Origin of the sequence: Sphingobium fontiphilum, assembly GCF_014196635.1 — a bacterium.
Classification (GTDB): Bacteria; Pseudomonadota; Alphaproteobacteria; order Sphingomonadales; family Sphingomonadaceae; genus Sphingobium; species Sphingobium fontiphilum.
Window position 1 is genome coordinate 1 of the sequence record NZ_JACIEB010000007.1, and the last position, 56886, is coordinate 56886.

General features: G+C 62.5%; 51 protein-coding genes and 3 pseudogenes (1 of these 54 only partly in view). 20 read left to right on the forward strand and 34 right to left on the reverse strand.

Going from position 1 to position 56886, the window contains the following annotated elements; all coding sequences use genetic code 11:
* Positions 1–15: 15 nt before the first annotated feature.
* Positions 16–1842, forward strand: a pseudogene (locus GGR44_RS13775) (DUF4158 domain-containing protein); the annotation flags it as partial.
* On the opposite strand, the pseudogene GGR44_RS13780 reads toward GGR44_RS13775, so the two are convergent.
* A pseudogene (locus GGR44_RS13780) lies at positions 1837–2325 on the reverse strand (IS21 family transposase); the annotation flags it as partial. The pseudogenes GGR44_RS13775 and GGR44_RS13780 overlap by 6 nt on opposite strands.
* 39 nt (positions 2326–2364) lie before the next feature.
* Here GGR44_RS13780 and GGR44_RS13785 point away from each other — a divergent pair.
* On the forward strand, positions 2365–2802 hold the full coding sequence (locus tag GGR44_RS13785; protein ID WP_425511326.1) for an Ohr family peroxiredoxin: 438 nt from the start codon (positions 2365–2367) through the stop codon (positions 2800–2802).
* Between the two features lie 11 nt (positions 2803–2813).
* Positions 2814–3284 (forward strand): MarR family winged helix-turn-helix transcriptional regulator, encoded by a 471-nt coding sequence (locus tag GGR44_RS13790; RefSeq protein WP_183956135.1) that lies wholly within the window; start codon positions 2814–2816, stop codon positions 3282–3284.
* Positions 3285–3643: 359 nt separating this feature from the next.
* On the opposite strand, the gene GGR44_RS13795 is transcribed toward GGR44_RS13790, so the two are convergent.
* The 6 genes from GGR44_RS13795 to GGR44_RS13820 form a co-directional block, all read right to left on the reverse strand.
* Entirely contained in the window at positions 3644–4369 is a 726-nt protein-coding gene (locus tag GGR44_RS13795; RefSeq protein WP_183956136.1) for an EthD domain-containing protein, read from the reverse strand.
* Between the two features lie 69 nt (positions 4370–4438).
* On the reverse strand, positions 4439–5755 hold the full coding sequence (locus GGR44_RS13800) for an aromatic ring-hydroxylating oxygenase subunit alpha (RefSeq protein WP_183956137.1): 1317 nt from the start codon (positions 5753–5755) through the stop codon (positions 4439–4441).
* Complete coding sequence (locus GGR44_RS13805) at positions 5748–6575, reverse strand: SDR family NAD(P)-dependent oxidoreductase (RefSeq protein WP_183956138.1); 828 nt, start codon at positions 6573–6575, stop codon at positions 5748–5750. The genes GGR44_RS13800 and GGR44_RS13805 overlap by 8 nt, the downstream gene beginning before the upstream one ends.
* A 128-nt stretch (positions 6576–6703) precedes the next feature.
* Complete coding sequence (locus GGR44_RS13810; RefSeq protein WP_183956139.1) at positions 6704–7525, reverse strand: SDR family NAD(P)-dependent oxidoreductase; 822 nt, start codon at positions 7523–7525, stop codon at positions 6704–6706.
* Between the two features lie 13 nt (positions 7526–7538).
* Positions 7539–8786 carry an aromatic ring-hydroxylating oxygenase subunit alpha gene (locus tag GGR44_RS13815; RefSeq protein WP_183956140.1) on the reverse strand — a complete coding sequence of 416 codons (1248 nt, stop codon included), beginning with the start codon at positions 8784–8786 and terminating at the stop codon, positions 7539–7541.
* A 28-nt stretch (positions 8787–8814) separates the two neighbouring features.
* Positions 8815–9540: an SDR family oxidoreductase gene (locus tag GGR44_RS13820; RefSeq protein WP_183956141.1), complete on the reverse strand. Its 726-nt coding sequence runs from the start codon at positions 9538–9540 to the stop codon at positions 8815–8817.
* Positions 9541–9720: 180 nt separating this feature from the next.
* Here GGR44_RS13820 and GGR44_RS13825 point away from each other — a divergent pair, with 180 nt between their 5' ends.
* Positions 9721–10353, forward strand: a complete 633-nt coding sequence (locus GGR44_RS13825) for a TetR/AcrR family transcriptional regulator (RefSeq protein WP_183956142.1) — start codon at positions 9721–9723, stop codon at positions 10351–10353.
* Between the two features lie 156 nt (positions 10354–10509).
* Here GGR44_RS13825 and GGR44_RS13830 read toward each other — a convergent pair whose 3' ends face one another.
* The 3 genes from GGR44_RS13830 to GGR44_RS13840 all read right to left on the reverse strand — a co-directional run bounded on the left by GGR44_RS13830 (position 10510) and on the right by GGR44_RS13840 (position 14973).
* Positions 10510–11790 (reverse strand): cytochrome P450, encoded by a 1281-nt coding sequence (locus GGR44_RS13830; protein WP_183956143.1) that lies wholly within the window; start codon positions 11788–11790, stop codon positions 10510–10512.
* A gap of 66 nt (positions 11791–11856) precedes the next feature.
* Entirely contained in the window at positions 11857–12171 is a 315-nt protein-coding gene (locus GGR44_RS17220; RefSeq protein WP_379536871.1) for a nuclear transport factor 2 family protein, read from the reverse strand.
* A gap of 303 nt (positions 12172–12474) precedes the next feature.
* Positions 12475–14973, reverse strand: coding sequence for a TonB-dependent receptor (locus GGR44_RS13840; RefSeq protein WP_183956145.1), 2499 nt, complete (start codon positions 14971–14973; stop codon positions 12475–12477).
* Between the two features lie 232 nt (positions 14974–15205).
* Between GGR44_RS13840 and GGR44_RS13845 the strand changes: the two genes are divergently transcribed.
* Positions 15206–15937, forward strand: a complete 732-nt coding sequence (locus GGR44_RS13845) for an aromatic ring-hydroxylating oxygenase subunit alpha (RefSeq protein WP_183956146.1) — start codon at positions 15206–15208, stop codon at positions 15935–15937.
* 132 nt (positions 15938–16069) lie between these two features.
* Here the strand turns inward: GGR44_RS13845 and GGR44_RS17225 are convergent, their stop codons facing one another.
* The 3 genes from GGR44_RS17225 to GGR44_RS13855 all read right to left on the reverse strand — a co-directional run bounded on the left by GGR44_RS17225 (position 16070) and on the right by GGR44_RS13855 (position 17763).
* The gene (locus GGR44_RS17225; RefSeq protein ID WP_223178489.1) at positions 16070–16396 is read right to left on the reverse strand and encodes a Rap1a/Tai family immunity protein; all 327 of its coding nucleotides are present in this window, start codon (positions 16394–16396) and stop codon (positions 16070–16072) included.
* A 75-nt stretch (positions 16397–16471) separates the two neighbouring features.
* Positions 16472–16876 carry a PepSY domain-containing protein gene (locus tag GGR44_RS13850; RefSeq protein WP_228165648.1) on the reverse strand — a complete coding sequence of 135 codons (405 nt, stop codon included), beginning with the start codon at positions 16874–16876 and terminating at the stop codon, positions 16472–16474.
* Positions 16873–17763, reverse strand: coding sequence for a DUF1259 domain-containing protein (locus tag GGR44_RS13855; RefSeq protein ID WP_008603797.1), 891 nt, complete (start codon positions 17761–17763; stop codon positions 16873–16875). The genes GGR44_RS13850 and GGR44_RS13855 overlap by 4 nt, the downstream gene beginning before the upstream one ends.
* Before the next feature lie 195 nt (positions 17764–17958).
* On the opposite strand from GGR44_RS13855, the gene GGR44_RS13860 reads away from it, so the two are divergent.
* From GGR44_RS13860 to GGR44_RS13875, 4 genes are all read left to right on the forward strand, one after another.
* Complete coding sequence (locus GGR44_RS13860) at positions 17959–18882, forward strand: chromate resistance protein ChrB domain-containing protein (protein ID WP_008603798.1); 924 nt, start codon at positions 17959–17961, stop codon at positions 18880–18882.
* A gap of 2 nt (positions 18883–18884) precedes the next feature.
* Positions 18885–20282 carry a chromate efflux transporter gene (gene chrA, locus GGR44_RS13865; protein ID WP_017184237.1) on the forward strand — a complete coding sequence of 466 codons (1398 nt, stop codon included), beginning with the start codon at positions 18885–18887 and terminating at the stop codon, positions 20280–20282.
* 11 nt (positions 20283–20293) lie between these two features.
* The gene (locus GGR44_RS13870) at positions 20294–21025 is read left to right on the forward strand and encodes a superoxide dismutase (protein WP_008603800.1); all 732 of its coding nucleotides are present in this window, start codon (positions 20294–20296) and stop codon (positions 21023–21025) included.
* Positions 21026–21113: 88 nt separating this feature from the next.
* Positions 21114–22193, forward strand: coding sequence for a Cj0069 family protein (locus tag GGR44_RS13875; RefSeq protein ID WP_157784811.1), 1080 nt, complete (start codon positions 21114–21116; stop codon positions 22191–22193).
* An 84-nt stretch (positions 22194–22277) separates the two neighbouring features.
* Here GGR44_RS13875 and GGR44_RS13880 read toward each other — a convergent pair whose 3' ends face one another.
* Complete coding sequence (locus tag GGR44_RS13880; RefSeq protein WP_017184234.1) at positions 22278–22838, reverse strand: recombinase family protein; 561 nt, start codon at positions 22836–22838, stop codon at positions 22278–22280.
* A gap of 167 nt (positions 22839–23005) precedes the next feature.
* On the reverse strand, positions 23006–23428 hold the full coding sequence (locus GGR44_RS13885) for a MerR family transcriptional regulator (protein ID WP_014072603.1): 423 nt from the start codon (positions 23426–23428) through the stop codon (positions 23006–23008).
* A gap of 76 nt (positions 23429–23504) precedes the next feature.
* Here GGR44_RS13885 and GGR44_RS13890 point away from each other — a divergent pair, with 76 nt between their 5' ends.
* From GGR44_RS13890 to GGR44_RS13910, 5 genes and pseudogenes are all read left to right on the forward strand, one after another.
* A complete protein-coding gene (locus tag GGR44_RS13890; protein ID WP_014072602.1) occupies positions 23505–23900 on the forward strand; it encodes a mercuric transporter MerT family protein in 396 nt (131 codons plus the stop codon).
* 12 nt (positions 23901–23912) lie between these two features.
* Complete coding sequence (locus GGR44_RS13895) at positions 23913–24242, forward strand: heavy-metal-associated domain-containing protein (protein ID WP_004213249.1); 330 nt, start codon at positions 23913–23915, stop codon at positions 24240–24242.
* A gap of 79 nt (positions 24243–24321) precedes the next feature.
* On the forward strand, positions 24322–25698 hold the full coding sequence (gene merA / locus GGR44_RS13900; RefSeq protein ID WP_037465822.1) for a mercury(II) reductase: 1377 nt from the start codon (positions 24322–24324) through the stop codon (positions 25696–25698).
* Positions 25699–25789: 91 nt separating this feature from the next.
* On the forward strand, positions 25790–28759 hold the full coding sequence (locus GGR44_RS13905) for a Tn3 family transposase (protein ID WP_014072601.1): 2970 nt from the start codon (positions 25790–25792) through the stop codon (positions 28757–28759).
* 57 nt (positions 28760–28816) lie between these two features.
* Positions 28817–29392: pseudogene (locus GGR44_RS13910) on the forward strand (Tn3 family transposase); the annotation flags it as partial.
* A gap of 247 nt (positions 29393–29639) precedes the next feature.
* Here GGR44_RS13910 and GGR44_RS13915 read toward each other — a convergent pair.
* From GGR44_RS13915 to GGR44_RS13975, 13 genes are all read right to left on the reverse strand, one after another.
* Complete coding sequence (locus GGR44_RS13915) at positions 29640–30389, reverse strand: HAD-IIB family hydrolase (protein WP_004212890.1); 750 nt, start codon at positions 30387–30389, stop codon at positions 29640–29642.
* A complete protein-coding gene (locus GGR44_RS13920) occupies positions 30386–32887 on the reverse strand; it encodes a heavy metal translocating P-type ATPase (RefSeq protein ID WP_004212886.1) in 2502 nt (833 codons plus the stop codon). Before GGR44_RS13920 ends, GGR44_RS13915 begins: the two co-directional genes overlap by 4 nt.
* On the reverse strand, positions 32884–33492 hold the full coding sequence (locus GGR44_RS13925) for a cation efflux transmembrane domain-containing protein (protein ID WP_004212885.1): 609 nt from the start codon (positions 33490–33492) through the stop codon (positions 32884–32886). The genes GGR44_RS13920 and GGR44_RS13925 overlap by 4 nt, the downstream gene beginning before the upstream one ends.
* Positions 33489–34175: a ZIP family metal transporter gene (locus GGR44_RS13930; protein WP_004212882.1), complete on the reverse strand. Its 687-nt coding sequence runs from the start codon at positions 34173–34175 to the stop codon at positions 33489–33491. The genes GGR44_RS13925 and GGR44_RS13930 overlap by 4 nt, the downstream gene beginning before the upstream one ends.
* Positions 34176–34178: 3 nt before the next feature.
* The gene (locus GGR44_RS13935; RefSeq protein ID WP_004212881.1) at positions 34179–34592 is read right to left on the reverse strand and encodes a hypothetical protein; all 414 of its coding nucleotides are present in this window, start codon (positions 34590–34592) and stop codon (positions 34179–34181) included.
* A 47-nt stretch (positions 34593–34639) separates the two neighbouring features.
* Complete coding sequence (locus GGR44_RS13940) at positions 34640–35017, reverse strand: hypothetical protein (protein WP_004212880.1); 378 nt, start codon at positions 35015–35017, stop codon at positions 34640–34642.
* Complete coding sequence (locus GGR44_RS13945; RefSeq protein WP_004212879.1) at positions 35014–35502, reverse strand: SRPBCC domain-containing protein; 489 nt, start codon at positions 35500–35502, stop codon at positions 35014–35016. The genes GGR44_RS13940 and GGR44_RS13945 overlap by 4 nt, the downstream gene beginning before the upstream one ends.
* Positions 35503–35555: 53 nt before the next feature.
* Positions 35556–38801, reverse strand: a complete 3246-nt coding sequence (locus GGR44_RS13950) for an efflux RND transporter permease subunit (RefSeq protein WP_004212878.1) — start codon at positions 38799–38801, stop codon at positions 35556–35558.
* Positions 38802–38804: 3 nt separating this feature from the next.
* A complete protein-coding gene (locus tag GGR44_RS13955; RefSeq protein WP_004212877.1) occupies positions 38805–39983 on the reverse strand; it encodes an efflux RND transporter periplasmic adaptor subunit in 1179 nt (392 codons plus the stop codon).
* On the reverse strand, positions 39983–41260 hold the full coding sequence (locus tag GGR44_RS13960) for a TolC family protein (RefSeq protein ID WP_004212875.1): 1278 nt from the start codon (positions 41258–41260) through the stop codon (positions 39983–39985). The genes GGR44_RS13955 and GGR44_RS13960 overlap by 1 nt, the downstream gene beginning before the upstream one ends.
* A 60-nt stretch (positions 41261–41320) precedes the next feature.
* Complete coding sequence (locus GGR44_RS13965) at positions 41321–41617, reverse strand: hypothetical protein (protein ID WP_007406840.1); 297 nt, start codon at positions 41615–41617, stop codon at positions 41321–41323.
* Between the two features lie 73 nt (positions 41618–41690).
* Complete coding sequence (locus GGR44_RS13970) at positions 41691–43658, reverse strand: cytochrome c/FTR1 family iron permease (RefSeq protein WP_004212871.1); 1968 nt, start codon at positions 43656–43658, stop codon at positions 41691–41693.
* Complete coding sequence (locus tag GGR44_RS13975; RefSeq protein ID WP_004212870.1) at positions 43658–44284, reverse strand: cation efflux transmembrane domain-containing protein; 627 nt, start codon at positions 44282–44284, stop codon at positions 43658–43660. Before GGR44_RS13975 ends, GGR44_RS13970 begins: the two co-directional genes overlap by 1 nt.
* A gap of 78 nt (positions 44285–44362) precedes the next feature.
* On the opposite strand from GGR44_RS13975, the gene GGR44_RS13980 reads away from it, so the two are divergent.
* Entirely contained in the window at positions 44363–44779 is a 417-nt protein-coding gene (locus GGR44_RS13980; RefSeq protein WP_004212867.1) for a MerR family transcriptional regulator, read from the forward strand.
* Here GGR44_RS13980 and GGR44_RS13985 read toward each other — a convergent pair.
* Together GGR44_RS13985 and GGR44_RS13990 are read right to left on the reverse strand one after the other, a co-directional pair.
* The gene (locus tag GGR44_RS13985) at positions 44773–45975 is read right to left on the reverse strand and encodes an aspartyl protease family protein (protein ID WP_013039112.1); all 1203 of its coding nucleotides are present in this window, start codon (positions 45973–45975) and stop codon (positions 44773–44775) included. The genes GGR44_RS13980 and GGR44_RS13985 overlap by 7 nt on opposite strands.
* A 290-nt stretch (positions 45976–46265) precedes the next feature.
* Positions 46266–46838, reverse strand: a complete 573-nt coding sequence (locus GGR44_RS13990) for a recombinase family protein (RefSeq protein WP_009824027.1) — start codon at positions 46836–46838, stop codon at positions 46266–46268.
* Between the two features lie 191 nt (positions 46839–47029).
* Here GGR44_RS13990 and GGR44_RS13995 point away from each other — a divergent pair, with 191 nt between their 5' ends.
* Positions 47030–48430 (forward strand): Mu transposase C-terminal domain-containing protein, encoded by a 1401-nt coding sequence (locus tag GGR44_RS13995; protein WP_004212864.1) that lies wholly within the window; start codon positions 47030–47032, stop codon positions 48428–48430.
* Positions 48357–49235 carry an AAA family ATPase gene (locus GGR44_RS14000; protein WP_009824028.1) on the forward strand — a complete coding sequence of 293 codons (879 nt, stop codon included), beginning with the start codon at positions 48357–48359 and terminating at the stop codon, positions 49233–49235. The genes GGR44_RS13995 and GGR44_RS14000 overlap by 74 nt, the downstream gene beginning before the upstream one ends.
* Before the next feature lie 314 nt (positions 49236–49549).
* Here the strand turns inward: GGR44_RS14000 and GGR44_RS14005 are convergent, their stop codons facing one another.
* Positions 49550–50788, reverse strand: coding sequence for a site-specific integrase (locus tag GGR44_RS14005; protein ID WP_013039113.1), 1239 nt, complete (start codon positions 50786–50788; stop codon positions 49550–49552).
* Positions 50789–50937: 149 nt separating this feature from the next.
* Here GGR44_RS14005 and GGR44_RS14010 point away from each other — a divergent pair, with 149 nt between their 5' ends.
* Positions 50938–51966 (forward strand): hypothetical protein, encoded by a 1029-nt coding sequence (locus tag GGR44_RS14010; RefSeq protein WP_183956147.1) that lies wholly within the window; start codon positions 50938–50940, stop codon positions 51964–51966.
* Between the two features lie 57 nt (positions 51967–52023).
* Here GGR44_RS14010 and GGR44_RS14015 read toward each other — a convergent pair whose 3' ends face one another.
* From GGR44_RS14015 to GGR44_RS14025, 3 genes are all read right to left on the reverse strand, one after another.
* The gene (locus GGR44_RS14015; protein WP_183956148.1) at positions 52024–53040 is read right to left on the reverse strand and encodes a ParB/RepB/Spo0J family partition protein; all 1017 of its coding nucleotides are present in this window, start codon (positions 53038–53040) and stop codon (positions 52024–52026) included.
* A 46-nt stretch (positions 53041–53086) separates the two neighbouring features.
* Positions 53087–54289 carry an AAA family ATPase gene (locus GGR44_RS14020; protein ID WP_183956149.1) on the reverse strand — a complete coding sequence of 401 codons (1203 nt, stop codon included), beginning with the start codon at positions 54287–54289 and terminating at the stop codon, positions 53087–53089.
* 188 nt (positions 54290–54477) lie between these two features.
* Complete coding sequence (locus GGR44_RS14025; RefSeq protein WP_183956224.1) at positions 54478–55572, reverse strand: replication initiation protein; 1095 nt, start codon at positions 55570–55572, stop codon at positions 54478–54480.
* Positions 55573–56311: 739 nt separating this feature from the next.
* Here GGR44_RS14025 and GGR44_RS14030 point away from each other — a divergent pair.
* Both GGR44_RS14030 and GGR44_RS14035 read left to right on the forward strand, forming a co-directional pair.
* Positions 56312–56632 carry a single-stranded DNA-binding protein gene (locus tag GGR44_RS14030; RefSeq protein ID WP_183956150.1) on the forward strand — a complete coding sequence of 107 codons (321 nt, stop codon included), beginning with the start codon at positions 56312–56314 and terminating at the stop codon, positions 56630–56632.
* 81 nt (positions 56633–56713) lie between these two features.
* A protein-coding gene (locus tag GGR44_RS14035) for a DUF7146 domain-containing protein (protein ID WP_183956151.1) crosses the window boundary here: on the forward strand, positions 56714–56886 show its beginning. Its footprint extends 727 nt past the window's final position; 173 of the gene's 900 nt are visible here — the first part of the coding sequence; it begins with the start codon at positions 56714–56716; its stop codon lies off the right edge, out of view.

The following is a 56886-nucleotide window of genomic DNA, read 5'->3' on the forward strand; positions in this document are numbered from 1 at the left end:
CAGGGACAAAGCCGCATGCCGAGACGCCATATCCTGAGCGCCCGGCAGCGGTCGTCGCTGCTCGACCTGCCGACCGACGAAGCGTCGCTGCTACGGCATTATATCCTGGCGGACGACGACCTGATCCACATCGACCGGCGACGCCGACCGGAAAACCGGATCGGCTTCGCGCTGCAACTGTGCGCGCTGCGCTATCCGGGACGAATGCTGGTGCCGGGCGAGGTGATCCCGCTCGCGGTATCCGCTTTCCTCGGCGCCCAGCTCGGCATCGCCGGTGACGTGCTCGTCCACTACGCCGTCCGGCGCCAGACCCGCCAGCAACATATGGAGGTGCTGCGCTCCATCTACGGATACAGGACGTTTCCTGGTCAGGGCGCGCCGGCACGGACGTTCCGTGACTGGCTGTTCGCCGAAGCCGAGCAGGCACACTCGAACGACGATCTCGCCCGGCGCTTCATCTCCCGCTGCCGCGATACCATGACCATCCTGCCGGCGATCACGACGATCGAGCGCCTGTGCGCGGATGCGCTCGTCGCGGCCGAACGCAGCATCGAGAAGCGCATCGCATCTCGCCTTGATCTTGTCGCCTGCACCCGTCTCGACCGGCTGACGACCGAGATGCTGCCGGGGGCAATCAGTCGCTTCATCTGGCTGCGCCGGATCGAGCCGGGCAACAATTCCGCCGCGGCAAATCGACTGCTCGACCGGCTTGAGTTCCTGCGTGCGATGAACCTCGATGCCCGCCTGCTCGGCGACGTCCCGCCGCATCGCGTCGCCCGGCTGCGCCGACAGGGCGAACGTTACTTCGCCGATGGCCTGCGCGATCTCGGTGCCGACCGGCGTCGCGCCATCCTCGCGGTCTGCATCATCGAGTGGGCTACCGCGACCGCGGATGCGGTGATCGAGACGCATGACCGGATCGTCGGGCGCACCTGGCGCGAGGCGAAGCAGCTACATGACGTACGCGCCGCGGAAACCAGAGGTGGGGTCACTGCGACGCTGAGCGGCTTCACTGCGCTTGGCCAGTCGCTGCTCGAAGCGCATGGCGACGGCGCGTCGCTGGAGGATGCGGTCGCGCGTGCGGCGGGATGGGACCATCTCTCCCGCCTCGTCGCGACGGCCAGGATTCTGACGGACACGCTTGGCGATGATCCGCTGGCGCATGTCGATCAGGGGTATCACCGCTTCCGTCGCTATGCCCCGCGTATGCTGCGCTGCCTCCATCTCCAAGCCGCGTCGGCTGCGCGCCCCTTGCTGGACGCGGTGATCGCCATCGCCACCAAAGACGCGCTCCCGGCGACCGACGATTTCCTGCGCCCACATTCCAAATGGCGGCGTCAATTGCGGGCGAAGGGCGACGATGATGCGCGCCTCCGGGAAGTCGCGGTCATGTTCCATCTGCGCGACGCGCTGCGCTCGGGTGACATCTGGCTCGACCGCTCGCACCGGTACGGTGACCTTCGCAACGTCCTCGTATCGATGGAAGTCGCGCATGCTGCGAAGCTGGCCGTACCGTCCGATCCGCATGTCTGGCTCGCGGACCGCAAGGCCCGTCTCGCCGATGGCCTCGCCCGGCTCGGTCGCGCCGCGCGCAACGGTACGATCCCGAAAGGCAGCATCGAGGACGGGACGCTGCGCATCGATCGCCTGGCCGCCGATGCGCCGGACGGGATCGATGACCTGGTGCTGGACCTTTACCGTCGCCTGCCGCCCATCCGCATTACCGACCTGCTGCTCGAAGTGGACGCTGCGCTGGAGTTCACCGACGCCTTCACCCATCTGCGCACCGGTGTTCCGTGTGGCGACCGGATCGGCCTGCTCAACGTCCTGCTCGCCGAAGGCCCGGCTGTGGCTGAGCTTGAAGTGCGCCACCTGCAGCTTGGTGCGCACGCCGGCGATGATCGCCCAGTCCTCGCTCCAGTCGAACTGGAACGCCTCCCCCGGTGCGAACAATAACGGCACGAACGTCCCGCGGCCGCTCATCTGCTGCTGACGGCGATACTCATCGCGCCATGCCCGCGCGAAGGCGGCAACACGGCCATAGGAACCGTCATAGCCCAGGCTCACCAGATCGGCGTGCAACTGCTTGACCGTGCGCTTCTGCTTGCGCGAGCGAACCATCTCCCGTTGCAGCCAGGCCGACAGCCGTTCCGCGAACGGATCCAGCTTGCTTGGCCGCTCGGGCACCTTGAACTGCGGCTCAATCGTCTCTGACCGCAAATATTTACGGATCGTATTACGGGACAATCCCGTGCGCCGCACAATCTCGCGGATCGATAGATGGTCGCGGTAATGCCAGCGACGGATTACGCTCAACAACGCCATGTCCAACACTCCTTGATCCCCCGCTCGCCAAAGCCAGGGGTGAGTTCAACATGGGTCACTTCTCAGTGGAAATTTATGCCCTTCCCGGGTCACTTCTCAGCGGCAATCAACAGCGATGACGGCCTTCTCGATCTCGCCTTGGCTCTGCCCAAGCAGTTGGGCGGTAAGGGCGGCGCGACCAATCCTGAGCAGCTTTTTGCTGCCGGCTATGCCGCCTGCTTCGGGAACGCCGTAATCCACGTAACGCGAGCGGCTTCGGAAAAAGTGAAGGATGACGATATCGTCGTGGTGGCCGACGTTGGGATGGAGTCAAACGGATCGGGTGGATTCGCCCTGACGGTAGCATTGGGCGTCACGATCACCGGAATCGATCAGGCGGCAGCGGAAGAAGTCGTTGCCAAAGCCCATTCGGTTTGCCCCTATTCCAATGCGGTGAAAGGTAATATCGACGTGGCGATTGTTGTATCAGTGAACTAGGATTGAGGAAAATGAGCCTGCCGATCGACAACGACCCGCTCGATCTTGATCGGCAGGTTTGTTTTCCACTTTACGCTGCGTCCAATCTCCTGAACCGGCTTTATCGACCGATCCTCGCGGAACTCGGCCTGACCTATCCGCAATATCTGGTCATGCTGGTGCTTTGGAAAGAAGCATCTCAGACGGTCGGCTCACTCGGTGACAGCCTCTATCTCGATAGCGGCACGTTAACGCCGCTGCTCAAGCGTATGGAACGGGCGGGGCTAATAAGTCGCACACGCGATGCAAAGGATGAACGGCGCGTGCTGATCGAGTTGACGGCCAAGGGCAGAAATCTGCGCGCCGACGCCGGGAAAGTTCCTGCAACATTGTCAGCCAACCTTGCGATCGACGAGGAAAGTATCGTCAACCTGCGCGAACAGGTGCGGGCGTTAATCGCCGTGTTGCAACGCAAAGGCAGCCAGGACAGGTCCGAAGGCTAAATGCCTGTCTTGGTGTTGATCATACAGCCCAGCGCGGTCACTCGCCGTTGCTGGCCTGCCCTGCGAGGGGAGCGATGGTGGCAGGCTGCCTAGAGCCACGAAGCGCGGCGGCACCGGTATGATCCCGACCAAGCGGAACCACCTGATCCAGCTAGTTCCCCGCAGATGCCGCGATCTACGCCCTGCGCGACATGGTCGAACGCTGCTCCAACAAACTCAAAATGCCCGAAGGCTCGCTACCAGATACGACAAAACCGCCGGCAGCTATCGGCTTCATCCAAATCGTCTCAACTCGCTTGTGGATGTGTCAATTTGTCAACGCCTCTAGTTTGGACCATCTTCTCGATGGTCAAGCCATATCAGCCCATGGCCTTACCGTACGCCACCTCGACAGCGCCTGCCGTGAAGGTGATCGCACCAGTTTTTGCGCCGAATTTCTCGATGTCGGTCATCATGACGGCGGCATGTTTGGGCTCGCGATACGCGTCTGACAGATGCTGGAGCGACGCGAAGCCGACATCCGCGCACATCCCCATGAACCGGTGGCTGGTGATCTGCAGGCCCGGTGTCTGGATGCCATAAACGGCGCGGTAGCGCAGCATGTACGCCATGAAATCCTCAAAGCGCGAAAAAAAGTCGTAATGATCGTGCACCCAGTAATCCTGAGCGGTTTCGAGCGGGATATCTGCGCGCGGCTGCCCGGCGACGATGCGCTTGACGGCGATGCCGGGCTTGTCGAACCCGTCGACGACATGGCCGATCCACGTCACGCTGCCCACGGTATCGATCAGGCCCTGCATTGCGGACTGGACCGCGCTGTCGGCGGCCAGCGCGTTGGCGGTGGCCACCGCAGCGGGCAGCGTATCGAACCAAAGCTCGATCACGCCGTCATAATCATCGCAGGCGATCCACAGAAATTCTTCGGGAACTGTCTCGAAAGGCTTGTTCAGCACATAGGACCGGACCGAGCGGACGAATTGCGGATTGGCCATCATCGCCGCGCTGAGATCATTCCGCCAGCGCTCGACAAACTCGCTGCGAGACAGGCTGACATCGCGGCGAAGGAAGCTGGTTATCCGGAACATCTTTGTCTCCAACAGAATAGTGGAAATTTCAGCCCCATCGATCCCATCCGGGGCTGTCTTTCATGCAGGCTATGCGAGTGGCAAGCTATGAAGCTGATCGATCGCAGTCTTGACGACGGCCGCGCTGTGACGACATGCCATTTCCTGCATTCCAAACTGGATGTGGTCGATGGCTCCCGATTTCATCGAATTTTGCTGGCGGGTGCAGGCATTATTATCTTCGACAAGCGTATCGCGGTTGAATGCCGTCGCATAATGCTGCGCGAACTCCTGCCGTAAGCTCACAGGTTCATAATAGTAATAACGCGCCTGCCAGTCCGTCTCATTCTCCGATATTGGCCAGAAGCGATGCATCCAGCAGCCGTTTGCGCCCGCGTTGATCTGCACATGCGGGAAAACGATCATATTGTCCGCGGCCCATAGCGCCGGATCCCCTCGATCAATCGGCTCGGAACCTCGAAAGCCGTTTACCGCGCTATCGGTGTCTTCGAGCGGGTTGGCGGTGGTGATGATCTGGGCCGACGCCGTGAACGCGAACTGCTGCACCGGGCGCGCATCCGACAGTTCGAACTGCGGATTGATGCTGGTCGACCAGCTGCGATGCGGCCCCAGGGCTTCCCAATAGAGCGGATGGCAGAAAGGGTTACCGCTGTACGACATCATGCTGCTGACGGTGCGAGCGTGAAGCGCCCGGATATGGTAACTCTCGCTCTGTGCCTCCAGCAGCAGTTTCCAGTTGCATTTTATCCGCGCGCCCATCGTCGCCTGACGGCTGAAATGCTTGATCGGCAGGTCCTGAAACCGACCCGCCAAGGGGGCGACGAACGCCTCCAGCGTCTGGGCTGGCTGGGGAGCGAGATTGATGTAGATGAAGCCTTCCCATATGCCGAGATGGATTGGGCGCAGCGCTGAGGCGTCCTTGTCGAGACCGGGAAAACAGTCCTGATCGGGCACGCTGCGCAGGGCCCCGTCGGAGCCGAAGGTCCAGGCGTGATAAGGACAGGTAAAGCGACTGCCATTGCCGCTTTCTTCCCACAGGAGCTGCATGCCGCGATGGGTGCATATATTGTGAAACGCGCGCACAACGCCGTCGGCACCTCGCGTGATGAGAACCGAGACGTTGCGGCAGGCAACCGGGCGAACGATCCAGTCCCCCGGCTTTGCAACGTCGCTTTCATCGGCAATGTTGAGCCAGACGGTTCCGAACAGCGCGGCTTCCTTCTCGAAGCGCTCATGATCGACATAGCTGGCGACCGATACATGACCGCTCTGCATCACCGCCGGATCCGGCTCGACCGGGCCGTGGCCAAGATCGAAGCTGGTGACATGAAAATGCGGAACAGGCGCCGCCCTGGCGGTCTCCGTTCCTGCTTTCCCGTCAGCCATGACGCTCCTCCATATCATTCCAGAACTCATCGGCCACATCCGCGACATGGGCGAAGTGCGCACGGATGCCGCCGTCCACGGAGATGATCTGGCCGTTGACGTAGCGGCCGTCGTCGGATGCCAGCATCGCGACCACGCCTGCCAGATCGTCCGGCCGGCCGATGCGAGGGCTGAGCACATGCCGCATCAGTGCCGCATAGCGCTCCTCGCCGTTCGCAGCGGAGGCGGCCGCAGTGATGACGATGCCCGGTGAGATGGCGTTCGAACGAACGCCTCGCTTGCCATATTGGGTGGCGACATACATGGTGAAGTTGTTGATCGCGGCCTTTGAGGCGCCGTAAGCGGGACGGTAGAGATCGCCCGTCAGCGAGGCACCCGAACTCGTGTTGATGATGGCCGCATCTTCCGACGCCAGTAAGGCGGGGAGCGCATATTTGGTGGCCAGCATCGTTCCCCGGATGTTGGCGTGGAAGATGCTGTCCCACACGGCCACATCCATATGCTCGACCGCCATATCCTCGTCGAGATGCCACTGGCGCATGTCCGCTGCATTGTTGTGCAGGATGCGCAGGCCGCCGAAATGATCCACGGTTGCGGCGATCATCGCGCGGATGCTCTCCTCGTCGTTCAGGTCCATGAAGAGGGAAATCGCACGCCCACCGGCCTGCTCGATCGCGTGAGCAACCGTCTCTGCGCCCGGCCTGTTGATGTCCGCCACCGCGACCAGCGCACCCTCGCCCGCCAGGCGCTTCGCAGTGGCCTCGCCGATGCCCGAAGCGGCGCCAGTGATGATCGCCGGGCGACCTTCCAGTCTCTGCAAATTCTCTCTCCTTTGTCATCGCCCGCGCGGCGTTATTGAGCGTCGAGAGTATCGCGGACGCGACGCTCCAACGAGCCCTTTTCGTTGGGAACCGATAGCAATGACGGCCGGACGCGGCGGTGCTTTCCTCAATGCAGTGAGGGGCTCTCGCCGCCATTGACGCGGATATGCGCGCCGGTCATGTACGCGGCCTCCTCGCTCGCCACGAACGCGACCGTCGCGGCGATTTCCTCGGGCCGGCCCATGCGCCCTGCGGCGTTGGGCCATTTTTCAGCGATCAGCCGGCGCTCGATCGCGAGGGGGTCGATGTCGCTCCAGCCCTCTGCCTGCGCCATCGGCAGCAGGTTGGCTTGCATCGTCTCGGTCAGCACCGATCCGGGGCTGATCATGTTCACCGTCACACCGGTGCCACCCAGAATCTTCGTCATGTTGACCATGACGTTCGCCAGCGCGGCCTTGGCGGGGCCATAGGTGGGGAAATCGGGAATGGGCAGATAATAGGCAGAGCTGCCGATCAGGATGACGCGTCCCCAGCGCTGGCGGCGCATGGCGGGCACAAAGGCCTTGGCCAGCCGCACCGCCCCGCCGACATTGCTGTTGTAGCTGCTCAGCCAGTCCTCAGTCGGGACAGCGAACCAGTCGGCTGCATAGGGCTGACTATCCCCGGCGTTGCTGACGAGGATGTCGATCCCGCCAAATTCCGCCTCCACCTGCTGCACGATGCTGGCAGCCCCCGCATCGCTGTCGAGCGAACCAAGCGCCACGATGGCGGTGCCGCCTGCCGCGCGAATCTCGTCCTGCAGGGCCGCGGCGCGATCGGCGTTGCGGCCGTGGATGACCACGCGGGCGCCGCTCTCGGCAAATAGTCTGGCGGTCGCGGCGCCGATGCCGCTCGTGCTGCCGCTGACGAGCACGCGCTTGCCGGAGAAATCAAATCGCGTTTTGCCCATAATATCCTCTGCGTCAGGCCTTCAGTTCGGCCGCAAGCGGCGCGTCATCGTGGAGATAGTGATCGACCGCCTTCGCCAGATAGCGGAGCAGCAACTCATTCTCGCCGAAATTCTGGTGGCGGTGCGCGCCCATGGTGAAGCCGCGTTGCTGCTGCTCGGTCAGCGCGAAATCTTCCGACAGGACATCGCGATTAACCGCTGACGCATAGGCCGTTGCGAATTCCTGACGCAGGGTCTTCGGCGCGACCACGGCATGACTGCGCACTTCCACCAGCGTGCGATCCGGCGCGATGGGCCAGAACGTCATCCACAAATAGCCACCGCCCAGCGGTTGCAGGCAGATGTTCGGGAAGATCGTGATGGTTTCCACGCCGAAATTTGGCAGGCCGATCCGGTTGATCGACGGGTGGGAAACGAAATCGCGCTCCTCGCTGCCGTCCACGCGCGGCAACGTGGAGGGCGGCAACTGGCTGACGGCGAATGTCACGACCGGCGTTTTCGGTCGCCAGTCATAGTTGCGCTCGCTGGTGAGCGTGCTGTGCGGCCCGAATATCCGCACATCGTAGAAATTGAACGTCGGATTGCTGCTATTGATGATCTGCGGCGTAAGGGTGCGGGCATGGGCAGTGGTGATGTGATAGCCCTCGGAGAAGGTATGCATGCACCCCTTCCAGTTGCCCGCGACATCATAATCGGTGCGTATGTGGAACGGATAGCGATCGAAAGGCAGGGTCGCGTGCAGTTCGCCAAGGCCGCCCAGATAGTCCGCGAGGCTCTGCGCCGGCTGCGGATCGAAGTTGACGAAGAGGAAGCCGTTCCAGATCTCCAGCTGCACGGGCGCCAGGCCGCTCTTCGCCTTGTCGACGCAGGGGAATTCCTGCTCCGAGGGGATCGCGCGGAGCGCTCCGTCCGCGCCGTAGAGCCAGCTGTGATAGGGGCATCGAAAGGTGAGCGCCGATCCGCGCGCCTGCTGCACGACCCGCACGCCGCGATGCGCGCAGCTATTGTAGAAGGCGCGCACGATCCCGTCCTTGCCGCGCACGATGATCAGCTCGGCCTTCAGCGTCGGCACCGCGCGCAGGAAGAAATCGCCCGCATTGGGGATTTCCTCCTCCCGGCCGATCATCAGCCACAACCGGCGGTAGATACGGTCGACCTCGGCCGCGTAAATCTCCGGCGAGATATGACTCTCGACCGTCGCCGTCGCGGCATCCAGCCCGAGCTGGCTGGCCGTGGTCCAATGGCGCGCATATTCGTTCATGGCTTATATCGTCCGGTTGCCTGCGGGCTCAGCACAGCATCGCGCCATCGACCATGATCTCGGCGCCCGAGACGTAGCTCGCTTCATCGGAGGCCAGAAAGGTCACCACCCGCGCGCATTCGTCGGAGCCGCCCGCGCGACCCAGCGGGATCAGGTCTTTCGCATTATCCCGGACCGATTGCACCAGACTGGGCGTGTCGATCGCGCCGGGGAAGACGGTGTTCACACGCACATTGAACGGCGCCAGATCCTTGGCCGCCAGCCGGGTCATGCCGCGCACGGCCCATTTGGAAGTGCCCACGGGGAAGTAGCCGGCAAGGCTGGTGGTGGCGAGCCCGGAGGAGATGTTGACGATGGCGCCGCCGCCGAGCTCCCGCATCGAGGGCAGCACGGCGCGGATGCCGAAGAAGCCGCCCATGAAATTAATCTCCATGATCCGCCGCATATAATCGGTCTCAATCTCATGGATGCCGCCATAGGCGCCCACGCCGCCATTGTTGATGAGCACACTCGGCGGGCCGAAGCGGTCGCGCGCCAGCTTCACGACGTCCGCCCAGCGCGCTTCGTCGGACACGTCATGGTGCATGAAAAGCGCCGCGTCGCCAATGTCTGCCGCCACCTGTTCGCCAAGGTCCGCCGCGATGTCGGTGAGGACCACCCGGCCGCCCTCGCTGGCGATGATGCGCGCTTCCATTTCGCCCATACCGCTCGCCGCCCCCGTGACGATCGCCACCTTGCCATCAAAACGCCCCATCAGGTTTCTCCTGGTTAGGTTTCTGGCCGAAAAGGGCGAAACCTTTCATTGCCACGAGCTTCCGCCCATTGCTTCAGGCGGTCAATGGTCACCAAGGCGCCATCGTTGGAACCCGCTTGCAACGCTGGGGGTGTCCCTCTCCCGCGATGTGAACTTGCCCCTCCAATCGAACAGGTTCAGATGATGGGCATGAACGGAGGAAAAGCAGACAAGTCGGCAACGATCGACAGGATCCTGGAGGCTGCACAAAAGGAGTTTGCCCGCAGCGGCTTTGCCACCGTGCACGTCAACCAGATCGCAAGATCGGCGGGGGTCAGTGCCAAGCTGATCTACCATTATTTCGGCAAGAAGGAGAATCTGTACCTCGAAGCGCTCACACAGATGGCGATCGATTTTTTCGCTGCCTTCCAGCTCGAAGCGCCGTCTGTTGATGATCCCCTGCTGACCATCAGGCAGTTCGCCCTGCGCTATGCCGATTTCTATATACTGAACCCGCATGTCGGCCGGCTGCTGATCGATCAGGTCATTCACGATGGCGAGCAGATCAAACGGAGCCATTTCCTCGAACGACGCCGCGACGAGATGCTGGAGCCGCTCAAGCAAGCCATGGCGCAGGGGTGCCGACAGGGCATCATCCGGCCGGATATTTCAGCGGAAGGTCTGTTCTTCCACGCGCTGATCGTGACGCTGGGCTATGTGTCGATTTCCGGCCTGCTCGGACAGCTCCACCTGGACGTTCCGGAGCTCAGAACCGAACAAAATGTCCGCGAGGCGATTTCCGAGGCGATCGTCTCCTTCGCTCTTGCGCGCTGACGGCGCGCTCCGCCCATGAGTGGACCAAAAGGCAGTCCGGCTCTCCAGACCTCCATCATGCGCCAGCCCGGCACTGGCCGCGGAAAGAAGCGAGTGATCCGGGGGCGGTCACGACCATGAGGCAACAGGTGACCCGAGAAAGCCCAATGAGGACTCTCAATCCCAACAGACGTTGAGGTCGTCCGGTCCGCGAAGATTGAGGCCACGGATCTCGGAATGCGGGGCATCGGGATCGCGCCGGATCGTCGGCAGAATATCGAGGACGGCATTCATGGCCACGTCGATTTCGAGCCGCGCGAGCTGCATTCCCAGACAGATATGCGCGCCCGATCCGAAGCCCAGCATCGGGCGTAACATCTTACGATCGAAATCGAGCGTGTCGGGATTTTCGAAGAAGCGTTCGTCGCGATTTGCCGATCCCACGCATAATGAGAGCGCGGTTCCCGCCGGCACCTTCACCCCGTGGAACTCCGTGTCGACGCGCGTCTCGCGGGCGACATAGGAGGCCGTTGGCTCAAAACGCATCGTTTCGTTGATCGCCCTGGCCATCAGGCTGCGGTCGGCGCGCAGGCGTTCGAACATCTCGGGCCGATCCAGGAGCAGGACCAGCATGTTGCCGAAGGTGCGGGTGGTCGTCTCCGCCGCGGCCGGCAGCAATCCGCGGATCAGACTTGTGATGATATGGTCGTCGAGCGTCTCGCCTTCATGTTCGGCACGGATCATCCGCGACATCATATCCTCGCCCTCGGCACCTGCCGCACGACGCGCCTTCACGATGTCGAGTGTCGCATCGTAAATGTTGCGCGAGGCCTCAAGCGCAGCGGCATGGGCCTGCGCGACCGCCGCCGGATCGGTTGGGGTGCCGGACAGGATACGCAGCGCCCAACCCGCAAAGCGCGCGGCGAATTCGCTGTCGTCGGGATACCCCAGCACGCGATAGACCACATCGATGGGGAAGCGCAGCGAGAAGGCTGAGACGAGGTCGCATTTGCCAAGCGGCTTCAACGCCTCCAGATGTTCGCGCATTTGGGGCTCGATCAATATGCTCCGCCAATCGCGCAGCGCTGCCGGCGTGAGCGCCTTGAGCATGGCGCCGCGCAACTTGCGATGCTCGAAGCCGGAATAAGCGGTCAGAATGCCATCGCCCAGGAAATCGCCGAGGCCGATGGCCTGGAGGCCGGCTGAGAACGTATCGTCATCCTGCAATGCCCGCGCGACGTCCTCATAGCGGAAAAGGCTAAAGATTTTGCGGCCACTGAGGATGAAGTCCGCCTGGGATGGGACCCCGTAGCGAGCCAGAATATCGCCATCCATGATCGGCTGCTTATCCCTCAACTCCCGGTACATGGGATAGGGGTCGACTTCGATCGGGTCACCTGAACTGTAGAGCTTGTTGAGGGCCGCAAATTCGCTCGCTACGTCCGTGGGCGTCGCCATGTTTCGATCTCCTGATCACAGCCATTGTCGGGAGCCTTCCGGCAGGCCAGGCTCGGCAGATGTGCTTTACGCTGCGGAAAGCTTCTTACCGAAGCATTGGGTCTCGATCATCACAGTGTCGACCATCTCAAGGAGGTCGACGATCTTTTCGCCTTCCACTGTTATCACGAATATCGCCGGATCTTGCGTGTAGGGACCGTGCGCGGCGTGCGCCGTCGCGCGCATCAGCGCCACAGCGCGCTTGCCGTCGACGATGAGTTCCGTGAACGTGGATTTGAGATCCTTGAGATCGGAGAGGCTTGGGCCCAGCTTCTCAAACAGCTCCTGTGGCCCATGATACCGGCCGGACAGCGGCGTGTGGCCAACAAAACAATATGATATGGCGCATCATCGGCCAGCATCCCGAATGCCTCGGGGAAGTGGCCGCTCGCCATCAGGGTGAAGAACTTCGTCGCAACGTCCCTTGTTGTCATCATGTCACTCACTCCAATCTTCGCAAGAAGCCAAAGGGCCGACCTATGCCGGCAACGGCGCGGCGCGCGACCAATGTGCAATCCAAGGTCCGCTCACGGGTCGAGCATCTCTTCGCCGAACAGGAATATCCTAAGGTCCCGTCCCCATCCCACCCTCATTGGGATGCCGGCCCATCGCGGCATCCAGGCAAGCGGATCGAAGCCATTCATATCAGAAGTTGAACCGCACCGAGCCGCCAAATGTTCGCGGTGCCGCCATGACATATGATATTGCTCCGGTGCCAGCCGACGATGAACTCGGGCCCACCGCATAAAGTTCGTTGAACAGGTTGCGCGCGAAGACGCTCACCGTCACCCGATCATCGTACAGCTTCGAAAGCGAGATCCGGGCATCCACTGTCTCATAGGGATCGATGAAAATCTCTCCGCCCAGATATTTTGACTGATAGTGATAATCAACGTTGAAGCCAAGCTGACCACCCAGAATCCTCTCCGGATAATCATAACTCAGATTAACGTTAACCTGCCACTTTGGCTGGAAGAAAACAGATGTGATCTCAACCTGATCTCCCGCTCCTGCTGCTTCATACGCGGCGAGCACAGCTGGCGGGATGGTCAATTTGTCGACGCTGACCTTAGTATAGGAAAAATTTGTTCCCAGCGTCAGTCCTCTGAATGGCCGGATACTGAAGTCACCCTCGAAACCTTTGATGATCAGATCGGCCTTATTGAGGATCAGGCCGCCCGAAACCAGGCCTGGGATGCCGGTCGTGGTCTGATAATATTGATAGTCCTTATCCTTGCCGCGGAACAAGGCCACGCTAAAATTCCCGCCAATACCGCCGAACGAATAGCGGCCCTTCGTACCAATTTCGACGTCCGTTAAGGTCTCCGCTTCAAACGTCTGTACGGATGCTATGGGGGCAGGCAGGGTTGGCGAGTTGTAGCCGCCCGGCCGATATCCCCGTCGGGTGGTGGCATAGAGCAACAGATCAGGCGTCGCCTGCCAGTTCAAAGCGAGCGTGTAAGTGCCTTTGCGGGATTTTTGGGAGAAGTTTTCGGCAATGGTGGTTCCTGGCGCGGCGTTCGGATCGGGTGTGAAATCACCTGTTTTGCACTGCTCTTCCGTCGGCAGAAAGCCATACTCACCGATCCTTGGCGGTGTACCGCCGAGCGCCAGGCTGTAATCGGCAACATAGACGCAACCATAGGTCTTGTCCCACGAGTATCGATATCCGGCGGTGACACCTAACCCTTTGACTATGTTTGATAGGTCATAGTCGATCTGGCCATAGAGAGCCTTGGTCGTCTCATGCTGATAATTGATATTTGTCGTGACGTTCAGTCCGTTGAACACGGAGATGCCATCAGCCTCGCGCCCGCCAATGCCATTGGGCTTTTCTTCATAGTAGAAGCCACCAAACACATATTTCAGCTTTTGGTTGAATGCTTCACCGGAAAGCTGAAGCTCTTCCGTGATCTGCTGCAACCGGACACGATCGACCACATCCACAATCGCCATCGCGGTTCCGTCGATATCGGTATTGTGATCGTCCTTCGCCGTCCGATAGGCGAAGATGTTTTTCAACCGGATTTGATCAGAGAAATCGATCGTCGTCGTATTGGAGATGCCAAAGATCGACGTCTTACCGTCGGGAAGCATGTTGGTATATGCTGATCGACGCGGATTATCTTTAGCATAGAGGTTCGCCAGATCGATATCGCAGCTTGGCGAAGTGCCGCAAAGGAACGTCGGAATCAGGAGGCCGCCCAGACCAAGGGTGTTTAATTCTGCCGGTGACGAGGCATATATTGCGGGCTCTCCGCCGGGAAAAGGCCCTTGATAGACGATGGGGGCATTCCCGCGTGAGCGGAAATAATCCAGCACCGTCACGCTGGAGACACCTTCGACCGGCTCCGCGAGGACGGAGACGCGTAATCCCTTATTGTCCAGCTCGCCGTAATTCCGTGCATCGCCGATCAAACTGCCGGGCGCGGCGTTGAACGGACCGGTTAGGATATAAGGGCTGTAAACAAAGGTTTTCGTAAAGCCATCGGTGCTCGACGACTGCCCTGCGATACGCACGGCGAGTTTGTCCGCGATGATGGGAAGATTGATTGCACCTTCGAGACGAAGCGAATTGAAGCTGGCATATTCAGCTTCGACATAGCCCCCGAGCTCATAGGTCGGCTTGCGCGAATAGGTGAGGACCGCACCGCCGATTGCGTTGCGTCCAAACAGGGTCCCCTGCGGGCCTTTCAGGACCTGGATGTTGTCCATGTCATAGGTGGAGATGAGGCTGCCATAGCTGGGCAGCGGGACTTCATTGAAATAGGTCAGAACGCCCGGCGTGCCGGGTCCCGCAAGGCCGCGCGACTGGCCGCGAATGGCGATGACGGGATTAACCGAACTGCCCGACAAGGAAATGTTGAGGCCGGGGGTCACCCGCGTGAGATCGAAGGTACTGAGAATGGATTTGCGCTGTAATGTCTCGCTTGAGAACGCGCTGACCGTCAGGGGAATACGGCTAAGGTCCTCGGTGCGCCGGCGCGCAGTCACCACGATCGTCGACATATCGGCATCGGAGGCTATCGACGATGGAGATTCAGCGCTTTGCGGCTGTTGTGCGCTTTGAGCTCGCGCGGGTGCGCCGCCAATCCAGGCAGCGCTAAAGACACAACCGGCGAGCAGAGCAAATTTGATTTTCATATTCCTCCCCTTCGCTCCCGTACCTAAGCCGAGGCGATCATGGGCGCTGGTTAGCTTGTCTCTGAGTCGAGGTAAGCATCATTCGCTGGAAACGGTTGCTAAGGCCCAGCCTCGCACGCGTGTCGCGAATCCGCTATTCTGAGCGCCAGGGCCGCAAGTGGGAAGAAGGCCAGGGCTCATTGCCGCTTATGACATTGAGGAAAGCGCAAGCATATCAAAGAGGAGAGTTGCGATGAATACGCCCAATCCCGGTATCATGTTCGACATCGGCCAAGGCGAGATCATGGCGACACCCGAAATTTTAGAGGGTGGCCGGATAGAGCCTGATGCGTATAATTCGCGTGAACGTTTCGAGGCGGAGCGTGAAATGTTCGGCAAGGTGTGGCTGAACATAGCCGAGGCGGGTGAAATTCCGAACCCGGACGACTGGATCGTCCGTGATGTGACGTGCCGTTCAGTTTCGGCGATCATTGTGCGCGGCAAAGACATGAACATCCGCGCGTTCCACAATATCTGCTCGCATCGTGGCATGAAACTGGTGTGGGATGAAAAGGGGCGGGGCGGCAAATTCTCCTGCCCCTATCATGCCTGGCAGTACAATACCGATGGCGAACTCACCCACATACCCGACGCAGAATGCTTTCCCCATGTCGACAAGCAGGAGAGCGGCCTGACTCCGATCCATTGTGACACGTGGGAGGGCTTCATCTTCATCAACCTGGATCAGCAACCGGCCCAGACCTTGGTGGAATTCCTGGGGCCGATGACCGAAGCGCTGAAGAATGCGCCGTTTCAGGAGTATCCAACGTCGGTGCGTTGTCGTTCGGTCATCAAGGCCAACTGGAAGCTGGGGGTTGAGGCGCAGAGCGAATCCTACCACGCTGCTGCATTACATGCCCGCACCGTAGCCAAGATGGGCGTCACCTCAAGGTTTGTGCGCCAGACAACGATTTGGCAGACATAATGCGAACATCGGCTAATTAGCGAGCTTGAGGCGCGACATGGGATCGTTGAGCTGGCGGAATTCACCGCCAGGCGGACGCTCCGCCTGCCCTCAAAGGCAGCCGCCGGGCAGGCTACGCCGCGGGGTACGATGCTACTGACATGGCCAAGCCTTCGCTAACGAGCGTTCAGCTCCGGCCACCATATGAACACTCATAAAATAGCTATTCTGCTCCGCCCAGCGTAAATATGCCGCGCGCAGCGCCGATCGGTCATAGCGTGGAGCGCGGCATTCCGCTTTTCGCGCGACGATCATCATGTCGAGCACGCCTTGGAGGTAAGCGCCGCATCGCGGCTCATTCGCTTGACAGCTTACGAACAACGCCGAGCCCGTCGCCGACGCGGGTTCGGTTTGGCCGATCGCACTATCAGGCAGGGCGGCCAAAGCGGCGCATAACAATATCCATCGCCTTGGCCGCATTTTCGTCTCCTATTCCGCAGTATCATTTCGGAAGGGGCGCACGGCCCTCGACGGCCGGCGCCCCGTGCTGATCCATCATTCGCGGCCGAGCACCTGGCCTTCGGGCGTGACGAACAGTTCGATCGTCTTTCCGTCGCTGTTCTTGCCCTTGATTTCATAGAGCGTGCTTCCGTCCGCCTTTCGGGTGACTTGCTCCGCTTTGCTTATTGACGCGAGTTGCGCGCGTGCCGCGTTCATCGCGGCCTCGGGCACCTGAGCAAGCGGGATGTCTCGTTCGCTGTGCTTGCCGATTATCCGGTTTTCGTTCGCCTCGTGGTTTTGCGCGATCGCCACGCCCGCGATCGCCAGCGCGGCCGCGCCCACGCCTGCGACAACAGTGAGAGTTCGTTTGCTAGCCATGTTCCATTCCACTTCCTGCATAAGGGCCGTGGGGTCGGGCGGGCGGCGGTTACGGCCCAATGAGCCGTCGTCCGAGTTCAACTCCTCTGATTGTTCATCCTGTCGAGCGCCGCGCGCAGCCCACGGGCGAGCTTGGCTGCGTCGTCGTTGGCCCAGAAGTGCATGAAGAACAGCCGCGGCTCGTCGTTTAGCATATGATTATGCAGCGCCGTGACCTCGATCCCGTTCGTCCGCAGCACGCGCAGGACCGGATCGACCTCGTTTGCGACAAGTACGAAATCGCCGGTGATGGCGGCTCGGCCGTCCCCGGTTGGCTGAAAGTTGATCGCGGTCGCCGTGCCCATCGTCGGCGGAGTCTCCATATCGCCGTCCATCAGCCGCTCGGCGCGCGGAAAGCTGTATTGGAGGATGCCACCGGCCGTCTTGCCCTCACCGCCCATCAACCGGTTGAGCGCGGCCACATCGAGGTCGAGCCGCGATGCGGCTGCGCTGGCCGAAGGCGATTGCGGCGCGGCGAGCGGGGTCCGACTGGCTGATAGCGCTTGCCGGAGCGCGGCCGCGAGCTTCACCGGGTCGCCGTGGCCGGCAATGTGCATGTACATGGTCGCAGGCGAAGAGCGGAGCAGGTGATTGTGGAGCGCGGTGATCGTAAAACCGCTTGCGAGCAGGCGGCTCAAAACGGGGTTCACCTCGTCGTGGGTCAGCACGAGATCGCCCATCACCATCGCCTCGTCGCCCATCGGCTGAAACGCCGCCCAAGAGCCGAGCGCGAGGGAGGGCTTGATCGTCACCCCATCCAGCGTGACGCTCAGGTCCGAACGCGGGAAGCTGTAGCGGTGAACGCCCCCCGGCTGTTCGGCCCCCGCTCGTCCTATCGCCCGGTCGACAGCCGACCAGTCCGGCGCTGCCCATGCCGGGCTTGCCAGCAGGAGGCTGGCGAATCCCAAGGCGATGGTCTTTTTCAGCATAATTGATCCTTCATCAGCGCACTCGACACGGAAAGCCTCACGTCATGCGAGCGCGCCGCCGGCGAGCCGCGACATTGCGCTCCGGTTTCTTTCTTCGGGATAAGCAGTCCTATGCTCATGAGGCTTGTGATGCAACCCTTACACTTGTAGGCTAGTGACGATACAACTATGACAAACACACAAGCTTCCCCTTGGTTGCTCCTGATCCCGCAGCTTCCGGCTAAGCCTGCCTATTTGCGGGTGAAGGTCTGGCGGCGTTTGCAGGCGATCGGGGCCGCGCCGCTCAAGAACGCCGTCCATGCGCTCCCCAATCGCGAGGACACGCGCGCGCTGTTCGAAGAACTGCATCGCGAGATCACCGAAAATGGCGGCGAGGCGCTGATCCTCGAAGCGCGCCTTGTCGGCGGCATGGGCGATGCGGAGCTGCGCGGAGTGTTCGACGCTGCGCGTGACGCCGACTATGAGGAGTTGGCACGCGAGGCGCGCGCGCTGTGTGAGGGCGAGTATGTCGCGGCGGCGGATGTGGGCCGCCTGCGCAAACGCCTGAACGAGGTCGCCGCGATCGACTTTTTCGGTGCGCATGGTCGGCAGGCGGCACAGGCCGCCATCACCGAGGCGGACCGCCGCTCTCACCAACATCCCGATGTGAGCGGCCCCGGTGCGCCCGAGCTGACCCCGGCGGAGCTAAAGCGCCGCGTTTGGGTGACGCGCCGCCATGTCCATGTCGATCGCATCGCGTCCGCCTGGCTCATTCGCCGCTTCATCGACCCCGAGGCGAGCTTCAAGTTCGTCGAGGGCAAAGGATATGTGCCGGAGCCTGACGAACTGAGGTTCGACATGGCGGACGCTGAGTTCACCCACGAAGGCGACCGCTGCTCCTTCGAGACCTTGGTGTTCCTCACCGGTCTCGAGACCGACCCCGCGCTGCGGGCGCTCGGCGAAATTGTTCACGACCTTGATATTGCCGATGCTCGGTTCGAGCGCCCGGAAACTCCGGGAGTGAGCGCGCTTATCGCCGGCATCTGTGCCGGCACCGACGACGACGAGGAGCGGATCGCGCGCGGATCGACCGCGCTCGACGGATTCTATGCTCACTTCACCCGGCGAAAAGAGGACTAAAGATGGAGGCCAGCGCACGCGCTGAAATCGCAGTCGAGACGCTGCACGAGCACGGCATCAGCTTTGGCGAGGCGGTGCGCGTCTGGATCAGGGTCGCGCTGCTCAGCTTCGGCGGACCGGCGGGCCAGATAGCGGTGATGCATCGCATCCTGGTCGAGGAGAAGCGCTGGATCGGCGAGGAGCGGTTCCTCCACGCGCTCAACTATTGCATGCTGCTGCCCGGCCCTGAAGCGCAACAGCTAGCTGTCTATATTGGCTGGTTGCTCCATAAGACCAAGGGCGGCCTGGTCGCGGGCGCGCTATTCGTGCTGCCCGGCTTCCTCGCGATTTTAGGGCTCAGCTATGTCTATGTGCTGCTCGGCGAAGTGCCGCTGGTCGAGGGATTGTTCTTCGGATTGAAGGCCGCCGTGCTGGCGGTGGTGCTACAGGCGGTGGTCCGGGTGGGTTCGCGTGCCTTGAAGAACAACGTCATGCGCGGTTTTGCCGCGCTGGCGTTCGTCGCGATCTTCGTGCTCGACGTGCCCTTCCCGCTGATCGTGCTTGCCGCCGCGCTGATCGGCTTCTTCAGTGGCCGCGCTGGTTACGCCGCATTCAAGGGCGGCGGCGGACATGGTCCCGCCGGCGCTGAGATAATCCACGACCGCGACACCGCTCTTGGCGAGGGCCTTCCCGACCATGCCCGGCCGAACCTCTCTTGGTCGCTGCGCATCTCCGGCGTCCTGCTGCTGCTCTGGCTCGGGCCGGTCGCAGCGCTGCTGTTCGCGTTCGGCCCCGACGACGTGTTCAGCCGCATCGCCACCTTCTTCAGCCAGATGGCGGTGGTGACCTTCGGCGGCGCCTATGCGGTGCTCGCCTATGTCGCGCAGGAGGCAGTCGAGACCTATGGCTGGCTCCAGCCCGGCGAGATGCTCGACGGGCTCGGCATGGCCGAGACCACGCCCGGGCCGCTGATCATGGTGACGCAGTTCGTCGGCTTCCTCGCGGCCTTCCGCGAAGCGACCGGGCTGCCGCCGCTCGTCGCCGCGACCTTCGGCGCAATCCTCACCACCTGGGTTACCTTCCTGCCATGCTTCCTGTGGATCTTCGCCGGCGCGCCATTCATCGAGCGGCTGCGCGGCAACCGCGCATTGTCGGCCGCGCTTTCGGCGATCACCGCCGCAGTGGTCGGCGTGATCCTCAATCTGGCGGTCTGGTTTGGTATCCACACTCTGTTCGAGCAAGTCCGCGAAGTGCCGTTCGCAGCCGGCACCATCGATCTCCCAGTCCTAACGTCCGTCAACTGGCCGGCGCTGGCGCTCGCGGTGGGTGCGATACTCGCCATGTTCCGGTTCAAGGCCGGCATGCTGCCGGTGCTCGGCGTCTGCTCGGTCCTCGGGGCCGCATATGTAATGATCATCTGAAGGAGTGACGCGTGACGATCGACCATCTTTCCCGACGCAGTGCAATCGCAACTCTTGGCATCGGAGCCGCCGCCATGACTATCAACGAAGCCTCTGCGCAGACGCCGGCCGCAGCGCCGGCGGCTGTCCCCGCCTTTGCCGGAAATCATCAGGTCAAGCCGCTCAGGTTCAATCCCGCCAGGCTTCACGGCCTCTCCGAAAGGCTGATCACATCGCACCACGAGAACAATTATGCGGGCTCGGTCAAGGCCCTGAATATGATCGAGACACGACTTGCCGCCGCGCTCGCTGACACGGACCTGCCGCCGGTGGTCTATGGCGGATTGAAGCGCGAGGAGCTGCACCGCACCGGCTCGGTCGTGCTCCATGAGGTCTATTTCGACGGGCTCGGCGGCAACGGCCAGGCAGCCGGTTCCATCCGCGACGCGCTGGGCGCGGCGTTCGGCTCGTTCGACCGCTGGGAAGCCGACTTCCGCCGTACCGGGATGAGCCTTGCCGGCGGATCGGGCTGGTGCGTGCTCGTCTACAATCTCCACACGCGCTCGCTGCACAACCATTGGGCGTGGGATCATATGCACGGTGCGATTGCCGGCGTGCCGCTGCTCGCGCTCGATATGTACGAGCACAGTTTCCACATGGATTACGGCACCGCCGCCGCCAAATATGTCGACGCCTTCTTCCGCAACATCGACTGGGAAGTGGTCGACCGGCGCTATGCCGCGGCTTTGCGCGGCGGCGGCTGAACCCGACCGCCGTGGCTTAACACCCACTGCTGCGCGACACCTGAGTTCGCGACCACAAAGGGGACAGGTCCGATGGGGAGATGCAACAATGACATCCGGCCCGAACATCGCTCTTCTTTGGCGTGGGCAAGCAGCCGAGTGGACGCATCGCTTTCATGAAGCCCGGCAGTGGCCGATAATGCAGGCCTTGCGGGCGCTCGGGGCGACCGCAAGGCCTGTACTGTACAGGGACGAGGCGGTTCGCGAGATTCGGGACGAGCTGCTGTCGTGCGACGCAGTGCTGGTCTGGGTGAATCCGTTGGACATTTCAGGCGACCGCTCGCAGCTCGATCCAATGCTGCGCGAAGTCGCGGGGTGCGGCGTTGTCGTCAGCGCGCATCCTGACGTGATCGCCAAAATCGGCGTCAAGGAAGTGCTCTACACAACGCGATCCATGGAATGGGGCAGCGATGTCGATCGATACGTGGACGCTGAAGGCCTTCGCGCTCGTTTCCCCGAACATCTTGCCGCAGGCCCGCGCGTGCTGAAGCCGAACTACGGCAACGGCGGCAGGAATGTATGGCGTGTCCAACTAGACGAAGCGGGAAACGCTCCGGCTTTGAAAACGTCGGTGAAAGTTCAAGAGGCCCGCCAAGGAAGCAAATCGGAGCGCATCAGCCTAGCCGAGTGCTTGGAAAGGTGGGTGCCGTTTCTAAACGACGGCGGCGTGCTGATCGATCAGGCTTATCAGCCGCAGTCGTCCGAGGGCATGGTCCGCTGCTACGTGTGCGGGCACCGAGTGGTTGGCTTTGGGCACAACCTGATCACTGCGCTGATGACGCCAACGGCCATTGATACAACGTCGTCAACCCCACAGCCGATGGGCCGCGCCATGTTCGGACCGGAGGTGACGCGCTTCGCAGCCTTACGGAAAGCGATGGAGGATCGCTGGATTCCAGAGATGCAAAGGTTGCTGTCGATCGCCGACCACGATCTTCCGCTTCTTTGGGACGCCGACTTCCTATTTCGCCCTGGTGAAGCCATCAGCGATGGCTCCTATGCGCTTTGCGAGATCAATGCTAGTTCGGTTGCACCATTTCCGCCAAGCGCCGTCCAGCCAGTCGCCGCAGCGGCAATCGGTCGCGCTCTTGCCATTCGTTTGACGAAGGAGACCTCCAATCCTCATTGATATGATTCAAGCAATTCAAGAGACGTGACATTGGTCGTATCAATCAGACAAGCCTAAGGGTGAGCGAGGCTGGGTGAAACCGGCTCAGGTGGCAGCGCGGAGATACTGGTAGAGGGTTTCGCGACTGATCCCCAGGTCACGGGCGATGACGGCCTTGCGCTCGCCGTCATCAACACGGCGGTGCAGCTCGGCGACCATTTCGTCGGAGAGGGAACGTTTCCGCCCGCGATAAGCACCGCGTTGTCTGGCGACCGCAATGCCTTCGCGCTGCCGCTCCCGGATCAGGGCGCGCTCGAATTCGGCGAACGCACCCATGACCGAGAGCATCAGGTTGGCCATCGGGGAATCCTCGCCCGAGAAGGCCAGGCTTTCCTTCACGAACTCGATCCGGACGCCTCTTTTGGTGAGGGACTGAACCAGTTTGCGCAGATCGTCGAGATTACGCGCCAATCGATCCATGCTGTGGACCACGACGGTGTCACCCTCGCGGGCGAAGGCGAGCATGGCATCGAGTTCGGGGCGGTTGATGTCCTTGCCCGATGCCTTGTCGGTGAAAATCCGGTCGAGCGACTGCCCGTCCAACTGGCGATCGACATTCTGATCGAATGTGCTCACCCGGACGTAACCGATCCTCTGGCCTTTCATCGCCGCCTCCGGTCAAAATGTCAGGTTGAATTCTATGACACGGCGGAACATGCGTCAATAAATGCTTGCCATAACCCTATCCTGACAGAAACCGCCGCTGCATCCTGACGTCCGGTTAGGCTATACTCCAAGCTGACATCACAAAATCAAATCCCTCAAAGATGGCGTCAATTGCCTTGATGGGGTAAAAACTGGAGTGCTTCCAGGATGGGACATTCGGCAACGTCATCTCCAGTGCATCTGGCTAACGTGGTCGCCAGCGTCACCTCTATCTTCTGCAAATCTGCAATGCGGCGGCGGACATCTTCAAGGTGGAGTTCGGTTCTCGCCATAACCTCCGCGCAGGTTTGTGCACCGGTATCGGTGAGCGACAACAATGACCGTATCTCATCCATTGCATAGCCAAGGTCGCGCGCGCGCAGGATGAACTGCAACCTTTGCACCAGTTCCGGCGAATAGACGCGGTAGCCGTTGGAACTGCGAGGCGGCCCCGGCAGCAATCCCACCTTCTCGTAATAGCGGATGGTTTCGAGATTGCAGCCTGTTTTCCGGGCAAGCTGGGCACGCAAGATGCCGACCTGTTGCTCCATGAAAATACCTCTTGAGTCTGTAGTGGCTACAGAGCCTACACTGCGAATCACTCAGTTGGAACAAGGGATTCAAGCCATGGTCTCAACGCCGGAAGCGGGACAGCCAGCCCTCACCGAAAACCACGAGCCGAAGCAGGCAAACTGGGTTGCGGCGGGCGCATTGATCGGCGCGGGGCTCGCCTCGGCTTGCTGCGTCGTCCCGCTACTGTTGGTTATGCTCGGAATTTCCGGCGCGTGGATCGCCAACCTGACGGCGCTCGAACCTTACAAGCCCTATGTCGCAGGCGTAACGCTCGCGCTGCTCGGCTACGGCTTCTGGCATGTCTATTTCAAGCCGAAACCGCCCTGTGAAGACGGTTCCTACTGCGCTCGTCCACAATCGGCTTGGACCACCAAGGCGGTGCTGTGGCTGGGCCTTGCCGTCGCCATCCTGGCGCTCACCATCGACTGGTGGGCACCCTGGTTCTATTGAAAGGAAATACCCATGAAAAAGACAGTATGTATCGCTATGGCCGTGCTGGCTATGGCTGGCGGCGGGGTCGCCTATGCAGTTAGTGGCACGGCGCAAGATCGCCCCGCGGCTACCGCAACCGCTCAGAAGCAAACCACCTTTGCCATAGAGAACATGACCTGCGCCACCTGCCCGATCACCGTGAAGAAGGCGATGGAAGGCGTCGCCGGGGTAACGGCGGTCACGGTCGATTTCGCAGCCAAGACCGCGCGCGCAACCTATAACCCGCGCCGCACCAATGCTGCTGCGATTGCCGCTGCATCAACCAACGCGGGTTATCCGGCGCGCGCTATTCAAAACTGAGCGGGGCGCCGCCAGCGCCTCAAGAAAGCGATAAGCAATGAACGACTGTTGCAACCGCCCCGGGCAGGAAGGATTTGACGTGGCCGTCATCGGCGCGGGTTCTGCCGGGTTCTCCGCCGCGATCGCCGCTGCCGATCTGGGCGCGAAAGTGGCGCTCGTCGGTCACGGCACGATTGGCGGCACCTGTGTCAATGTTGGCTGCGTTCCTTCCAAGACGCTGATCCGCGCCGCCGAAGCGGTGCATGGTGGGCTTGCCGCCGCGCGCTTTCCCGGCCTTGGGGGCGCTGTCCAGATGGATGACTGGTCCGTATTGGCGGCGTCGAAGGACGATCTTGTCACGACGCTGCGCCAAAAAAAATATGTCGATCTGCTGCCCGCCTATGACGGTGTGAGCTATATCGAGGGCAAGGCACGCTTTGCCGATGGTGCGCTGATTGTCGGCGATGCGCCCATGAAGGTCGGCAAGGTCATATTGGTGATGGGTGCGCACGCCGCCGTGCCGCCGATTCCGGGGATGGACAGCGTGCCCTACCTAACCAGCACATCGGCGCTGGCGCTGGATCGCTTGCCCAAATCGCTGCTGGTGATCGGTGGCGGGGTGATCGGGGTAGAACTGGGACAGATGTTTTCGCGTCTGGGCGTTGATGTCACCATCTGCTGCCGAAGCCGCCTGCTCCCCGAAATGGACCCGGAAGTGAGTGCCGCGCTGAAAAACTATTTGGAAGCCGAGGGCGTGCGGGTTTGCGCAGGTGTCGGCTATCAGCGTATCGCCCAAACACAGAGCGGGGTCGAATTGACCTGCGAGGGGCATTGTGACACCGTCGCGGCGGAACAGGTGCTCATCGCCACCGGACGCCGACCCAATAGCGACGGGCTTGGGCTGGAGGAGCGCGGCATAGTGCTTGCCCGTAATGGTGGAATCGTCGTCGATGACCACCTCGAAACGTCGGTTCCAGGCATTTACGCGGCGGGCGATGTAACGGGACGGGACCAGTTCGTCTACATGGCCGCCTATGGCGCAAAACTGGCCGCGCGCAACGCGGTGACGGGCAACCAATACCGCTACGACAATTCCTCCATGCCATCCGTCGTCTTCACCGACCCGCAAGTCGCCAGCGCCGGCCTCACTGAAACGACAGCACGGGCGCAAGGCCTGGACATCAAGGTTTCGCTGCTCCCGCTCGATGCTGTGCCAAGGGCACTGGCAGCACGCGATACGCGGGGTCTCATCAAACTGATTGCCGACAAGGCGAACGACCGTTTGCTGGGCGGCCAGATCATGGCACCCGAAGGCGCGGATTCGATCCAGACACTGGTGCTGGCGATCAAACACGGCATGACCACCCTGGAATTGGGTGCAACGATATTTCCTTACCTGACCACTGTGGAAGGCCTCAAACTGGCGGCCCAAACGTTTGATAAGGATGTCGCCAAACTGTCTTGCTGCGCCGGGTGATTGCTCGGGGATCAACCGGCAACGAATGGCCTCCCTCCAGTGCAAGCCGCTTTGGTGTCAATTTTGTTATTCGCCTCAGCGGGAGAGAAAAATGGCACGACGCCGACTTCTGACCGGAGACGAGCGCCGGCGCCTGTTCGATCCTCCTGTCCAAGAAACCGCGATCATTGGGCATTATACCCTTTCTGCGGAAGATGTTGAATTGGTTGGGCGCCGCTATGGTCCAGCAAATCGCCTCGGTCTGGCTGCACAAATCGCTTTGATGCGACATCCCGGCTTTGGTCTGCAACCCGAGATCGGGCTTCCCGACGTCATTCTTCAGTACCTCGCGGCACAGTTATTCGTCGATCCTTCCTCCTTCTCTGCATATGGTCAGCGCGCGCAAACCCGTACCGATCATGCCGATCTCGTGGCGCGTTATCTTGGCATACGCCCGTTTCGACGCGGCGACCTGGCACTTGCCCTGAATCTTGCCGCGCAAGCCGCCGAGTATACAGACAGAGGTGAACCGATTGTTCGCGCCCTCATGGTTGGCCTGAAGGGTGAGCGGTTCATTCTTCCGTCAGGCGACACACTGGAACGCGCCGGTCTTGCTGGCCGGGCACGCGCACGCAAAGCTGCCGCAGCCGCAATCGTCGAAGGCCTCAGCTCTGCTGAACTGACACGGCTAGACGAACTCGTAATCAACAACCCGGATTTCGGCATGACACCGCTGGCGTGGTTGCGTAATTTCGAAGAAGCCCCGACTGCGGCCAATATCAATGGCTTGCTTGAGCGCCTGCGCTATGTTCGCGGCATAGGTATCCACCCGGTAGTTGGGGGCGCCATTCCGGAATTCCGCTTTGCCCAATTTGTCCGCGAGGGCGGCGTGGCACCGGCATTCCTGCTTTCGGATTACAGCGTCAATCGCAGGCGGGCGACGTTGACGGCCGCAGTGATCGACCTTGAGGCCAGACTTGCCGATGCCGCGATCCAAATGTTTGACCGACTTATCGGCGGCATGTTCACGCGCGCGCGGCGTGGGCGCGAGCGTCGCTACCAAGATAGTATTCAGTCGGTGGGGCAACTCATGCGGCTGTTTGGCGCCACGATTACAGCACTTGATGAGGCTGTCCAGAATGGCGGCGATCCGCTCGAATTGATTGACGAAGCGGTGGGCTGGCACCGGCTTGTTGCGGCAAAGGCCCAAGTAGATGCCCTTGCTGATCTTGCCGGCGAGGACGCACTGGTAACGGCAACCGAGCGTTACGCCACGCTACGGCGTTTCAGCCCGGCATTTCTGGACGCCTTCACCTTCAAGGCGTCTGGAACAGGGACGGCACTGATCAAAGCCATCGATGTCATTCGCGATGCGAACACACGAAAGTCGCGCGACCTTCCCGATGGCGTTCCACTGCCATTCCCCAATCGGCAGTGGAAGCGTCTCATCACCGAAAGCGGCCGTATCGACCGCCGACGTTATGAAATTGCGATCATGGCAACCTTGCGTGATCGTTTGCGCGCCGGTGATGTATGGATCGAGGGAACCCGCAACTATCAGCGCTTCGATGCCTATTTGCTGGGTCGGCGCGACGCCGCCAAAGTGGCGGATGTGCTTCCGTTCGATTCAAATGCTGCATCCTACCTCGCTGACCGGGCACGAAATCTTGACTGGCGGCTGCGCCGATTTGCCAAGCAGTTGAAAACAAACAAGCTTGAGGGAGTGTCGCTCGAACGAGACCGGCTCAAGCTTCAGCAAATGCCGCCTGTCACCCCACCGGAAGCTGAAGCCCTCGATCGCAAGCTCGATACCCTGCTTCCCCGCGTGCGCATCACCGAGCTGCTGCTTGAAGTCGCCGAACGCACTGGTTTTTTGAACGCATTCCGTGACCTGCGCTCAGGCAAGGAGCACGACAACCCCAGCACGGTACTCGCCGCAATTCTGGCTGATGGCACCAACCTCGGGCTGGAGCGGATGGCCAATGCCAGCGAAGGCGTCAGCTATGCCCAACTCGCATGGACCCACAACTGGTATCTTTCACCCGAGAACTATCAGGCCGCGCTGGCCATGATCATCTCAGCCCATCACGAATTACCCTTCGCGCGGCATTGGGGCGCTGGCACCAGTTCGTCGTCCGATGGCCAGTTCTTCCGGTCGGGGCGGAGCCGTTCAGGGGCGGCGGACGTCAATGCCAAATATGGCGCCGAACCTGGCGTGAAAATCTATTCTCACCTTTCCGATCACTTCGCATCATTCGGATCACGGATCATGTCCGCGACGGCAGGTGAAGCGCCTTACGTGCTCGACGGGCTTGTCCTGGGCGCCGGCAACCTTCCGTTGCATGAGCACTATACCGATACCGGCGGCGCCACCGATCATGTTTTCGCACTCTGCCACCTACTCGGGTTCCGCTTCGCGCCACGGCTGCGCGATATTGGCGACCGCAAGCTGGGTTCGATCGCTGCGCCATCGACATACAAGGGCATCGAAAATCTGATGGGCCGCACCATCAAAACGGCAGCGATCGAGGCCGATTGGGATGACATCGTCAGGATTGTCGCCTCAATCAAGGATGGCACGGTGGCGCCGTCAGTAATCTTGCGAAAACTTGCCGCCTACAAACGCCAGAACAGGCTGGATTTTGCATTGGCTGAACTGGGCCGTATCGAGCGCACTTTGTTCACGCTCGATTGGCTTGAACAACCGGAACTGCGACGTGCCTGTCAGGCCGGTCTCAACAAAGGCGAGGCGAGGCACACGCTTGCCGCCGCCATCTATACCAACCGGCAGGGTCGGTTCACCGATCGCTCGCTGGAAAATCAGGAATTTCGCGCATCTGGGCTGAACCTGCTGATTGCGGCGATTTCCTACTGGAACACGGTCTATCTCGACCGGGCCGCCCAGCACCTCAACGCTGTCGGCACGACGTTCGATGCGGCACTGCTTGCGCACCTTTCTCCGATGGGCTGGGCGCACATCAGTCTGACCGGCGATTACCTCTGGGAGCAGGCCAGGCGACTTCCAGCAGGTGAATTCCACCCACTCAACGAGCCAATGGCGCGGTTGAAGCGTGTAGCGTAGCCCATGTTCCGCTTATGTCCGAGAAATCGTTGTCTGGCGAACAAACCTTGAGGTGACGCCTTGCTCGGCTACAGGTTCGCCCCCCGTATCCGCGATCTCCCTCAGAAAAGACTCTATGCCTTCACGCCCAACGCGACGCCGGCCAATGTGCGAGCGCTGGTCGGAGGTAAGATCAATGAACCGCTCATCGAGCGCAACTGGCCCGACATCCTGCGCATCATGGCGACGATCGCAGCGGGGATCGTCGCCCCCAGCCAGATTCTTCGCAAGCTCGCCTCTTACCCGCGCCAGAATGAGCTGGCCCTCGCATTGCGAGAGGTGGGCCGCATCGAGCGAACCCTGTTCATGATCGACTGGATTCTTGATGCCGGCCTCCAGCGCCAGGCTCAGATCGGCCTCAACAAGGGTGAGGCCCACCACGCCCTAAAGCGCGCCATCAGCTTCCACCGCCGAGGTGAAATCCGGGATCGATCCGGCGAAGGCCAGCACTATCGCATCGCCGGAATGAACCTGCTCGCCGCCATCATCATATTCTGGAACACCATGAAGCTCGGCGAGGTCGTCAATACCCGGGCCGCCAGCGGTACCCATATCGCGCCTGATCTACTCGCCCACGTCTCGCCGTTGGGATAGGAACACATCAATCTAACCGGGGAATATCGCTGGCCCAAATCCTTAGCGTAGGATTCCGCCCCCTCCCGCAAACGCCCCCTACGATTGAGAAGCGCGGCGGAATCTCTTAGATTGATCGCTGGAGGCTTTGTTCGCGGAGACGCGCACATTGCCTTCTTTTCGTTTTAGGAAGCGCTGCCCTAAGCGACAGAAGCCAGAGCTTTGACAATGCGGCATTCCGCGATGGAGCCGACCATGTATCTTGATCCTATCGGTGCAGACACGCGATGATGGCGGTCACGACGGCGGTGGTTTCCGCGACGTCGCGCACCCTCACTGTGTCGAGGCCGATTTCAGCAGCGGGATAGTCATTCCCACCGGGGAATATCGCATCCCCAATGAACAGCATCCCGTCGAGCGGGACACCGCTCTCGGCACTCAGGCGCTTCAGGCCATAGCCCTTGTCGATCCCTGCTCTGGTCACGTCGATCGATGTCGTGCCACCGAGATTGATCGAGAGCTCCGGCAGCTTCGCGCGCAACGTGGCCTGCAACGCGGTCCTCTTCTTTCGGTCAGGATCCCACGCTTCCTTTTCCTTCAGCGGCGCTGCCTGCCCCAGGCCCGAAAAGGTGATCTGGCTGCCCCGGTCCTCGATCCGTTCGCCCCAGATACGTTCGTCGGCGAGACCGGCATCGGTCAGCGCCTGATCGAAGGCCGTGCGGATCTTCGCCTTCTCCGCGTCGTCGAACAGTTCGGCATAGACCGCGCGCCAAGCGCCATTGATGAACCGATAGAGTTTCGTGCCTGTGGTCGGCATCAACCAGAGACGGTCGAGCGCGACGCCGGCAGGAAGGCGCGAGGCGATCTGCTTTTCGAACTGCGGCCAGTCCCCGCCCGAGATCACCGCCACATCCGTGATGGCGAGCAATCGGGCGAGGATTGCGGCCATATCCTCCGATAACGGCCGCTTGCTCTCGGCAAGCGTGCCGTCGAGGTCGAAGGCGATCAGCCACTTCATGCCGCCTTCCCTGCCGGATCGCGGTAGGCGAGCAGCCTGAGCGCATTGATGACGACGAGCAGCGTCGATCCCTCATGAACCGCCACCGCTGGCCCAATGCCGAGGCCGAGGATGGTAGCAGGCACCAGGAAGGCGACGACACCCAGGCTGACGAAGACGTTCTGCCGGATGATTCCACGGGTATGGCGGCTAAGACCGACTGCGAATGGCAGGTGCGCCAGATCGTCGGCCATCAGCGCCACGTCGGCTGTCTCCAGCGCAACGTCCGACCCCGCCGCGCCCATCGCGATGCCGACCGTGGCGCTTGCCATCGCCGGCGCATCGTTCACGCCGTCGCCCACCATCGCGACCTTGTCTTCGCCGGCGAGCTTCTTGATCGCGGCAACCTTGTCTTCGGGCATGAGGTCGCCCCACGCTTCGTCGATCCCGACTTCGTCGGCGATCGCTTCGGCGACTTTCTGGTGATCGCCGGAGATCATTATCATCCGCGACACGCCCATCTCGTGCAGCCGACGCAACGCGGTCTTGGCAGCTTCGCGAGGCGTGTCCATCAGGCCGATCGCGCCCAGGTCGCGGTCCCCCTTGCGGACCACCATTGTCGTGCGGCCGTTCTCGCGCAGCTTCGCGATTGCGTCCTGCGCGCCCTGCCCCAGCGCCGGAATGCCCTCACTTCCGAACATCTCGGCCTTGCCGATCCACACCGTCTCGCCATCCACGCTCGCGGTGACGCCCCGACCGGTCAGGCTCTTGAGGTCGCCGGCAGTCGGCACGGCACGATCGTTCAGACGTTCGCGGCCGTCCTTGACGATCGCTTGGGCCAGGGGATGGTCGCTCAACGCTTCGACGGCGACAGCCAGCGCCAGCAACTCGCCTTCATCGGCGCCATCGACGGGCACGACATCAGTGATGCGCGGACGACCTTCGGTCAGCGTGCCCGTCTTGTCGAAAGCGATCGCTTTGAGCGACCCGAGGTTTTCGAGCGGTGCACCGCCCTTCACGAGCACGCCGCCCCGCGCTGCACGGGCAACGCCCGACAGGACCGCGCTCGGCGTTGCGATCGCGAGCGCGCACGGGCTTGCCGCCACCAGCACCGCCATCGCGCGATAGAAGCTGTCGCGGAACGGCTCGTCGACGACCACCCATGCGAACAGCAGGAGCACTGACAGGACCAGGACGGCGGGCACGAAGATCCGTTCGAACCGGTCGGTGAAGCGCTGCGTCGGCGACTTCTGCGTCTCCGCTTCGCTCACCATCTTCACGACCTTGGCAAGCGCGCTTTCATTGGAACGGCGTGTCACCTCGATCTCGATCGCGCCGCCGCCGTTGATCGTACCAGCAAAAACCCGGCTTTCCGCGTCGACTGCATCGGGCTTGGCGCGTGCCGCTGCGGCATCTGCGACCGGCACCTTGTCGACCGGGATGCTTTCACCCGTGACCGGGGCCTGGTTGATCGCGCTGGTGCCCTTGATGACGAAGCCGTCGGCAGGCAGGCGCTCGTTCGGGCGGACGATGGCAATGTCCCCGACGACCATCTGCTCGACCGGGATTTCGCTGGTCTGCCCGCCGCGTCGCACGGTCGCGGTTTCGGGCGCGAGCTTCGCCAGCGCCTCGATCGCCTTCTTGGCGCGGCCCATTGCATAATGCTCAAGCGCATGGCCGAGGCTGAACAGGAACAGCAGCAGCGCACCTTCGGCCCATGCGCCCAGCGCAGCGGCGCCGGCCGCAGCGACCAACATCAGCGTGTCGATCTCGAACTTCTTCATCCGGAGGTTGTCGATCGCCTCGCGCAGCGTGAAGAATCCGCCGAAGAAATAGGCTGCGATATAGCAGGCGGTCGGCAGCCATTCGGGCGCGCCAGCGACCAGCCTCTCGATCGCGTAGCCGATCCCCAGCAGCGCGCCACAGGCGAGCGCGAAGATCAGCTCGGTATTGGGGCCGAGAAATTCGGCGTGGCTATGGTCGTGGCCATCGCCGGGGCCGTGCTTCTCTTCGCCCGCGCCGTGGCCCCCGGGGCCGTGGTCGTGGCCGGCATGTTCATCGGCAGCGACCCGCTTGCCCACCCTCACCTTCAGCTTGCGAAGCGCAGCGCGCACCTCCTCTTCGGTGGTTTCGCGGCGATCATATTCGACCCGGACAGACCCGCTGGTGCTGGCGCTTGCCTGGACCACGCCGGGCAAGGCGCACAGCGCATCGCTGACCGTGCGCGCCCGACGTTCGTGGTTGATCCCCGTCACCTGCCAGATCGCATGGCCGTAGCGCTCGGTGATTTCGGCACCTGCGGCGCGCACCATTTCGCGCAACCGTGGCAGCGGCAGCTTGGCGGCATCGAAATGGATGCACAGCGCCGCTGGCGTGTTGCCGTCGAGACAGATCACATGCGCCCGCTCGACACCTTCGCGCTTTGACAGGGTTGATACGAGACGGTCCAGGCAGGCATCGGCCGCGTCAGGAAGGTCCGGCAACAACACTGGAATGTCGAGTTCGAGCTTGTCGTTCATGACGACCTCCTTTCGCTTTTCTTGGTTTCGGCGCGCGCGTCGCGCAGGATTTCGACACCGCCCTTGATGGCGATGATGGCGGTGGCGAAGCCGACCAGCAGGTCCGGCCAATTGGTACCCAACCACAGCACCAGCACGCCGGCGATCAGGATGCCGCCGTTGGAAATGAAGTCGTTGAAGCTGAAGGTGGTTGCGGCCCGGAGATTGACGTCCGGATCCTTGAGGCGCTGGAGCAGCCGCAGGCAGAGGTAATTCACGACGCCGGCGATCGCGGACATGACCATCATGGTAGGTCCGATGGGCTCGCTGCCCTGCACGTAGCGCCGTCCGACATCGATCAAGATGCCGCCCGCGAAGATCAGCAGCATGACGCCCGAAGCGACCGCGGCGCGTGTCTTCCATGTCTGGCCCCGGGTGAGCGCCACAAGGCTCAGCGCATACACAGCCGTATCGGACAGGTTGTCGACGCCGTTGGCGATCAGCGCGCTCGAGTCCGCGAAGAAGCCGGAAACGAAGAAGCCCGCAGCGATCGCCGCGTTCAGCAGCAGGACGATCCACAGTGTGCGGCGCTCCTGCCCGCCATTGTTGTCGTTGCCCGGGATCATCCCATCATCTCCTCAAGTGTCAGCAGGGCCAGGAAGCCGACGAAAAACATCGAGCTGATGAGCGGGGTGTCGGGTTTCTCGTGCGCCTCGACCAGCAACTCCTCCGTGACGAGGTAGAGCAGCGCCATCAGCCCGAAGCTGAGGAAGCCGGCGATCATCACCGGCGACAGCGCGGCGACCGGCACGGCAGCGAGCGCGCCGATCGGCAGCAGCAGGGCCAATGCCGAGACGATCACGATGATGCGCAAGCGCGAGCGATAGGTTTCCGCCAGCTCGTCGGTCAGCGTCAGTCCCAGAAATAACACTTCCAGAGTGAGCGCGATCGTCAGCAGGAGACCTGCCTTCTCGCCCGCCACGAAAGCGAGGCCGAGCACCAGGCCGTCCACCAGAATGTCGATGCCGATCGCGGCGAGTAGCGCCATCGGCCCCTTGAAGCGGGCCTCAAGAGCCTTGAGCCCCAGCATGGTCGCGACGCCCGCCGCCCCGCCGATCAACGTCGCGCTGGGCGATGCCTCATGCTTGACCTGCGGCAGGATTTCGGTCGCTGCCGCCGCGAACACGACGCCGGCAGCGAGATGCTGTAGGCCCGCCACGAGGCCAGGTTTCAACTTGGTGCGGCTCGCGACAATCGCGCCGAGCACGACCGCCAGCACAGGCGCAAGCGTATAGAGCAGTGCCTGCATTTCCTAGGACTCCTCCGGGGTTCGGTGGCAGACGCGGATCTTCCCGCGTCGCGTGAACGCGATCGATCCGCCCGCCACGACAGCCCGCGAATGGTCGCCGCGAAACTCGTCACCGGTTCGCTGCGCGCGCAGGATCTCGGTCCTGCCCTTCGGCAGCCAGGTGACGGCCATTTTCAAGCCGTCATCGATGAAGTCGACATCGGCGCGTGTGCCGTCGTCGCAGTACATGATGCGCTGCGCGATTAGTTTCGACGTCAGATGCTTTTCATGCGCCGGCTCGGTAGGCTGGGTCGGCGCTGGATTACACGCCCCTATAACCGCCCCGGAGACGAGAACGACGCCGAGGCGCGCGATCGCCAGACCGGCCCGATTCAGGCCGCACAAGGTTGTCACATTTGAAATCGACGTGTCAGACATCGGTCTCTTCCGACGAAGCGCCCTGTGGCGTTCGAAGGCAGGGCAGTTCATCGCGTGCCTTCCCGCTCGCAGATCCGGGTACGGCCATCGCCTTCCACGATGGTGAGCTGCGACCCCTTGAAGGTCGCGGTGGCTGTTTCGCCGACATATTGCAGGCCCTGCGCTGGCGCGGTCAGCATCATCGGCGGTCCCCCGTTGGAGCGCCGCAAATCGATCTGCAGGCCGTTGTCCTTGTAATCGACGAACAGCGGTTCCCCGTCGGAACAGCGATATCTATGCCGCCCCATTTCCCCGGTCGCCACGGCGCTGTCGGACGAATGGATCTGCTGCTCCGTTGGCGGGGCTGGCGGCTTTCTTTCCGAGCACGCCGCGAGCCCGACAACGAGGATGACGGCGGGCAGCACCCGCTTACAGTGCATCATCATCGCGCCTTCCTCCTGTAGCGGAAGGGGACGCGCTGACGATTGATAGCCCGGGCAGGCTGACCTACCCGCCAGCGGAGATAGGTTGCGAGGCGATCGTCAGATTCGACCATCAGGGATCGCAGGCGGCGCAACATCATCGCCGCGAACGGCAGGGAGAGCGCCCCGCGCAGCGTGCAGCTATGCGTTAGCCTGGTGCCGCCATCGTCCCCCGCCAGCTCGTACCGCTCTTCGAGCGTGAACAGATAGGGGATGCCGCAGGACCAAGCGAAGGCGTGCGGTTTATCGAATCGATCAATCCGTGCTGGCGTCCGAATTGGCCGGGTGATGCCCTGGATCGCAAAGGTGCATTCTGTGTCGCCGAGCCGGGACGGATCATCGAGAAATACGAGCGGACTCCACGCCCGGCGATGATCCGGATCGGTGAGTGCCGACCAGATGCGCAGTGGCCCGCCGTGAAGCATCGAGCTGGTTATGGTGCGAGGCATATCCCCATCTCCCAGAGATGGGCGGGGCGATCGCGGATCGCCCCGCCCATCCATCAGGCCAAGTTGTTCACGAAGGTCTGACCGTGGTCGTCCCCTTCATGCTCCTCATTGTAGTGCTCGGGTTTCTCGATCACTTTCTGCCCGAACCGGGCATAGAGTGTCGGCAGCACGAACAGCGTAAGAAGCGTCGCCGAGATCAGACCGCCGATGACGACCGTCGCCAAAGGCTTTTGAACCTCTGCGCCGGCGCCTTCGCCCAGCGCCATCGGCACGAAGCCGAGGCTGGCGACTAGCGCGGTCATGATGACGGGTCGCAGACGCTGCATCGCGCCAACATGCGCGGCTTCCTCGCGGCTCATCCCTGATCGGATCAGATCTTGGATCGAGCTGACCATGACGAGGCCGTTGAGGACCGCGATGCCCGAGAGGGCGATGAAGCCCACTGCCGCCGAGATCGAGAAGTCCATGCCCCGCAGGAACAGCAACAGGACGCCGCCCACCAGCGCGAAAGGCACGCCGGTGAACACGATCGCGGCGTCGCGGACCGATCCCAACGCCCCGTAGAGGAGCAGCAGGATCAAGATGAAGCAAGCCGGAATGACCAGCTTCAGCCGTTCGCTTGCCGATTGGAGGTTCTCGAACTGGCCGCCCCATTCGAGATAGGTGCCGGCAGGCAGCCGGAGTTGGCTGCCGATCGCCGCCTGCGCATCCGCCACGACGGATCCGACGTCGCGGCCACGCACGTTGGCTTGCACCACCACGCGCCGCTTGCCGTTCTCGCGGCTGATCTGGTTCGGACCATCGACCACCTTGATCTCGGCGACGCTGGACAGCGGTACATAGCCGCCGCCTGCCACCGGCACCTGCACCTGTTGGAGCAGGCCGATGTCGGCACGCTGCGCCTCCGACAGGCGGATCACCACGGGGAAGCGACGGTCGCCCTCGAAGATCTGGCCCGATGTTCGCCCGCCGATCGTCGCAGTCACGGTGTCCTGCACATCCTGAGCCGTAACGCCCAACCGCGCCATCGCGTCGCGGTTGACGCGAATGTCGAGCATGGGAAGACCGGTCGTCTGCTCCACCTTCACGTCCGCTGCGCCTTGCGTTCTGCGCAGCACCGCCGCGATTTGCTCGGCCGTCCGGTTCATCTGGTTGAAGTCGTCCCCGAACACCTTCACCGCGATGTCGCCGCGCACGCCGGCGATCAGCTCGTTGAAGCGCATCTGGATGGGCTGGGTGATCTCGTAGGCATTTCCCGGAATCTTCGCGAGATTACCCTCGATCCGGCTGACCAGCTCCTCCTTGGGAAGCTCAGGATCCGGCCAATCCTTGCGCGGCTTCAGGATGACGAACATGTCGGTCGCGTTCGGCGGCATCGGGTCGGCCGCCAGCTCGGCGGTGCCCGTCTTGGAATAGACGAATTGCACCTCCGGCTGCTTCGACATCATCCGCTCGATCGGCACCTGCATCGCCTGGCTCTGCTGGACCGACGTTGCCGGAATGCGGAGCGACTGGATCAGCAAATCGCCTTCGTCGAGCTGCGGCAGGAACACCGAGCCGAGCGTAGTGAAAGCAAGCGCCGCCACCACAAGGCTTCCCACACCCGCACCGATCGTCAGCGTCGGGCGCTTCATGGCCCGGTCGAGACCGGGTTCGTAGCGCTTCTTCAGCCACGTGATGATGCGGCCGTCCTTCTCCTCGACCTTCTTCGACAGCCAGATCGCAATCATCGCCGGCACGAAGGTGAGAGAGAGGATGAAGGCGAAGGCGAGCGCGATGATGACGGTCAGCGCCATCGGTCCGAACGTTTTACCCTCCACGCCGGTCAGCGTGAGCAGCGGTACGTAGACGAGGATGATGATTGCCTGCCCGTACACAGAGGGACGGATCATCTCACGCGCAGCGGCTGCCACGGTCGCGAGCCGTTCCTTGACGCTGAGCAATCGGCCTTCATGATGCTGTTGCTCGGCAAGCCGGCGCAGCGCGTTTTCGACAATGATGACGGCGCCGTCGACGATCAGACCGAAGTCCAAAGCCCCAAGGCTCATCAGATTGGCCGAGACCCCAGCGCGCAGCATACCAAAGCCTGTCAGCATCATGGTGATCGGGATGACCAACGCCGCGATCAGGGCCGCACGGAAGTTGCCGAGCAGCAGGAAGAGCACGACGATGACCAGCACCGCGCCTTCGGACAGGTTTTTCGCGACCGTCTTGATCGTCGAATTGACCAGCTCGGTGCGGTTCAGCACCGGCTGAATTACGACGTCAGGAGGCAGCGAAGCGTTGATCGTCTTCAGTTTCTCAGCGACCGCGGTCGACACGATGCGGCTGTTCTCGCCGATCCGCATGATCGCCGTGCCGACGACGACTTCGGTACCGTTCTCCGATGCCGAACCCATGCGGATCGCCTGACCCGTCTTCACAGTCGCAACTTGTTCGACCGTGATCGGCACGCCGTTACGTGTCGCGATCACGGTCCTGGCCAACTCGCTGGCATTGCGAACGAGCGCATCCGAGCGAACAGCCAGACCTTCGCCATTGCGATTGACGAAGCCACCGCCGACGCTGGTGTTATTGCGCTCCAGCGCATTTCCCAGGTCCGTCAGCGTGATGCCGAGCGAGGCCAGCTTCTGCACGTCGGGCACGACGAGGAACTGCTTGGCGTAACCGCCAATCGAGTCGACACCGGCGAGGCCCGGTGTGGTCTTCAGAAGCGGCGTCACGATCCAGTCCTGCGCGGTGCGCAGGTAGGTCGCCTTGTCCTCTTCGGTCGTCAGTCGCTCGCCCTCTGGCGTGATGTAGCTGCCATCGGGCTGTTGGCCCGGTTCACCGGGCTTGTGCTTGTCGTCCTCGCGATGATCGAGACGAACGGTGTACATGTACACCTCGCCCAGGCCTGTCGCGATCGGACCCATTTCAGGGTTCACGCCGTCGGGCAGATTCTCTTGCACGCCCCGCAGACGCTCGCCCACCTGCTGGCGGGCGAAATAGATGTCCGTCGCGTCCGAAAAGACCGCCGTGATCTGCGCGAAGCCGTTGCGGCTCAACGAGCGCGTATATTCCAGGCCGGGGGTGCCGGCGAGCGCGGTTTCGATTGGAAACGACACCTGCTTCTCGACCAGCTCGGGCGAGAGGGCAGGCGCGCGGACGTTGATCTGGACCTGATTGTTGGTGATGTCCGGCACCGCGTCGATCGGTAGCCGGTAGAGGGAAAAGGCGCCGATGGCGGCGACGATGACGGTGAGGAGCAGGACTAGCCAGCGCTTCTCGACCGCCCAGGTTACGATACGGGCGATCATGGCTTAATCCTCGTGGCTCGCTTCGCCCTTGCCGATCTCGGCCTTGAGCGTGAAACTTCCGGTGGTGGCGATCTGTTCGTTGCCGGTCAGGCCCGACCGGACGATCACCGTGTCGCCCGACGCATCGCCGAGCTGGACCGGGGTCGCCTTGAAGCCGGTGGGCGTGCGCACGAACACGACCGACTTGCCCTCGAAACTCTGGACCGCCGTCGTCGGCACGCGGACCGCCCCGCTCCCGCCGCTGCCCGTGAGCTGCACGGCTGCCGTCACAGGCTCGCCGACCCGCCATTCGCCACCGCGATTGTCGAGGGTGGCGAGCGCAGGCACGAGCCGCGTCTGCGGATCAAGCGCCGGCGACACGAAGGTCACGCGGGCGGTCGCCTGACGGCCTGCCGCCTTCACCAGCACCGTATTGCCGGGACGCACCCGGCCCGCATCCTCGGGCTTGAGATTAAGCGCGATCGACACCTGGCTCAGGTTGGCGATGCGATAGAGTTCGGCATCCGCCGCGACCGTTTGTCCCAGCGTCACGGGGCGCGCAATGATCTGGCCCGAGATCGGCGCGGCAATGCCGAGCCGGTTGAGCCCGCCGCCGCCGACACCCGCCGCCGAAACCATGCTCTGCGCCTGCGTCAGGGCGATCCGCGCCTCCGTCGCCGCTGTGCGGGCGGCGATCAGATCCTGTTCAGGGGAGACTCTCTGCGCGAACAGCCGCTGTTCGCGCGCGAGGTTCGAATTAGCGAGCTGAAGCCGCGCCCGCGCCGCCTCGACCTCGCCCTTGATCTGCGCCGCCTCGCGGCTTTCGATGACCGCAATGGTCTGGCCGCGTCCGACCGATTGGCCGAGGTTACGGGTGAGCGCGACCACGCGTCCCGCAATTGCGGCCGAGACGACCTGCGTTCCCTGTGGGTCGCCCTCGATGATCGCGGGCAGCTCGATCGTCCCGGCCCCGCCGATGATCGGCCGTCCGACCTGGACGCCCGCTGTGGCGATCTGGTCGGCACCCAATGTGACGACGCCTTCACCGGCATGACCGCCTTCAGCACCGCCCTTTTCCGTGCCCGCTGCCGTCTCATTGGCAGCTGCGCCTTCGGCAGTTGCCTCGTTTCCGCCATCCTTGCCGCCGCAGGCAGCCAAGAGCAGGGCGAGCGACGCCGCGCCCGCGAGATAAAAGCTCTTCATCACTGATTCCCCCCATTGGGCGCACGAGCGGTCAGTCGCTCCACTTGCGCGCGGGCATTCTGGTAATTGGCAAGCGCGTCGATCGCGGCGACCCGCGTTTCGGCGAGCGTGCGTTCAGCATCGAGCAATTCGAGCTGGCCGAACTTGCCCTCGCGATAGCCGATCCGCGCGATGCGGGCGGCCTCCTGTGCAGCCGCCAGCGCCGGCCCCGACGCCGCACGAGCCGTCGTTGCGGCATTGGCCGCCTGCGCCTGCGCGTCCGTGATCGCCTGTTCGATGTCGAGCGCGGTCACGCGGCGCTGCGCATCCGCCTGGGTCCGCTGCGCGGTCGCCTGCGCAATCGCGGCGCGACCATTGTTGAACACCGGGATCGGGATCGACACGCTGAACACCGCCGCCATGTCGTTGGTCGCTTCCAGGCGGCGGATCGACGGCCCGACGTTCAGGTCAGGCACGCGATTGGCGCGCGCGAGCCGCACGCCGGCTTCGGCAATGGAGAAATCCGCGTTGGCTGCCGCCAGCGCGAGTGTGCCGGTCGTGTTGACCGGTGCCAACGGCCCATAGACGTTCACACCGGGAAGGCGATCGAGCAGCGTGTCATCGAGCAGGCCGTCGATCGGCCGTCCGATCCGACGCGCCAGATTGGCGCGGGCCGCCTCGGCCAAGCGAAGCTGCCGCTCCACATTGGCGTCGGCATTGATACGCGCGACATCCGCGCGCTGTTGCTCGAGTGGCGATGCCCGCCCTGCCTGCACGCGAACGCTCGCGGCCCGCAGCGCATCGCTGGCGATCCGGGCCTGATCGCGGGCTGTCATTACCCGGCGATCGGCCGCGACCGCTTCGACATAGAGCTGCGTTACCTGAAGCCGGACATCCGCCGCGATGATCGCGGCCTGGATCTCGGCCCGGGACAATTGCGCATTGGCGACCGCGACGCGGGCGCCGCGCTTGCCGCCTAGCTCGATCGGGATCGCAAAGCCGACCGTGGTTTCCGCGCTGCGGACCCCCCGATACGGCCCGGAGCCGATGACATTCTCGACTTGGCCTTGAACCACCGGATTGGGCCGCAAGCCGGCGACTGTGCGACCTGCACGGGCCGCGTCGATTCCAGCTGTCGCCGCTTCCGCAGCAGGGGCCGAACCGCCCGCTGCACTGACCGCTTGGTCAAGCGTGTAGACCGGCGCATCCTGCGCAACAGGCGCGGACGGTCCGACCTGCGCCTGCGCCATCGTGGCGCAAGACGCTGCGGCCAGCATGGCCGCGAGGATACGATTCATGAAAATAGGACTCCTGACGATGATCGACAGGGGCGCGCCAACGCACGCCCAAATCGGACGTCAGGCTTGGGGGGGCCTCAAATGGACCATGCCGGTGCGGCCGTCGAGCGACGCAGAGGCGGAGATTGTCGGCTTGGGCACTGTGAGGACGGGGGTATATTCCATCGTCGTGCGCGCAGGCGCGCCGACGTCGTGTCCGTGACAATAATTGTGATGATGCGGGACATTCTTGTCCGAGTCCGATGGCACCTGATCGATGTCACCGGCGGTATGGACCGTGAACTCAACGCCCGCGATGCTTCCCCCCGCCAGATCGGCGGCATGGGCCATGCCGGAGAAGCTGGTCAGGACCAGCATCAGGCATGTCAGGAAAGGCAAAAAGGCTCGCACTAGCTTGCCTCTATCACGGAAGGGTTTTCATGTCATTGCACTAATTCGAACCAAGGGTCACTGAGCCGGAACCCGAGCGGGATCGGTCGCGCCCGTTCCAGGCGAACCCGACCGCAATGGCGACCGCCATCAGGAGTTGCGCCAGCACCGATTGCCAAGTGGGAAACACGCCGAGCATCGACAGCCGTGGCACGTCCGCGAGCGGTGCGATGTTGATAAGGCCGGCTTCCTGGAGCGCGGCGACGCCTTTACCCGCCAGCACGACGGTCAGGACCGCCATGAGCCAGGAGCTATAGCGGAAGAACTGCGCGATCGGCAGCTTGCGACTGTAGCGAAGCATGGCCCAAGCGATCAGGCTGAGCAGTCCAATCGCCGACCCGGCCCCCGCGAGAAGCATCCCGTTGTCACCTTGCGCCGAAAGCGCGGCATAGAACAGGATCGTCTCGAAGACCTCGCGATAAACTACGACGAACGCCAGCCCGAACAGGAACCAGCCCGACCCGCCCGAGAGCGCCCGCGACATCTTCTCGCGAATATAGCGCTGCCACTGATCGGCCTGCGCCTTGCCGTGCATCCAAATCCCGACCGAGAGCAGCACGACCGCGGCGAACAGCGAGCCAAACCCTTCCGTCAGCTCCCGGCTCGCACCGCTGATCCCGATCGCATAGGTGGCGACCGCCCAGGTGATCCCGCCCGCGATGATCGCGCTGACCCAGCCGCCATGCACGTACCGCAGCGCCTCGCCGCGCTCGGCTTTACGCAGGAACGCGATCATGGCGACAACGATGAGCAGGGCTTCGAGCCCTTCACGCAGCAGGATCGTGAACGCGCCCAGGAACGTGGACGCTTCGGTGGCGGCATCAGGCGCGAGCGCCGCTTCCGCATCGTCGAAAAGGCCGCCCAGTACTGCGACCTTCTCCGCGAGATCATCGGGCGACGCGCCCCGGTCGATCGAGGCGCGGAACTCCCCCATCGCGCCCTCGATTCGACCCATCAGCGTCGCGTCGCGCGCGGTGAGTGTTGGCTCGATCGGCTCGAACCCATCGAGATAGGCCGACAGCGCCAGCTCTTTCGCCATGCGCGCATCGCCGCGCCGCGCAGCCGCCACGCTTTCGGCGAGTTTGGCGCGGGCGACCGCGAGCGAGCCGGGAGCCTGTTGTATCACCTGTTCGGGATGACGACGCAGGAACGCGAGCACTGGGTCAGCCTTGGCGTCGCCGATCGCCGCGCCGAGCGCGGCCGGGGTGAGCGCGACCAGGGTTTTCAGGTCCGGAATGCGCCGGCGAAGGGTCGGGTCGGATTTCCAAAGCCGCTCGCCTTCGCGCGCCTGCGCATCCGTGAAGGCGAAGCTCCCGGCTCGGAATGCTAACGCCCAGCGCTGATCGTTGGGCAGATCGGCGAAGCTCTGCATCGCGGTCCCGTCGATGCCTTGCGTCACCACCTGATAGAGCGCGAACACGCTGCGCTGGCGCGCGCGCTCGGCATCGGTGAAAGCAATCGGGGGCGTAGCGAGCTTGGCGGCGTCAGGGCCACGGCCGTTGCCCGTCATCCCGTGGCAGGACGCGCAGGATTGTCGGAACAGGGCATCGCTGGAGACGAGGTTCGGAGCCTTATCGGGCGCGAGCGGCACCGGGTAGGCGCGCAACAGATCGGCCGCGAGCCCGTGCGCCAATGTTGCCACCTGTTCAGTCGGTCCCTTTTCCGCGATCACCGCCTGGAGGTTGGCAGCCCGCTGGATGAGGGCTTGACGCTCCGGCTTCGCCGGCAGGCCCTGAAGCCGTGTCGAGACCGACGCGGCGAACTCCGTCATCTCGGCATATTCCGACGTGCTCTTGATCCGACCGTTGGCGACCGCGCCGCCATAATCGACGGCCATATAGTCGAGCAGCCGCCATGCGGTTTGCACGTCGCCGGGTTCGGCGATTGCCGCAGCAGGGATCAGCAGCGCCGCGAGCGCGGAGAGCAGCCGCAACGAGAGCATTGCCCGGATCAACGCGAGCAGACGCACTACCGCTCTCCCAATTCGCGCCGAGCGCCAGTGACGATTTCATAAGCGGAGTGGAGGAACAGGAGGGCGATGAGGCCGGCGACGGCGAGGTCCGGCCAGGCGCTTCCTGTCCACGCCACCAGACCGGCCGCGGCGATCACCGCCACGTTGGCGAGCGCGTCGTTGCGGCTGAACAGCCAGATCGCGCGAACATTGGCGTCCCCTTCCCGGAAACGCGCAAGCACCAAGGCGGACACGACATTGATCGCGAGCGCGACAACGCCGATTGTGCCCATCAGTTCGGCATCGGGCGCGGTTGCGTTCAGGGCGCGCCAAATCGCGAAACCGATTACGCCCACGCCAAGCGCACCGAGAAACAACCCCTGCGTCAGCGCGACCTTTGCCCTCGCCCGTGCGGACCAGGCAAGCGCGAGAAGACCGATAAGGCTGATCGACCCGTCCCCGAGAAAATCGAGGGAATCCGCTTTCAGCGCTTGGCTATCGGCGATGAACCCGCCGAACAGCTCGGCGACTCCGAAGCCGAGGTTGAGCACCACGACGGTCAGCAGCGCACGGCGATAGGCCGGATCGGTTTGCGCGCGCGCGGGCTCCCCGTGGCACCCGCAGCTTTCGGTAGAAGCATTCATGCGGCCTTCCTTACCACCTCCAGTCGCTGTAGAAGCAAGCGAAATGTGCGACACGTTCGCATAAGCAAGGATGGCATGATGAAGCCGGTGATGATTGGGCAGCTCGCCAGCGAGACCTCGACGAAGGTGACGACGATCCGCTTTTATGAGTCGATCGGGTTGCTCCGATCCGCCCCTCGCACGGCGTCGGGTCGCAGAACCTACGATGCCAGTGACATTGAGCGTTTGCACTTCATCCGCAACGGTCGCCGGCTTGGCTTCTCCGTCGACGAGATCCGTTCGTTGATGGGGCTGGCGCAGAACCCGGACCAGGATTGTGGTGCCGCCTCAGCTATCGCTGCTCAGCACCTCAAGGATGTGGAGGAGAGACTGGCGCAACTCGCGGTGTTGCGGGATGAGTTGGCAATGCTCAGCCAGAGCTGCACCAAGGCGCGCATGGCCGATTGTCGGATCATGAAGGCGATCGGCAAAGGCCACCCTCAAGCCGATCAATAATAATCGGCCAGCCTGAGCTCGCGCACATCACCCGAGGCCATCGTCAGCTTTACGAGGGTGCCAGCAGGCCGGGAGCGCACTTGCCAGAGCTCCCCACGCGTATAGTTCGCATCGATCGAATGGCCGTTCACCGCCACGATCCGGTCGCCGACCGCCCAGCCAGCCTTTTCCGCGGGACTGTTCGCCGCCACATGAACAACGGTGAGCGCCGTTGGTGAGGCTGCGAGGCCAAGGCCGCTACGGTCCTTCAGCATCGGCAGGCGACGACGAGGACCGAGTGGCCGGAGCCACACGAATCCGGCGGTCACGTCGAACACCACGTCGAATTGAGCGATCAGCGGTAGGCCGACATTGCCAACCGTGCTGGTGGAGAGCCAAGCTCTCATCCCGAGTGTGGGGACGTTCGAGACGCCAAGCCCTTCGATGTTGATGTTCTGGATCGTGAAAGCATCGTTGATACGCACACCATCGACGCCGCCGATCGCCGCGGTCGAGACGAGCTTCCCGTTCAACAGCCCTTGATCGCGGGCATAGGCCGACGAGAGCATCAGCGCGGCCGAGCTGCCAAGATCGATCATCAAGGGCACGGGAGGCAAACCCGAGACGGAAGCTCGAATGAACAGCTCCTGCTTGGCACCGCGCCCGAGCGCGACAGCGCGCCAGTCGGGACCGGCGAGAAACGTGCCTGACTTGACGACCGCCATACGCCTTTTCGCGAAATCGAGCGCGATGCAGCTACCCGTGAACATATCGGCACCAAGGAGGATATCGATCGGTCGTCCGAAGGCCGCCGACACTGAACTCAGATCACCAACGACGGCAAAGGGTAAGCGACGGGTTTCGCGGGCGAGCTGTACGTCGATGTCGCGGACCAGCAGCACCGGGGCCTTGGCGCTCAGCCCGCTAATCATGCGCCGCTCACCATCGTTCAAGCCGAGCTTCGCCGCGAGCGCCGTGCTCATGATCGACGCGCCGCTGCCACTGTCGAGCACCGCCCGCACCGGCACTCCGCGCACTTGTGCCGAAACAAGGAGGGTATCACCCGTGCCGACTTCCAGCGGCTCCCATTCGAGGTGAGCCGCACCGAAGTTCCACGAGCCCGCAGACCGGGAAGTCTGTCGCGCGAGCGTTGGAGAACCGAGCACCAAGCCGGTTCCACAGGCCACCAGCCGCGCCACTAATGAGCGTCGAGACATACCGATTGCTTCAACACGGGCCGTCAAAAAGCCACCTCCAGCCCCCCCGTCCGCAGGAGAGCAAATTGCGGTTACATGCTCCAGCCACTGGAGGAGCAAGTGCTTTTGGTGCGCCCGAAAATCCTCAGAAGCGCTTGGAGAACTTTAGATGAAGGATGGTGCAGACCGCTTAGATGCCTTCCCGATAACGAACGGTTCCGGGGGACGCTGGGCCGATCGGGACCGCGAACGGTGTAAACGCTCGCGCTAAGTGGCGGCATTCTGATCGCGCTATTTGTCGGCGAGCGTCGCTACGCGGCTACCGGCTTGGTCTCGGCCGATCGCACATAGGCGTAGAGTTTTGGCTTGGAGATGCCGAGCATCGAGCAAATCTTGGCGATCGGCATCGTGTTCTCGTGGTAGAGCCTGACGGGCAGGTCGCGCTTGTCCTTGCCGAGTGCGGCCGGCCGGCCACCCTTCTTGCCGCGAGCGCGGGCTGCGGTGAGACCGGCCTGGGTCCGCTCGCGGATCAGGTTGCGCTCGAACTCCGCCAATGCCCCGAACAGGTGGAAGGTAAGCTTGCCCGACGTGGTGGTCGTGTCGATCGCCTCGTGCAGGCTCAGCAGCCCGACCTTTTCCTCGTCGAGGTAGGTCATCCATCCGATCAGATCACGGAGCGAGCGGCCGAGCCTGTCGAGGCGCCAGACCACCAGTGTGTCGCCGGCGCGAAGCAGCTCCTTCACCTTTTCCAATCCAGGGCGAGCGGCAGTCGCCCCGGAGGCCTTGTCGGTGATGACCTTCTCGCAGCCGGCAGCCTTCAGCGCATCACGCTGGAGGTCCAGGTTCTGCTCGGCGGTCGATACGCGGGCGTAACCGATTTTCATGCGTAGGGCCGGTGGCGCCCCGATCGGGCGCGGTTTGGGAAGAAAGTCGTCATCGGCAGGTCTATGTTGCCCTAGTTTTCTTTACCGGGTAGATTTACGTCGAACAGGCCGGTTTGGCAACGCGAGCGGACTCGCATGGCGATGGGCAGGCAAATCTCCGTTTTCCTTACCTGCGACACGGACCGCCGGCGGTGACGCATCCGGCGCTTGTCCCGCCGCTGGCGATCGAGCGCTACCGCGTCCTTGAACCGCACCTCGCCGATGGCATCCCGCTCGCGGACCTCGCCCGCACCGGCACGCTGAGCGAGCGGACGTTGCAGCGCTGGCTCGGGCGCTACCGTGCCGAAGGACTTGCCGGTCTCGCGCGTCTGCCGCGCAACGATCGGGGCAGGCTGCACCTGCCGGAACATCTGGTCGAACTGACCCGCACTCTCGCCACCAAGCGCCCGCGACCCCCGGTCGCCGCCATTCACCGAAAGGTGCAGGAACTCGCCATCGCGCATGGACACCGAACCCCCAGCTATGCGGCCGTCGCGCGTGTCGTCAGGGCGATACCGGCAAGCCAGATCGCCGCAGCCTCCGATCCGGCCGTCTACCGCGACCAGCACGAGCTAGTGCATCGGCGCGAAGCCGCGACCTCGAACGAGATGTGGCAGGCCGATCATACCGTTCTCGACATTCTCGTGCTCGATGATGCCGGAACCCCGGTGCGTCCTTGGCTGACCGTCATCGTTGACGATCACAGCCGAGCCATCGCCGGTTACTTCCTCAGCCTCGATGCCCCCAGTGCCCTCAACACGGCGCTCGCCTTGCGGCAGGCGATCTGGCGCAAGCCCAATCCCGAATGGATCGTCAGCGGCATTCCCGAACAGCTTTACGTCGACAACGGCTCGGATTTCATCTCCGAGCATATCGAGCAGGCGTGCATCGCCCTCAAAATCCGCCTCATCCATTCGCTGCCGGGGCGTCCTCGCGGGCGCGGCAAGATCGAGCGGCTGTTCCGCACCATCAACGACATGTTCCTGCCCGACCTGCCCGGCCACCTGATCGCGGGCAAGCCGCTGTCGGCGCCAGTGCTCACGCTCGACGAGCTGCGCGCCCGCTTCGAGGCGTTCGTGTGCGGCGTCTATCATCGTCGCCCGCATGGCAGCACCGGCGAACCGCCGATCACGCGCTGGCAGAAGGGCGGGTTCCTGCCCGCAATGCCCGACAGCCTTGAACAGCTCGACATGCTGCTCGTGCACGTGCCCAAGCCCCGTAAAGTGCTGCGCGACGGCATCCGTCTGATGGGCAGGCGCTATGTCGAACCCACGCTCGCGGCCTTCGTCGGCGAGCAGGTCGAGGCGGTCTATGACCCCCGCGACCTGACCGAGATCCACGTCTACCACCAGGGCCGGTTCGTCTGCCGTGCGCTCAGCTCCGAGCACGCTGGGCACCCGTCGTTGCGCGCGATCCAGCGCGCCCGGCGCGGCGCGAAGGAGCGCGACAAGCAGGTGCCTGCCCCCACGGAGACCTTCGATGGCGACCAAGAGGATACGGCTTCCCGGCCCACCACCTACCGAGGGCTCCGGCTCTACGCCGCTGACGATTGAGTTCCTGGTCGAGCAGCCGTTCCTGGCGACCCGCGAACATGCCCGGTTCGTCGAGTTTGCCGAAGCCTGCGCGCACTACCGCTATATCGGCGTGTGTCATGGCCGGCCGGGCGTCGGAAAGACGCGATCGGCGCGCGAGTTTTCCAGCTTCCCCGACCTGGGGGAATATGCCGCGCTCCGTCCCATTGCCGCGCTCCTTGGCGAAAAGGTCGCTCGCTGCCGCGCCGTCTTCTACACCGTGTCGGTCAGCAACACGCCCAAGACGATCGACGCGGTGTTGGGCCTCAACCTCATTAAGCTGGGCTATGCCCGGCTGACGGTCGCGGGCGGCTCGCAGGACGAAATCACCCATGACGCCGCCCGCATCGCCTGCCCCCTCGTCATCGTCGACGAGGCCGACCGCCTGACCATAAAGTCGCTCGAACATCTCCGCGACATGGCCGATCGCCACGGCTTCGGGCTGATCCTGATGGGTATGCCGGGCTTGGAGAAGCGCCTCGCCCGCTATGCCCAGCTCTACTCGCGGATCGGCTTCGTCCACGAGTTCAAACCGCTTACCGAGACCGAAATGCGGCTGCTGCTCGCGACCCACGCCGGCGATTTCGGGATCAGCTTCGACCCGGCCCAACTCGACGCGATCGAAGCGCAGGCAGCCGTGATCCGCATCACGCGCGGCAACTTCCGGCTCATGGAGCGCCTGTTCGCGCAGATGCGGCGGATCATGACCCTCAACCGCGTCGAGGAGGTCACCGCTGACATCGTTCAGGCCGCGCGCGATTGCCTCGTCATCGGACCCGGCAACTGACAAATAGCGCGATCAGAACGCCGCCATTTAGCGCGAGCGTTTACACAGGATAAGATCCATACCGTTTCCGGAACCACTTTCTTGTTTCCTCTTCGAAATTGGACTGTGCTGATGAGTTTGAGCGATGGTGGCTTCGCTCATACACTACGCGCTACCAGGCCCCTGCCCGTTTCTTAGGCTTAACGTTGTAGCTCAAGACCCCGGGGGCTCAGCCTCCCTTCTCCGGTTCTTGCCGCTGCGCAAATCCCTCGATCTACCTGCCGCCGTCGTGTGGTCGCACGGCATCATCCAAAGACCTATTTAGGCCGTCATGACTAGCCAATCTTCGCCATAAGGCGCCCCGCCGCCCCCTGCTCTGCCGCGAGATTGCGATTATAAGCGAGCGGCATCCGCGGCGACTTCCACCGCAGCGCGTCCATGATGCCGGCCAAATCCTCCCCGCTGGCGAACAGGTCCTGATTGAGCCCGATCCGCGTCGAGTGCGCACTGATCCCCTTCAGCAACCGCGCCAGATCGTCCGCCGTCAAATCGGGCAGCGCGCCACGGTCGAACGCGCGGCCGATGATCGACCGAAAGATTGGTCCGATCGAGCCCGGGTGCAGCGCCACGGTGCCGATGTCATATTCGACGCGCGCCTTCACCGCCGGCTTGGACAGCGTCTTGCGCAGATCCCACGTCTCCCGGCCCGAGATGCTGTCGATCGGCCGACCGCGCACGGCTGCCCGCGCCTTGTAGCGCCGCACCTGCACCCGCCGGAACAGCGGCCCTGTCGTGATCCCCGCCGCTTCGGTCCACGCCGCGATCGCCGCGACGGTGCGCGGGCTGAGGTAGGCGGTCGCCCCCTCCCCGTCTTGATCGCCCTTATGACGCAGAATCTGCAGCAGCCGCGCTTCGGGATCGATCGCCTCCTCAATATGCTCAATGGCGACCGCCACCAGTTCGGAGGCGCGCAGCCCGGTGTCATAAGCGGCCGATAGCAGCGCCCGATCACGCAGCCCCGGCAGATCCTCGCCACAACTCTCGAGCAGCGCGCGGATGTTGAGCCCCCGCGCCTTGTCGCGCTCGACGTCGCGCACCGGGCCCTTGAACCGCAGCGGCCGCGCCTGCTTCTGCGCAGCCCCCTTCTCGCGGCGCACCGTCTGGAGCCGCAGCTTCACCAGCGGCGCCGGCGTCGGATCCTTGAGCTCGAGCAGCTGGTGGATCTTGGCGATCGACGCCTTGTAGCGGGATAGCGAGGCCGGCCGGCTCCCCTTCCCGGCCCGCGCGTCGAGATAATCGGCCACGGTCTCGGGCGTGGCCGGCAGCGCGATCCGGTTGTTGCGCCTACACCACGCATCGAACGCCTCGACGTCGGACTTGAGCGCACGGATGCTATGGGGCGATGAAGCGGCCTGATAGGCGGCGATCAGGCCCTCGTTGACGGTGATGCGCTCGCCGGCGCGCATCTGCACGATCGTCCACGCAAGGTCGGCCGGCGCCCTGACGGCCGGCAGGACAGCCTCAGGCGGCGCTACGGGGATTTCTGGCCCTTCCCGGGCGGTTTCGGTGCTCACGACGCGCCTCGCTCCTCAGCCGCGCTTGTAGCCCACCTTATAAAGAACGGTCAAATCTGCTTATGTGATAACTGCAATTATCACATGTCCATTTTTAAGGAGCAACAGCATGGTAGACGCTATGGCTACTTTGCGGATATATTTATGCCATGCCTGTTGCCCTGCCAGACCTCTCAGAGCCAATTTGGACCTCCAGGCTCGTCGCTCGTCTGGAACGGGCGGCAGCGGCGATAGGCCGCCTCGATGCCCGTGTTTCTGCCAGTCCTGCCGCTGCGCCGTGGCAGCGACGCGCCACCTGGACCGGCTATACCACGGCGCTGCGGGTGCAGGGTGCCGAGATTGACGAAATTGATATTTTCGGACGGGAATGCGCCGTCAATCTGCCCGGTCGCCGGCCGGTGCCTACCAATCTGGACGATCGTGATGCGCTTCCGATTTGGCAGCGGCAATTGGCCCAGCGCGAATCCCGTTATTGGCGAGACGAGTTGGCGATCTCAACGGACGTCCCAGAAGATTGGAACCAGCGGCCAGCCCTCCTCCGCGCGCTTGAGATTACGGCCCGGCGCTCCCGCGCAGATAGCACGATCACGCCGTGGCTTGCCGTCCCCGGGCTCCTGCGATCGATGAAGATCACTCAAGCCGTGCTGCCGTGCCTGACCATTGGCGACAAAGCGCTTCGCCTCTCGCCGCGCGACACGCAGGCCATACTCCTGCGCAACCTCCGGTCGCTCACCGAGCGGGCGAAAGAGGGCTTGGTGAGGCTACAGGCGCTCGAGGAAGACCGCTTACGCGCCGCCGCAGCCCTCCATGGCGCGCACCGCCCTGGCAAGCTCCTGGAATTGCTCAGCCTTGTCCAGTTTGTCCCCGTCGTCAGTCCTCGGATGCTCGCCGGGCGATTGGATGTGACGATCTCTGGTGCCGGTAAGCTGCTTTCTCGCGCGGCAGAACTGGACCTTCTAGTGGAGGTGAGCGGTCGTCAGGCTTGGCGGACCTATATGACGCGCGATCTGGCTATCGCCTTCGGGTTTGGTATCCGTCCGATAGGGCGTCCCCCTGCCCCGCCCCGGGCGCTCCCAGATTTTGTACCTGCGCTCGCAGAGTTTGATCGTGAAATGGCCGAACTCGATTCGATGCTAGCTGGCCTCGGTGTCGATGTCTCGGCACACCCCACTGATTGAGTTGTAGCGGGGCGTGACCGCTCGATGTCACGCCTCCCGTTGTTGCGTCGGCCCACTTCAGGCCCAGTGCGCGTCAAGCACCTCGCGAATGGCCTTCTCGGCATCCTCCCGAGAGGCCCCACCCCTATTGAGAAGTGTCAGGCGAATTCCCTTGCGATCAGTGCCCTCGATGCGAAGCACAGCTTTCCCTGTCTCGCTCGATACAATCTGCGCCATTCCTGACTTCTTGGGGGGTCCTGACCTTTTGGGGGGATCGGCCGCCAGCGACAATGCACGAACGATCTCCGGCACAGCCATGGGAGCGCCCTCCCCTCCCGATCGAGCACTGAGCGCGGCCGCTTCGGCAAATACGCGTTGGCGACGATCGTCCGGCTTCAGCAATGGCTTGATCGTTGTGACGTGCTTGATCCGCAAATCCTGTGGATTGGGAAAGGCGACCATCAATTCCACCGGGAGACGCGCGAGATCAAGATAACGGCTCAACCAGCTTTCCGTGACGTTAATCCGCTCCGCCATGATCTTTTGCCTGCCCTCGTAATAGGCTTCGAGCGCGCGGAGATAATCACGAGCGCGTTCCAGATCGCTCAGGTCTTCGCGGGCTCTGTTTTCGATGTCCGCTATGCGAAACGCTTCTTCATCCGACAGTTCGCGGATATCGACCAGGAACCGGAAGTCGGGGTAATTGTGGCTACGCAGCCAGCTGATCGACCAATGACGCCGCGCACCGCAGATCACCTCAAAATCATAGTCTGGTTCGCCACGCACACGGCGCACAATTGCCGGCATTTCCTGGCGTCCCTGTGCCTTTATACTCTCGATGAGATCGGCGCATCGCTCCTCGTTTAGGAGCGCATATTCCCGGTTGTGACCCGCCCACATTCGACATCGAGCGGGATCGACCAATTCATGCGTGCGACTGACGACCGATCCCGCTGCCAATTCGGCCAAGCGGTTCTCTCTTCCAGTCAATACATTCGAACCAAGGCCGGGACGACGCGGGGCGGGCGCACCATCTTCAGGCAGATTTATTCCGGCTGCCAAGTCAGCCGCGAAACTCGCATTCTTTCTGCTCATAATGCCGACCCTCTACCCGGAATTGCACCGGTGCAATTTTTGCTTCTCATGCCAAACCTTCCTTTCGCAAACGGCCTAAGTGGCTGGGCCACATGGCGCGAATATCCAATTCCAGCTCAGCGTTGACGCCATCGAGATAAGTGAGGCAGCGGTTGCGCACCGCACTGCTTGTGACGGGGCCATCGAGTTCATAAACGGTCATTAGACGAGCCGTCGCATTGTCGATCTCAGCAGAATCCTTAAGCGGCGTACGCACCATCGCGTGACCGAACAACGTCCGCATCAGATTGAGCAGCTCCTTCTGCATCGACTTGTTCTCGTCGACCTTCGAGGCAACAAAGCGCAGGAATTTGAGAGTCGGCGCAAAGCCGCGTTCGGCCAGCGTCTCGATGGTCTCATCCAGCATCGCCAGAAACGCCGCGGTCGAAGAAAAGTCCATGACGGTTGGAGGCACCGGCACAACGAGAGCATTCGCGGCGCGCAAAACCGACAAGGATATGGCGCCAAGGGCTGGGGGCGGATCAAGGACGATGACATCGAAGCGATCAGCAATGCTAGCGATGCCTTGAGAGAGGCGATCGATAAGCCCCCCCTGCCCGCGCGCCATCCGGGCGGCGATCTCATATTCCGACTGGAACAGCCGCAAATTAGCAGGGATTAGTTCAAGGCCATCGAAATGCGTTTTACGCAGTGCATATTCGAGCGAGGTCATTTCCTCCTGGCGGAGAAACGGATAGAGCGTGTCGTCCTCGGTGAGGTCGAGATCCGGCACATAGCCGAACAGAGTCGTCGCGGAGGCCTGGCTATCGCAGTCGATCAACGCGACCCGATAGCCCTGGATAGCGAGATACTGGGCAAGATGCACCGACAAGGTCGACTTGCCGACACCTCCCTTGAAGTTCTGGACAGCAACGACACAGCACGGGTCGTCTGCTGCCCGCCAAGGTCTCGTGCCGAACAGGCCCCGCATATCATTGAGCTGCGCGAGCGTATAACCTACTCTGCGATTATTCTCGGTTCGCGGCGGCGGCGGAAGTCGCCCGTCCTTTTCTGCGTCGCGGATCGCTGCAGGCGTCCGCCCGACCAGGTCGGCCGCCTTTCCTATTGGGAAAGTGGGCTCACGACGATCATCCGCCCGCGCGCTGCGCGCCGAATCGCGAAGCCGCTCCAGCACCGAGGACGTGCGCTGGGCAAGCGTAGCCACCGATAGAAGATCGTGGGTATCGTCGATGTCTAGTGATGCTGCCACAGGGCGCCCCTTTGCGAAATTCGGGGTACTGTAGCGCTACTTGCGCTTTTCCGTCAAATAGAAGCGGTATTTCGAAAGTCGCGGCGCAACATGGTCGGCATATCGCCTGAATATCGCCAATCACCGCTTATCCAAGGGTCTATCCTGACTCGGTGGGGGCGAAGGAAATTGCACCGGTGCAATTTTCGTTAGGGACGCCCCCTCCGCGCAACGAAACTCTCGCAAAAGCCGGTCCAGGAACTCAGCAACTTCGCACCTTTGAGTTTCGCCAGACGGTCGCCCATCTGCTGGCGATATGCGTCAGCGATGAGATCGATATCCCACCCGCCACCGTTCGATCGAGCGATAGCCGCTAAGGTCTCGGCGTTGAAACGGATCGTTCCTTCCGGGAAGATGATCTCGGAGTTCTTCTCGGGTGTGACAAGCGCGCTGATGGCAGCCTTGACGACCGATCCCACTTCCACCGTGTCGGCGAGGGTCTCTACAGCCCCTTCCCTGCGCGCCTTGCGTCCTGTCGAGTGCCGCTCAATCTCATCGACGGTCGCGATCTGCGCTGGCGCGTCCTTCGGTTCGAAACGGAACTCGATCTCGGTCACCGTTCGGCCTTGCCGTATCTCCTTCCACTCAACTCGGAAGTGAGCGAGCTGATCGATCTCAGCTTTTGCCTTCTCAAGCACCTTGCGACGGAGTTGCGCGAAATCCTTATACACCTCAGGCGATATGCCCAGCGCTGCACGCAGCGCTGCCATATCGCCCTTCCAGGTTGACTGGCGACGATGGAGCCGCAGCGATCCAATCTCATAGAGCTTGAGCGCATAGCTTGAGCGGAAGCCCAGAACTGCCTGCCGGTTGAGAACGGCATAACTCTCAGACTCCTGGATGAGCTTGCGCGCGTCCGGTGTGAACTCCCATTCGATCCAGCCCGCATCCGCACCGTCTGTATCTTCCGCTTCTTCGCGAGACGACGAAATAAGGGAAAAGCGCAGCGTCGCTTTCTTGCCGCGCCAGGACCGGTCGTCGATCGCAAACAAGGTCCGGTGAAGTTCCTCCAACATGTCGGAGATTCGTTCATTACCCTTATGACCGCGGCGAATATCGGCCTTGCGCATCCGATGCGGCCGATCTTGCCAGGCATCGCCACCTGCGGTCAGAATCATCAAGGCAAGCAATCGCGACGCCGTAAGGCTGAGCGACTGGCCTTTCACGAATTTGATCTCAACGATGCTGCCGGGTTTGGCGAACTCCTCGCCACCCTTCGCTTGCAAAGCCGCCGCGACTCGCATGGCACGGCCCGGCGCCGAATCGGCTTGCGCCTCTTGCGCTGCATCGGCGCTTAGATTTTCCGCGTGTTCCATGTCATATAGGCCGAACGCATATTGGCAGATTCGCCTAACTGCTGCCTGACCTGTCCTCTCTCGTCAAGGCAGGACAGGCATAAACACTTTCTGTCGCCCCCATCCGGTCAGGTTAGAACCTGGTGACACTCCCGTAAAACCCCTCGGATTCTGCCGAGTCGCAGTACGATTCGCGTTCCGCCCGTTTTCGGCTCGCTGATGCTCGATAAACGCGGCAGAATGACATTATTCCCCAGCGCGGGGCCGCCAAAAGCCATTGCCCCCAATCGGTCAGGATAGCCCCAATAGGTCAGCTATCTACCCCCGACCGGTCAGGATGACGCCCCCGCCAGGTCAGGCAAAATCCCCCGTGCGGTCAGGACAAACGCGGCAGATCGTTGAAATTGCATGTTTTTTCGGCACCGAATCTGAATCACTTAGAATCATGAATCCTTCCGCTGCGAGCAGCGGCGTTGTTTTAGATTAATTCTAAAAGAACACGCGGGCGATTCGCGGACCCTTTAGTTCGGACAGCATAACCGATTCCCCCCTTGCTGGGGGGATACCGCCTGACCGGTGTTCCACGATAACATCCCGGTCTCGATCCTTGGCAGATCCGCCCAGCGACGAGATGACAGCAACTGAACCACCGCTCGTCGCCGCTGGGTGGACGCAGTGAGGAGGTCACATGATCAATTTTGCCAAATTCGAGATCATCGGCCGGATCGGTGAGATCGACGCCAAGCCCAAGGTCACGAACATCTCAGTATGCGCGAACTATCGCCGCCGCGCAGAAGGCGACCAGTGGATCGATGACAGCTACTGGAACCGCGTCGTCATTTTCAGCGACGGCCAGCGGAAATATATCGATGAAAAGGCCCAGGTTGGCGACCTCGTGCGGATTGCCGGACGGCTCCGTGACACCTCCTACGAGCGCGATGGCACCACCCACTACACGACCGACCGGATCGTCGAAGAGTTCGGTGTGCTCGCGGCAAAAGCGGCATAGGTCGTAGGAGGCAGCGCCGATCGGGCAAGAGGGGAGGGGGCATGCGCGGAGCGAACCTAAATTTCGATAGGAGTTTCGCTTATGCCAGCCACAATCGACGCCGCCGTTCGCGCCAAGCAGATCGTCGAGAGCCTGGGCGGACGCTGGTCTGGATCGCGCGGAGAGTGCCGTTGCCCCGCCCATGACGATCATTCCCCTAGTCTTTCGGTCCGCCTCGGCACCAAGGCGATCCTGTTCAAATGCTTCGCGGGATG

What these genes read in the sequence shown, in the direction of transcription:
- GGR44_RS13790 (WP_183956135.1), top strand. Translation starts at nt 2,814, where the DNA reads ATGAGCCTGCCGATCGACAACGACCCGCTCGATCTTGATCGGCAGGTT.
- GGR44_RS13795 (WP_183956136.1), bottom strand. Translation starts at nt 4,369, where the DNA reads ATGTTCCGGATAACCAGCTTCCTTCGCCGCGATGTCAGCCTGTCTCGC.
- GGR44_RS13800 (WP_183956137.1), bottom strand. Translation starts at nt 5,755, where the DNA reads ATGGCTGACGGGAAAGCAGGAACGGAGACCGCCAGGGCGGCGCCTGTT.
- GGR44_RS13810 (WP_183956139.1), bottom strand. Translation starts at nt 7,525, where the DNA reads ATGGGCAAAACGCGATTTGATTTCTCCGGCAAGCGCGTGCTCGTCAGC.
- GGR44_RS13815 (WP_183956140.1), bottom strand. Translation starts at nt 8,786, where the DNA reads ATGAACGAATATGCGCGCCATTGGACCACGGCCAGCCAGCTCGGGCTG.
- GGR44_RS13820 (WP_183956141.1), bottom strand. Translation starts at nt 9,540, where the DNA reads ATGGGGCGTTTTGATGGCAAGGTGGCGATCGTCACGGGGGCGGCGAGC.
- GGR44_RS13825 (WP_183956142.1), top strand. Translation starts at nt 9,721, where the DNA reads ATGATGGGCATGAACGGAGGAAAAGCAGACAAGTCGGCAACGATCGAC.
- GGR44_RS13830 (WP_183956143.1), bottom strand. Translation starts at nt 11,790, where the DNA reads ATGGCGACGCCCACGGACGTAGCGAGCGAATTTGCGGCCCTCAACAAG.
- GGR44_RS13840 (WP_183956145.1), bottom strand. Translation starts at nt 14,973, where the DNA reads ATGAAAATCAAATTTGCTCTGCTCGCCGGTTGTGTCTTTAGCGCTGCC.
- GGR44_RS13845 (WP_183956146.1), top strand. Translation starts at nt 15,206, where the DNA reads ATGAATACGCCCAATCCCGGTATCATGTTCGACATCGGCCAAGGCGAG.
- GGR44_RS17225 (WP_223178489.1), bottom strand. Translation starts at nt 16,396, where the DNA reads ATGCGGCCAAGGCGATGGATATTGTTATGCGCCGCTTTGGCCGCCCTG.
- GGR44_RS13855 (WP_008603797.1), bottom strand. Translation starts at nt 17,763, where the DNA reads ATGCTGAAAAAGACCATCGCCTTGGGATTCGCCAGCCTCCTGCTGGCA.
- chrA (WP_017184237.1), top strand. Translation starts at nt 18,885, where the DNA reads ATGGAGGCCAGCGCACGCGCTGAAATCGCAGTCGAGACGCTGCACGAG.
- GGR44_RS13875 (WP_157784811.1), top strand. Translation starts at nt 21,114, where the DNA reads ATGACATCCGGCCCGAACATCGCTCTTCTTTGGCGTGGGCAAGCAGCC.
- GGR44_RS13880 (WP_017184234.1), bottom strand. Translation starts at nt 22,838, where the DNA reads ATGAAAGGCCAGAGGATCGGTTACGTCCGGGTGAGCACATTCGATCAG.
- GGR44_RS13885 (WP_014072603.1), bottom strand. Translation starts at nt 23,428, where the DNA reads ATGGAGCAACAGGTCGGCATCTTGCGTGCCCAGCTTGCCCGGAAAACA.
- GGR44_RS13890 (WP_014072602.1), top strand. Translation starts at nt 23,505, where the DNA reads ATGGTCTCAACGCCGGAAGCGGGACAGCCAGCCCTCACCGAAAACCAC.
- GGR44_RS13895 (WP_004213249.1), top strand. Translation starts at nt 23,913, where the DNA reads ATGAAAAAGACAGTATGTATCGCTATGGCCGTGCTGGCTATGGCTGGC.
- GGR44_RS13905 (WP_014072601.1), top strand. Translation starts at nt 25,790, where the DNA reads ATGGCACGACGCCGACTTCTGACCGGAGACGAGCGCCGGCGCCTGTTC.
- GGR44_RS13915 (WP_004212890.1), bottom strand. Translation starts at nt 30,389, where the DNA reads ATGAAGTGGCTGATCGCCTTCGACCTCGACGGCACGCTTGCCGAGAGC.
- GGR44_RS13920 (WP_004212886.1), bottom strand. Translation starts at nt 32,887, where the DNA reads ATGAACGACAAGCTCGAACTCGACATTCCAGTGTTGTTGCCGGACCTT.
- GGR44_RS13925 (WP_004212885.1), bottom strand. Translation starts at nt 33,492, where the DNA reads ATGATCCCGGGCAACGACAACAATGGCGGGCAGGAGCGCCGCACACTG.
- GGR44_RS13930 (WP_004212882.1), bottom strand. Translation starts at nt 34,175, where the DNA reads ATGCAGGCACTGCTCTATACGCTTGCGCCTGTGCTGGCGGTCGTGCTC.
- GGR44_RS13935 (WP_004212881.1), bottom strand. Translation starts at nt 34,592, where the DNA reads ATGTCTGACACGTCGATTTCAAATGTGACAACCTTGTGCGGCCTGAAT.
- GGR44_RS13940 (WP_004212880.1), bottom strand. Translation starts at nt 35,017, where the DNA reads ATGATGATGCACTGTAAGCGGGTGCTGCCCGCCGTCATCCTCGTTGTC.
- GGR44_RS13945 (WP_004212879.1), bottom strand. Translation starts at nt 35,502, where the DNA reads ATGCCTCGCACCATAACCAGCTCGATGCTTCACGGCGGGCCACTGCGC.
- GGR44_RS13950 (WP_004212878.1), bottom strand. Translation starts at nt 38,801, where the DNA reads ATGATCGCCCGTATCGTAACCTGGGCGGTCGAGAAGCGCTGGCTAGTC.
- GGR44_RS13955 (WP_004212877.1), bottom strand. Translation starts at nt 39,983, where the DNA reads ATGAAGAGCTTTTATCTCGCGGGCGCGGCGTCGCTCGCCCTGCTCTTG.
- GGR44_RS13960 (WP_004212875.1), bottom strand. Translation starts at nt 41,260, where the DNA reads ATGAATCGTATCCTCGCGGCCATGCTGGCCGCAGCGTCTTGCGCCACG.
- GGR44_RS13965 (WP_007406840.1), bottom strand. Translation starts at nt 41,617, where the DNA reads ATGCTGGTCCTGACCAGCTTCTCCGGCATGGCCCATGCCGCCGATCTG.
- GGR44_RS13975 (WP_004212870.1), bottom strand. Translation starts at nt 44,284, where the DNA reads ATGAATGCTTCTACCGAAAGCTGCGGGTGCCACGGGGAGCCCGCGCGC.
- GGR44_RS13980 (WP_004212867.1), top strand. Translation starts at nt 44,363, where the DNA reads ATGAAGCCGGTGATGATTGGGCAGCTCGCCAGCGAGACCTCGACGAAG.
- GGR44_RS13985 (WP_013039112.1), bottom strand. Translation starts at nt 45,975, where the DNA reads ATGTCTCGACGCTCATTAGTGGCGCGGCTGGTGGCCTGTGGAACCGGC.
- GGR44_RS13990 (WP_009824027.1), bottom strand. Translation starts at nt 46,838, where the DNA reads ATGAAAATCGGTTACGCCCGCGTATCGACCGCCGAGCAGAACCTGGAC.
- GGR44_RS14000 (WP_009824028.1), top strand. Translation starts at nt 48,357, where the DNA reads ATGGCGACCAAGAGGATACGGCTTCCCGGCCCACCACCTACCGAGGGC.
- GGR44_RS14010 (WP_183956147.1), top strand. Translation starts at nt 50,938, where the DNA reads ATGCCTGTTGCCCTGCCAGACCTCTCAGAGCCAATTTGGACCTCCAGG.
- GGR44_RS14015 (WP_183956148.1), bottom strand. Translation starts at nt 53,040, where the DNA reads ATGAGCAGAAAGAATGCGAGTTTCGCGGCTGACTTGGCAGCCGGAATA.
- GGR44_RS14025 (WP_183956224.1), bottom strand. Translation starts at nt 55,572, where the DNA reads ATGCGAGTCGCGGCGGCTTTGCAAGCGAAGGGTGGCGAGGAGTTCGCC.
- GGR44_RS14030 (WP_183956150.1), top strand. Translation starts at nt 56,312, where the DNA reads ATGATCAATTTTGCCAAATTCGAGATCATCGGCCGGATCGGTGAGATC.